The following is a 45144-nucleotide window of genomic DNA, read 5'->3' on the forward strand; positions in this document are numbered from 1 at the left end:
AGGTCGGCCGCGCGGACTTCCGCTTCGACGGCGGCGACACCCGGATCGACAAGGTCGTCACGCTGCGGACGACGTCCGCGGGTACGACGGCCGAGCTGCTCGGCTGTCACAGCGACTGAGGCCGCTGCCGGGGGTCATTTGCAGGGGCGTCGTCGAGGGTCACCCTCATCACATAGCCACTGACCTGCGCTGACCTATTTCTGATGGCTTATGTCCTCCCCCTTCTGCCGCCGAATTGTTAGGCTCGTGGTTTCGCCCATCCGTGGAGGAACATTCTTCTTGGTAGGGCGATGCTTTGTATCCCAGTACCTACGAGGAGCACCTGTGACCCAGACCAGCGAGAACGTCACCTGGCTGACCCAGGAGGCGTACAACAAGCTCAAGGGCGAGCTTGAGCACCTTACTGGTCCTGCGCGCACGGAGATCTCCGCCAAGATCGCCGCTGCACGCGAGGAAGGCGACCTGCGCGAGAACGGCGGGTACCACGCGGCCAAGGAGGAGCAGGGCAAGCAGGAGCTCCGTGTGCGCCAGCTGACCCAGCTCCTGGAGAACGCCAAGGTCGGCGAGGCTCCGGCGGCGAACGGCGCGGTCGCGCCCGGCATGGTCGTGACCATCGCTTTCGACGGCGACGAGGACGACACGCTGACCTTCCTGCTCGCCTCCCGCGAGTACGCCAGCTCCGACATCGAGACCTACTCGCCGCAGTCCCCGCTGGGCAGCGGAGTGAGCGGCAAGAAGGTCGGCGCGGACGCCCAGTACGAGCTCCCCAACGGCAAGCTCGCCTCCGTGAAGATCCTGAAGGCCGTGCCCTACCAGAGCTGAGCCCTGCCGGGGCCGAGCCCTCGGAATCCCTTGCGCACGCCCTTGCGAGCCCCCGGCGTCCCTGGCTTCTCGCCTTGTGACGCCGGGGGTTTCGTCATGCCCAGTTCCTGGAGCCGCTCGCCGATGCTGGCGCTCAATATGCGAGGGTACGGCGTACGGGAGTTGAGCGTCAGCGCACAACAAAGAAGCCCCCACCCCCGCGGGGATGGGGGCCTGCTCCCTGAGGCAGAGCCATCAACTGTCCGCCCGGCGGTACTTGCGGACCGAGAGAGTGCGGAAGACCGCGATGATCAAGATGGAGTAGATCAGCGAGGCCCAGACCGGGTGCTGCATGGGCCATGCGTCGGACTGGGACAGGCCCGGGTCTCCGAAGAGTTGACGGCACGCCTGAACAGTGGCGCTGAACGGGTTCCATTCGGCGATGTGGCGCAGCCACGGCGTCATCTGGCTGGAGTCTACGAAGGCGTTCGAGATGAACGTCACCGGGAACAGCCAGATGAGACCTCCCGAAGTCGCCGCCTCCGGCGTGCGCACGGACAGGCCGATCAGGGCGCCGATCCAGGTGAACGCGTAGCCGAGGAGGAGCAGCAGGCCGAAGCCGCCCAGGATTTTCCCAAAGTTGGTCGGCTCCACGGAGCCGGGGCGCCAGCCCACGAGCAGCGCGACGATCGCAAGGACGAGCAGCGTCAGGGCTGTCTGTACGAGATCCGCGACAGTACGGCCGGTCAGCACCGCACCACGCGCCATCGGGAGCGAGCGGAACCGATCGATGAGCCCCTTGTGCATGTCGTCCGCGATGCCCGCGCCGGCACCCGCAGTGGCGAAGGTGACGGTCTGCGCGAAGATGCCGGCCATCAGGAAGTTCTTGTAGACCTCCGGGCTGGTGCTGTCGCCGATCTTCATCGAGCCGCCGAAGACGTAGGTGAACAGCACCACGAACATCACCGGCTGAATCAGACCGAACAGAACCATCTCGGGAATCCTGCTCATCCGAATCAAGTTCCTGCGGGCCATGACCAGGGAGTCGGCCATCATGCTCATGCGACCTGCCCCTTCCCGGCACTCACGCGCTGACCTTGACTGCGCGGCGAGTTGAATTGAATCGAAGCTCCGCGAACAGGATTCGGGATTCGGGACATACGCGGCAGGTTCCGCTTGGCGACGACCAGTGAGTCGCGGACCAACTGACTGAGGGGGTTCGTGGGCGCCGCAACGGGCACCGCGTCGGTGACGGCACTCACTTGACGGTCTCCTCTTTGTTTTTCTTCTCGCTCTGCTTCCCGTCCTGCTTCCCGTTCTCCTCGTCCCTCACCTCGGCCACATGGCCCGTCAGGGAGAGGAAGACGTCGTCGAGGGTCGGGCGGCGCAGGCCGATGTCGTCGATCTCGATGCCGCGGGTGTCGAGCTCGCGGATGACCTCGGCGAGGAGCTTCGCGCCGCCGGTGACGGGCACGGTGAGCTTGCGCATGTGTTCCTGGACGGTGACCTCGCCCTGACCCTTGCCGAAGCCGTTCAGCACCTCGGAGGCGGTCGAGATGTGCTCGCGCTCGTGCACGACGACCTCGACGCGCTCGCCGCCGGTGCGGGCCTTGAGCTGGTCGGAGGTGCCGCGGGCGATGACGCGGCCGTGGTCGACCACCGCGATGTCGTGCGCGAGATGGTCGGCCTCCTCCAGATACTGGGTGGTCAGCAGCAGCGTCGTCCCCGCGGAGACCAACTGCTTGATGACCTCCCACAGTTGCTGACGGTTGCGCGGGTCGAGGCCGGTCGTCGGCTCGTCCATGAACATCACGGGGGGTGAGACGACCAGGGCCGCCGCGAGGTCGAGGCGGCGGCGCATGCCTCCGGAGTACGTCTTCGCGGGGCGGTCGGCGGCGTCCGCGAGGTGGAACTGCTCCAGCAGTTCGGCCGCGCGGGCCTTCGCGGCCTTCGCCTTCATCTGGTACAGCTGGCCGACCATCTGGAGGTTCTCACGGCCGGTCAGATACTCGTCGACCGCCGCGAACTGGCCGGAGAGGCCTATGGAGCGGCGGACGGCGTCGGGGTGCTTCAGGACGTCGATGCCCGCGACGATCGCCGAGCCGCGGTCGGGTCGCAGCAGGGTCGTCAGACAGCGGACCGTGGTGGTCTTGCCCGCTCCGTTGGGCCCGAGCAGGCCGAGGACCGTGCCCTCCGGGACGTCCAGATCGACGCCGTCCAGAGCCCTTACGTCACCGAAGGTCTTCACCAGGCCTTCGGCATAGATGGCGCCTGGCATATCAGTTCTCCACGTCGTTGGGGATTACCGCGAAAAGCCTAAATTTTTCTCGGTTGCCCCGCCCGGCGAGCACGAGGAGCATGGGTGGGCGGAGCGTTCGCGTGACACACACCGTAACGCGATGTATCGCGTCTCTCAATGCGTTTTTCCCGGAGCCACCCGTCCGAGTGAGACCGGGCCGAGAACGCCGTCCCCGACCTCAGTCGATGACGGTGTAACCGGCCTCGCGCAGTGCCAGGCCGACCTCGGCGCAGTGCTCCGGACCCTTCGTCTCCAGGTGCAGCTCGACCTCCGCCTCCGTGAGCCCGAGCCGCGGATCGGTCCGGACATGGCTCACGTCGAGGACATTAGCGTCGACCACTGACAACACCCCGAGAAGCGTCGCGAGGGCGCCCGGCCGGTCCGTCAGCCGCAGCCGAACCGCCAGGTAGCGGCCCTGTGCGGCCATGCCGTGCCGCAGGATGCGCTCCAGCAGCACCGGATCCACGTTGCCGCCGGACAGCACCGCGACGACCGGCCCCTCGAAGGCCCCGGGCTCGCTCAGCAGCGCCGCGACCGGGCTCGCGCCGGCCGGTTCCACGACGAGCTTGGCGCGCTCCAGGCAGAGCAGCAGCGCGGCCGACAGCTCGTCCTCGCTGACCGTGCGGACCTCGTCCACCAGCTCGCCGACGATCCCGAACGGCACGTCGCCGGGCCGTCCGACCTTGATCCCGTCGGCCATCGTCGCCGGGTTCCTGATCGACACCGGCCGCCCGGCCGCCAGCGAGGGCGGGTACGCGGCCGCGCCCGCCGCCTGGACGCCCACGATCCGTACGTCGGGCCGCACCGACTTCACGGCGACCGCGATCCCCGCCGCCAGACCGCCCCCGCCGATCCCGACGACGATCGTGCGCACCTCCGGGCACTGTTCCAGGATCTCCAGGCCCACCGTGCCCTGCCCCGCGATGATGTCGGCGTGGTCGAAGGGGTGGATGAGCACCGCGCCCGTGCGGTCCGCGTACTCCTGGGCTGCCATCAGCGTCTCGTCGACGACCTGACCGTGCAGCCTCACCTCGGCGCCGTACTCACGGGTGGCGCTGATCTTCGGCAGCGGGGCACCCTGCGGCATGAACACCGTGGCGCGCACCCCGAGCAGCGCCGAGGCCAGCGCGACCCCCTGCGCGTGGTTGCCGGCGCTGGCCGCGACGACACCGGCGGCCCGCTCCTCGGGCAGCAGCCCGGCGATACGGACGTACGCGCCCCGCAGCTTGAAGGACCCGGTCCGCTGGAGGTTCTCGCACTTGAGGTGCACCGGCGCGCCGACCAGCTGGGTCAGATGCCTGCTGCCCTCCATGGCCGTCACCCGCGCCACCCCCATGAGCATCTTCTGGGCGCCTCGCACATCGTCGAGGGTGACGGGCCGCAGGGAGTGCAAGGAGTCAGCCGTGCTGTAGCTCATGACTCAAGTCTCGCAGTTCACAGGCGTCGACTCGCGGTGTGACCAAGCTCCGAGACTGGTTTGCGCAGCGTCGGTACGGCCCGCCTTCCGGCCGCGTACCCTGTCCCCCAACCCAGCACCCCTTTCATGAAGTGAGCCCCCGGCCATGCCCACAACACCTGAAATGTCGATGGACATGACGACCGTCGGTGACACCGGTCTCCTCGACACACTGCAGCACGAGGTCGCGGTGTTCGCGCGCCGTGCCGAACAGACCCGGCTCGGGGGAGTCGGGCAGGTGCGCAACTCCATGGACCGCGCCGCGTATCTGCTGCTCAACCGCCTCGACAAGGAAGGCCCGATGGGCGTCAAGGCGCTCGCCGCGAGCATGGGCATCGACTCGTCGACGGTCACCCGGCAGGTGGCTCCGCTCGTCGACACGGGCCTCGTCAAGCGCACCTCGCATCCCGAGGACGGGCGGGCGGTCGTCCTCCAGTTGTCCCCGCGCGGGCTGTCGCGACTGGAGGAAGTACGGTCGTCGAGGCGTCAGTTGATGTCCGAGCTGACACACGACTGGGCGCCGGAGGAGCGCGAGGCGTTCTGCACGCTCCTCACGCGCTTCAACAGCGCGCTCTCCGCCCGGCAGGCAGCCCAGGGCATCCCGGTGGGGGAACCGCAGTCGGCTTCCTGACGTGACCCTTGACCGATGGGCGGCACCTGGCCTCAGATGAGATCCGGTCCTTGTCGTACACGGCGGGAGGAACGGTGCGAGAACGGCGGGTGTCTCAGGGCGCCGGCCGGGCCCGGGACTTCGAGGCGTTCGTCGCGGGCGCGGCGGGCCGGCTGCTGCACACGGCCACGCTGCTCACGGCGGAGGCGCCGGGCGACAACCCGCGCGCGCGGCGCCTGCTGACCCACGCCTTCGCGCACACGTACGCGTGCTGGGACCGGATGCGCGGCGAGGATCCGTACGACCTGGCCCGCCGGTACCTCGCCGTGCGCTTCGCGCACGGGGCCTGGCACCAGCACGGCGCTCTCGGCCGGGCCCGCCCGCACCCCGGCAGCGCCCTGGCCCTGCTCACCCCTCAGGAGCGGCTGATCCTGGTGCTGCGGCTGTACGAGGGGGTCGGCGAGCAGCAGACAGCGGCGCTGCTCGGCCTGCCCACGGAACGGGTGCACGCGATCTGCGACCGCGCGACGGCGACCCTCCTGCACCCTCCGCGGGGTCCGGCGCCGGCCGTGACCGGGGCGAAGGTGGTGCCGTCGTGAGCCGGCGGGACCGGGAGGCCGCCGCGCGGCGGATCATGGAGGGCACGCCGCCGGCGGTGCCGCCCGACCTGTGCGCGGACGCCGTACGGCGTGGCAGCCGCATGCTGCGGCGCAGACGCGCGGCACGGCGTCTGATGTGGCTGCTGCTGTTCACCGCGGTGGTCGTCTTCACGATCTGGGCGACGACGGCCCGCCCCTGGGTGGAGCCGCCGTCGGACACGACTCCACCCCTGACGGGCTGGTCAAGCTGGTAGGGCTGTCGGGCGGCTATCCGAGGGCCTGCTGGAGGTCCTCCAGGAGGTCCTCGACGTTCTCGATGCCCACGGAGAGGCGTACGAGGTCGCCCGGGACCTCCAGGGCGGAGCCGACGACGGACGCGTGCGTCATGCGCCCGGGGTGCTCGATCAGGGACTCGACGCCGCCGAGGGACTCGCCCAGCGTGAACACCTTGGCGCGGTTGCAGACCTCGACGGCCGCCTCCTCGCCGCCCTGGACCTGGAACGAGATCATGCCGCCGAACGCCCGCATCTGCTTGGCGGCGACCTCGTGACCGGGGTGCTCGGGGAGCCCCGGGTAGAGAACGCGGGTCACGCGCGCGTGCCGGGTGAGCATGTCGGCGACCTTGGTGGCGTTCTCACTGTGCCGGTCCATCCGGACGGAGAGCGTCTTCGCGCCGCGCAGCACCAGCCAGGAGTCGAAGGGCCCGGCGACCGCGCCCATCGCGTTCTGGTGGTACGCCAGTTCCTCGCCGAGTTCGGCGTCGGCGGTGACCAGCGCGCCGCCGACGACGTCGGAGTGGCCGCCCATGTACTTGGTCAGCGAGTGCACGACGACGTCCGCGCCGAGCGCGAGCGGCTGCTGGAGGTAGGGCGTCGCGAAGGTGTTGTCGACGACGAGCCGGGCGCCGGCCTCGCGGGCGATCTGGGCCACGGCGGCGATGTCGGTGATGCCGAGGAGCGGATTGGAGGGGGTCTCCACCCACACGGCCTTGGTCTTCGGGGTGAGGGCGGCCCGGACGGAGGCGGGGTCGCTGGTGTCGGCGACCGACCACTCCACGCCCCAGCGGGCGACGACCTTCGCGAAGAGGCGGAACGTGCCGCCGTAGGCGTCGTTCGGGATGACCACGTGGTCGCCGGGGCTGAGCAGCGTACGCAACAGGCAGTCCTCGGCCGCCAGTCCGGACGCGAACGCGAGACCGCGGCGACCGCCCTCCAGGGCCGCGAGGTTCTCTTCGAGGGCGGTACGGGTCGGATTGGCGCTGCGGCTGTACTCGTAGCCGCCGCGCAGCCCGCCGACGCCGTCCTGCTTGTAGGTCGAGACCTGGTAGATCGGCGGGACGACCGCGCCGGTGAGGGGATCCGCGGTGTTGCCCGCGTGGATCGCCAGGGTCTCGAAATGCTGACTGATGTGCCTGTCGCTCATGAGGACCGAGCGTAGTGCGCTCGCGGGATTCGTGACGGCCACCGCCCGCCGGGCCCGGTACGGAGGGGTTTCGGGGGCGCTGCGAAGGCCTTCGGGACAGCTTTCGGAGGGACCGGTTGGCCAATTGTCAGACCCGTCTGGTTCGCTTGAGGCATGGAGATTCTCTGGGTGCTGATCGCGCTGGCCATGCTGGGCTTCGTGGTGGTGCCGTTCGTGCGGCGCGGGCGCACCGGTATTCAGCAGGTCGCCCCCGGTGACCCGGACGCGGCGGACCCCGCGAACTACGGGTTCGTCCGGCAGGAGGCGCTGGACATCCGCATGCCCGGCCCCGACCAGGATCTGCTGGACGTCCTGGACGTCGTGCAGCGCACGCAGGACTACAGAGCGGCGGCGCAACTCCTCTCGGGCACCGAGAAGGAGGGCGAGCGGCGCTGGCAGCGGGTGCAGGCCTTCGCGGGTGCGGCGTCGCTGGAGCTGCAGCAGCGGCCCGGCGGGGCGGGCGAGTCGCCGGGCGGGCAGTGGCTGCGGGTGTGGCGGACGGAGGCGCCCAAGGACGCGGGCGGCGCGGCCGTGCACGCGGAGTTCCTGGTGCAGCAGGCGTGGCGGACGTCGACGCCGGGGACGGACGAGTTCCGGATCATCATGGAGGAGGCGAGGTCGGCGTGCGGCGACGCGGCGTTCCTCTCCCCCGGTGACCCGATCCCGTACATCGTCGAACTGTCGGTGGCCCGCGGACTGGCCTACTCCCGGCCGGAGTTCGAGCAGCTCTGGCTGAAGATCCTGGACCGCGCGCCGGAGCACATGGGGGCACATCTCGCGGCCCTGCACTACTGGTGCGAGAAGTGGCACGGCTCGCGCGAGCTGGCGATGTCCTTCGCGGAGGCGGCGGCGGCCCGAGCTCCGCAGGGCTCCCTGCTGGCCGCGATGCCGCTGTTCGCGGTGTTCGAGCACCTCCCCGAGGTGGTCATGGTCAGCAGCTTCTACCAGAGCGAGGTCGTGACGAAGGCGGTCCACGGCGGGCTGTACTCGGTCCACGCGGCCCGCCCGGACGACCCGATGCTGGCCCACGTGCGCCACCTGCTGATCTACTTCCTGGTGCGTTCCGAGCGCTGGGCGGAGGCCATGAACCAGCTGGTGCACGTCGACGGCCATGTGGGCGCCCTCCCGTGGACCCTCACCGCCGACCCGGCGGCGGAGTTCGCGATCTACCGGGCGCTGGCGGTGGCGGGGTACGAGGCGAACGGCGGAAGCCCGGCGACTCTGCTGCGGTGAGGCAGCCGCGGCTGCGGTGAGACAGGGCGGGCGAGCCAGGGCGCCGGGAAGGGGACGGCGGGGGCCGTCCGCGCGAACCCTCGCAGCCCGGCCGGATGTACATGAGCGCCGGGTGGCATGGTCATGTCTTGCCTGGCCATGTCCCCGTAGGCGATACTCCGCTTCCCCCACCCGCCGGTCATGACCCCACCGCTCGGCCGCGCGCCCTTCCTACCGTCCCCGTTCTCCGTGGAGGGATCCCGGCCCGATGGGCTCGACCCTGCGCGCGCTGCGCGCTCTCGTACTGCTCGCCGGCTTCTATCTGCTCGGCGTGCTCCTGCTGGCGGTACTCGCCGGCACCGACTACCTGTTCTTCGCCCACGCCCCGGCCGCCGTCGCGACCAAGCTGGCCGTGGTCTCCGTACTGCTGGCGATCCCGCTGGTCCGCGGTCTGCTCATGCTGCGTACGTCGAAGGGCGAGGTACCCTCGGGGCTGCCCGTGACCGAGGCGGACGAGCCGGAACTGTGGCGCACCGTGCGGGAGTTGGCCGACCAGGTCGGCACCCGCGCCCCGTCCCGCATCGTCCTCATGGGCGACGCCAACGCCGCCGTCAGCGAGGACGCCCGGCTGCTCGGCCTCCTCCCCGGCCCGCGCCGGCTCTATCTCGGCGTACCGCTCATGCAGGGCCTGACCGAGGCCCAGTTGCGCGCGGTCCTCGCCCACGAACTCGGCCACTACGCCGGCTCCGACACCCGCCTGGCCGCCCTCACCCTGCGCGGACGCGTCCAACTCCTGCGCACCATAAGGAACTTCGAGGAGAAGGCGGGGAACACGGCGGCGCGCGAGCAGGCCCGGCAGGAGCGGAAGAACGCCAGGGCCGCGGCCAAGGGCAAGGGCACAGAGGGCCAGAAGACCGACACGGGCCGCGCGGGCATCACGTACCGCACGCTGGCCCGGATCTACACCGCCTACGCCAAGGTGTACCTCCGTGCGACGCTCGCCGACTCCCGCCGCCAGGAGTACGCCGCCGACGCCTCGGCCGCCCGTATCGCCGGCCGCGACGCCACCGCGTCCGCGCTGCGCGAGATCCCGGTGCTGGACGGCGCGTTCGGGTTCTACGTGCGCTCCTACGCCACCCTGGGCGCCGACGCCGGACTACTGCCGCCGCACGGCGAGGTGTTCGGCGGCTTCGGCCGGATACTGAGCGCCCGCCAGCTCGAACTGGCGGGCCTGCGCAGCGAGTTGCCCACGGAGCCGACCTCGCCGTACGACTCCCACCCGCCGGTCGCCGACCGCGTCCGCCGCATCGAGCTGCTCCCCGCCGACGGCCGCGCGGACGAGGCCCACGGCGCGGCCATCGCGCTCCTGGCCGACGAGCGGCGCACGTTCGCCGCCCTGGAGGACGCCGTCCTGACGGAGGAGGTACGGCAGTTCCGCCGCACCGCCGACTGGCAGGAACTCCTCGACGGCGCGATGGCGGCCAACCTCTCCTCCCTCAACACCGCGCTGCACCGGGCCCTGGTCCTGTACACGAAGGGCCGCCCCACCCTGCCGGCCCTCCTCACCCTCATCGACGACGGCCAACTGTGGCAGCTGGCACGCCGGTTGCCGCTGTCGGACGAGGCGGTCGCGGCGAAGGGACGCGCATTCCGTGAGTTCGTACGCCCGACGCTGCACCACTCGCTGCACAGCATGGTGATGCAGGAGTTCAGCGCCCGCTCCCAGGTGCGCTGGGAGTTCTCCTGGGAGCAGTCGGCGAAGGCCCGCCTGCTCCCGGCGCCGGGCAGCAGCCCAGGCGACGGCACCTCCGAGCTCGACGCCGCGATCGGCGCCGCCGTGGACACCGCACTCGCCGACCAGCCGGACACCGCCCCGCTGCGCGCCCTTCTTCCCCCCGCTCCCCGCGACCCCGCCTCCCAAGAAACGGACGCTCCCCGATGACCGTACTGCTGTGGATCCTGGGCATCCTGGCCGTGCCCACGTTGGTCGCCGTGCTGTGGCTGGGCGGGGTGTTCGTGAAGGAGTTCCGCGCCCAGACGTCCGGGGCCGGCGGCGCGGACGATGCCGGCGGCGCCGAGGCCGCCGAGCAGCTCGGGCTGCTGCCCGCCGAGCGGCAGAGCACGAAGTCCGCCGGGCCGTTGCCGGCCGGGTGGGAGGCGGCGCTCGATGCCGTGCGGAACGGCGACTGGAAGGCCGGCGCCGGGCTGCTGGAGGGCATCGGGCGGGACTGGGACCGCCGGTCGATGGCCGTGAGCATGCTGGCCTCGCTCGCGTCGGAGGAGGACGAGTGGCTGATCGCCTGGGAGACCGGCCGTCCCGATGACCCGGACGCTGCCGTGGTCCGAGCATGCAGCACCGTCGGGCTCGCCGGACGGCTCAGAGGGGCCCAGTGGGCCAAGCACACCACGCGGGAGCAGTTCGACGGCTTCCACCGCATGCTGCGGCGCTCCCGTGAGGAGATAGCCCGGGCGGCGGCGCTGAACCCCGACGACCCCACTCCGTACATCAGCGAGATCTCGGTGGCGACCGGACTCGGCTACCCGCACTCCGAGATGGACAAGCTGTGGGCGGAGATCACCGCCCGCGCCCCGCACCACTACGAAGCGCACTGGCACGCACTTCAGTACTGGTGCAAGAAGTGGTGCGGCTCGGAGCAGCTGGCCACCGAGTTCGCGGCACGCGCGGCGGCGTCCGCCCCGCCGGGCAGCCTGCTCACCGTCTTCCCCCTGGTCTCCCACTTCGAGCACGACGACTCGGACGACAACGACGCCGACCGCACCCCCGAGATGATCGCCCGCGTGAACGCCGGCCTGGCCGACGCCGCCGCGGCCGACCCGACCCACCCGCGCCTGCCGGAACTGCGCCACCTCCTGGCGTACTACCTCTCCCTCCAGGACCGCGACGAGGCCGCGATCGAGCAGTTCAAGCTGGTCGACGGGTACGTGAACGCCCTCCCGTGGCGCTACCACGGCGACGGAATGACGGCCCGCTACCTCCGTATCCGGAACCTGTCGGCGCAGGCGGTGGCGGCGGAGGCCGCGGCGAACTGACCCCGGTGGGCCGGGCGGTACCCGCGGCGTTGGCCACCGGTTACCGCCCGCACACGGTGAGGAGCCGCATCGCGGTCGACCTCAGCCCTCAGCCCTCCGCGCGGGCGGGCAGCCGCCATCCCGGGCGCGGGAAGTGGCAGGTATAGCCGTTCGGGTAACGCAGCAAGTAGTCCTGGTGCTCGGGCTCGGCCTCCCAGAAGGGGCCGACCGGCTCCACCTCGGTGACGACCTTGCCCGGCCACAGCCGGGAGGCGTCCACATCCGCGATCGTGTCCTCGGCGATCCGCTTCTGCTCGTCATCCACGTAGTAGATGGCCGAGCGGTAGCTGAGGCCGATGTCGTTGCCCTGACGGTTCTTGGTGCTCGGGTCGTGGATCTGGAAGAAGAACTCCAGGATCGCGCGAAAATCGGTCTCCGCGGGGTCGAAAAGGATCTCAATGGCCTCCGCGTGCGTGCCATGGTTCCGGTACGTCGCGTTCGGCACGTCCCCGCCGGTGTATCCGACCCGGGTCGCCGTCACGCCCGGCTGCCGGCGGATCAGGTCCTCCATCCCCCAGAAGCATCCACCCGCCAGCACTGCCCTCTGCGTCTGCGCAGCCATCGAGGCCCCTCCAATTCCTGTCAGCTCGGTCACTCGGGCTACTCGGCTCACACACCACCGGCATCCCACGCCCACTCCCCTCAACGCGCGAGAGGTCCTGACGATTCCGCGACCACGGCATCGCCGGGGCCCCGCTCACCGGCCGAAATCCACTAGCCACCCGACCGGTCCGCCCCCACGCTGTACGTCATGGAAGAACCCCGACACGGGATCCGCGCGGCCTACACCGAGTCCACGATCACCGTCTACCAGGCCTACTCGCCGGAGATCGGCCTGGCCGCTGCCCACGAGGGCCGTTTTCCCGGTGGGTGGAAGCGGGACAGGATGACGTGGATCAAGCCCTCGTTCCTGTGGATGATGTACCGCTGCGGCTGGGGCGCGAAGGAGGGGCAGGAGACCGTCCTCGCTGTCGAGATCGACCGGGCCGGCTTCGAGTGGGCGCTGCGCCACGCGTGTCTGTCGAGCTACGTCCGCGGGGTTCACCCCGACCGAGCCACCTGGCAGCGTCAGTTGAAGCGTGCGCCCGCTCGCGTGCAGTGGGACCCCGAGCGGGACCTGCGTCTGCGGCCCCTGCCGTACCGGTCCCTGCAACTGGGGCTCTCCGGTGAGGCCGTACGACGCTACGCGGATGAGTGGACGGTCTCCATCCGCGACGTGACTCCGCTCGCCCACGAGATCCACGCGCTCGTCAGTGGCGGCGACCTGGGCTCCGCCACCCGTCTGCTGCCCCGGGAACGCCCCTATCCCACGGGAGACGAACCTCTGGCCCACCTCCTGGGGTGAGGGTGACCGCACGGGCTCGCCGGGACAGGGCCCCTCGGAATCGACTCGTCCAGAGGGGCCTCTGCCGTTACTCCTTTACTCCGTCGCTCCTTACCGCATCCCTCGCCGCATGCGCTACGGCATCACTTGGCGGGCTTGAAGAACGTGTACGTGGCGGAATACGGAACGCTCGTCTGGTCGGTGCCCGTGCAGGCCGTGGCAGGCGCGACGCCGCCCTTGGTGTCGAGGCGCTGGATGTAGGAGACGTCCGCGAAGGCGCCGGGGCCGCGGGTGGTCGTGGACTTCAGGAGCAGTTCCGGGATGGTGCCGGACTTGGGGGAGTTGGCGACGGCGGCGGCGTTGACGGCGCTGCCGTCCACCGTGGACACCCAGACGGGGCCGCGGGAGTGGAGGGCGACGGGGCGGTGGGCGCGGTCGTTCTTGGCCCAGAGGGTGGCGGCGGGTTCGAGCAGCTTCCAGGCGCCGTCGGTGCAGGTGTAGGTCTGGACGCCCGCGGCGGAGAAGACGCCGGTCAGTCTGTTGCCGTCGGGAACCTTCAGGGCTGCGGGAACGTCGACGCCGGTGCGGGCGGGCTGCGTGGCGGCGGCCTGGCCGACCGTCGCGCTCAGGAGCGTGCCGGTGGCCACGGCGGCGAGAGCTGTGGTCGTGAGGACGAGACGCTTGGGGAGTTTCATGGGGTGGGTCTCCAGAACGTTTTCTGTACGAGTTCGCTGGTGTGGCACGGATGTCACGCATGCCTCCGTGCCGGGACCGCGCGGTGTCACCGGGCCGTTCGGCACGGTGGTTGTCCTTGATCCATCGACCTAGCACTGTGCCAACGGGAATCAACAACGAGAAGAACAAGTCGTGTAGATCCAGGCTGAGTTGACCGTGATGACGGTGGGGGCCCGCAGCGGCCAGGCCCCCGACGTGGATCGTCACGTCTCACGCGTAGGGAGTATCGCCGTACGAATTTCAGCTCGACGAGGGACTCCAGGGCACGCCGCCGGGCACGCCACCGCGCACTCGGGGCGGGCGACGTACCGTCAGGGCAGCCGGGCGTGGGGGGCTGTGGCACCGCCCTGAGAGCTGGATCGGCCGCCGGAGAGGGAATCTTCCGTCCGCGGGAGAAGTTCACGGGGCATGGCTGTCATCCACAGAACGACCCTGACCCCCGGCAAGCTGGAGCTGCTCGCCCCCTGGCTTCCGACCCGGCCTTGGTATGTCGGCACGGGGCGTGAGCCGGAGTTGACCAAGGCCGGTGGTTTTCGGCTCGACGATCCGGAGGGGGAGGTGGGCATCGAGTTCATGGTGGTCACGGATACTTCCGGCGAGACGCCGCTCTCCTACCACGTGCCCCTCACCTATCGCGGCGCACCGCTCGACGGAGCCGAGCAGGGGCTCGTCGGGACGTTGGAGCACGGGGTTCTGGGCACGCGCTGGGTGTACGACGGGACCCATGACCCGGTCCTCGTCGCCCAGTTGCTCTCATTCCTCCAGGGCCGTGCCGAAGCGCAGGCCCAGAGCGTGTCCGACACCCCCGACCCCTCTGTCGCCCGTCACTTCACGGGGGACGGCCTCTCCGCCGAGGTCGCGTCGCTCACCGTCGACGACGACGGCGACGACGACGGGCAGCGCGGCACCACTGTCGTCGTGGGAACCGTCGCGGGTTCCCTGACCCTTCAGGTGACGCGCGTCCTCTCGCCGGAGCCGGAGCCGGAGCAGCGGACCCCGGGCACCGGCACGACCGAGGCCCTGGGCCATGTCACCGCCGGCTGGCGCCTGCCGGACGGCAGCGAGGGGCGCGCTCCGTTCGTTCTCCTCAGCGACACCGTGCGCTGACGAGACCTGGGGGACGAGCCGATTGCCGTACGCGTATCACTGCTCACCGCCCCTGGCTGTAGTACGACGCCACAGCCGGCTGCCCGGTGTAGTTGGGGCCCGCCTCGGGGTCGGCCCCCAGGTAGGTGAACGCAAGCGCGACGGACCGCCCGCCCCGCAGACCGAGCCGATGGTGCCGGGCCGAGTAGTCGAAGCCGGCGGCGCGCAGTGCCGCGAGGACCGGGCGGGAGGCGTCGGTGCCGTCGGGGCGCCGTAGCGTCGCGGGGTCCAGGTGGGCGACCAGCAGGCCGGTGTCGGTGAGCCAGGAGGCCGCCCGTTCCAGGAGGGCGAGGCGGTCGCCGATGTAGTGCAGCCCGTGGACGCAGGTGATGAGGTCGTATCGGCGGGCCGGGGACCATGCGCCGAGGTCGGCGGCGATGAGTTCGAGGCCGTCGGGCAGGTCTGCCGGCCGCAGTGGGCCCACCAGGTCCACGCCGGTGATCGCGGCCTGCGGGATCCGCTGGGCCGCCGCACGAAGGGCCAGCCCCTCTCCGCTGCACAGGTCGAGCCAGGAGGGCGCGGAACCGCACCCGCCGAGGAACTCGACCGGATCGAAGCCGAGTTCGCGCGCGTAGCTGTTGACGCCGCTCAGGACCCGTTCGCGATTCATGGTGCTGTTGGCCACCACGGAGTGCCCGGTCAGCTCATCGTCATCGATCAGCTGAGGCGGCGGTTGGGCGGCCGTGGTCGGCGAAGTACCGTCATTCACCGACCAATTGTGCGTCACCGGAGCCATCGAAGACGTACGGACACAGATGTCCCGAAATCCGACAGCGGACGCCGATCCTCCGTCCTACGATCGCTCGCATGCTGCTTCGAGGAACGTTACAGATGATCATGGTCATCGCTGTGACCCTCGCAGCGGCGGTCCAGGGGGTCCAGAGGGTCCAGGGAGGCGTCGCGAGTGCGGCGCAGTCTCAGGGGGGCCAACCGCCCTCGCCCGAACGGCAGTTGCTGTACTACAACCACGTCTACGGCGTGCTCGACCGGGAGACCGCCGACGCCATCGAGCGCTCCGCCTACCTGCGGGAGTTCGCCAACTTCGAGGTCCGCACCACGACCGGTGCCGGCGGACAGGCCTGGACCGGGCGCTATCTGCTGGGCCGCGAGACCTACTTCGAGCTGTTCGGAGTAGGTGACCTGCCCGGACCGGACGGCGTTCTCGGCGCCGGCGGGATGGGTGTCTCGGTCGAGCGTTCCGGTGACCTGGCCACGGTGATCCAGCGACTGCGGGACCAGGGGATCGCCGACCCGGTCGAATTCAGCCAGACGCGGGACTTCGGTGACGGCGTCCCGGTGCCGTGGTTCGAGGCCGTCTTCACCACCGACCGGTACGACGCCTTCGGCGCCTGGGGGATGGAGTACCGGCCGGAGTACTTCGCCGACCCGCGCAGCGACACCGAGCCGGCCGACCACCCCGGTGACGTCGGCCGGGAGCGCTACCTGTCGGACCTCTACCGCGACCACCTGATGCGAGACGTGACCTCCGTCCGCCTCGCGCTCACCGCCCGCGACCTCGCCAACACCGTGCCACTGCTGCGGGCGGGCGGGTTCGCCGTCCGGTCGGTGGCGGACGGTGGCATCGTCGCGCACGGTGGCGGCACCACGATCCGGTTCGACGCCGTCGCGCGCGAACACGCGGGGCTGCGGCAGATCGAGATGTCCCTCAACCGGCCCGTGCCCCACCGGCACGAGGAGCGGATCGGGCACTCGACCCTCACCGTCGGCCCGGGCGCCCGCGCCGCGTGGACGTTCCCCGACGAACCGGCGGACGACTGAGCCGCCCTCAGGCCCCGCCGCCCCCGTCCCCACTCCCACCCCCGTCCCCACTCCCGTACGGCCGCGTGAGGATCTCCAGGACGTGGCCGTTCGGGTCGTCGAAGTACGTGCCCCGGCCGCCGTCCCTCGTGTTGATCTCGTGGGGGCGGTGATGGCCGGGGTCCGCCCAGTAGGTGAGGCCGGTCTCCCGGATGCGGGCGAAGATCGTGTCGAACTCGGTCTCCGACACCAGGAACGCGTAGTGCTGCGGGGTGATCGCGCCCTCCGTGTCCATGTAGTCCAGGGTCACGCTGTTGGGTATCGCGACCGGGATGAACGGCCCGTACTGCGGGTTCACGTCCAGCCCGAGGATGTCGGCGAGGAACTGTGCCGAGGTCTTCTTGTCGTGCGCGGCGACGATGGTGTGGTTCAGCTGCACGGTCATCTGTGGGCCCCCTTCACCTTCACCTTCCTCTCCCACGCTACGACCCCGGGTCCGCCCTGCCCAGCAGCCGAAGTTAAAGTAAGGCTTGCCTTACTAAATGACCGGTAACTGTGGTAGCGGAGTGACACGTGCGTACGTTGAAGTGGCAGGCCGTCGTGGCCGCGACCCTCGCCGGAGGGCTCCTGGCAGGCTGCTCGTCGGCCTCCTCCGACAACGATGCCGCGGCGGCCGGCGCGAAAACCCGCAACCCCGTCATGGGGGCCTCCGAGGGCTCGTCCGAAGGACCCTCCGCCGCCCCCTCCGCCCTGGCCGCGGGCATGGGCGCCGACGTCGACACGGACGGCACCTTCCCCCGTACCGTCACGCACTTCAAGGGCGCCACCGCCGTCGAGAGCGTCCCCACCAGGATCGCCGTCCTCAGCACCGGGCAGCTCGACGACCTTCTCTCCCTCGGGCTCGTCCCCGCCGCCACGACGCGCGCCGACAACGCCGGGCTCGTGCCGGAGTACCTCGCCGACGCCTTCCCCCAGGACAAGGCGAAGCTCGCCGCCATGACCGATGCGGGGACCCGCCAGGCGCCGAACCTCGAAACGCTCGCCGCCGCCAAGCCCGATCTGATCCTCGCCAACGACTCCCTCGGCGACCTCTACCCCAAGCTCTCCAAGATCGCGCCGACCGTCGTCACCGCCGGCAACGGCATCAACTGGAAGCGCGATCTGCTGCTCGTCGGGGACGCCGTCGGCAAGGGGGAGGAAGCCCAGAAGCTCGTCGACGGCATCGCCGCCGACGCGGGCCGGCAGGGTGAGGCACTCGGCTCCCCCACGGTCTCCATGATCCGCTTCACGCCCGACCGGACCCGCATGTTCGGCGTCTCCTCCTTCACCGGGTCCATCGCCGTGGACATGGGGCTCGGACGGCCCAAGTCCCAGCAGTTCAGGGCCATTTCGGAGGACATCGGCGCCGAGAGCATCGATGCCGCCGACGCCGACTGGATCTTCTACTCCGTACAGGGCGACGCCGGTGAGACGGATGCGGCGAGCGTCGTCGCCGGGCCGCTGTGGAAGTCGATGAAGGCCGTCACCGCCGGGCACGCCGTCAAGGTCGACGACGATCCGTGGTACCTCAACGCCGGGCCGACCGCCGCCCGTCTCGTCGTCCGGCAGCTCGCCGAGCACATCGGCAAGTGAGCGCACGTACGGCCGTCACCGGCGTCGTCGCCCTCGTCACCGTCATCCTCGTTGCCCTCCTCAGTCTCGCCGTCGGTACCCGGCCCGTCCCGCCGGCCGCCGTGCTCGACGCGCTGCTGCACGGCGGGAGCACGCCGGACGCGCTGGTCGTCCGTTCGCTGCGGGTGCCCCGGACCGAGATCGGGCTCACCGCCGGGGCCGCCCTCGGGCTCGCCGGGGCCGCGCTCCAGGCCGTCACCCGCAATCCGCTCGCCGATCCGGGCATCCTCGGGCTCAGTCAGGGCGCGGCGGCCGGAGTCGTGTTCGCCATCGCGTTCGGGCTGGCGAACGGCTTCGGCGGGTACGTCTGGTACGCCTTCGCCGGTGCCGTCGCCGCCGCCTGTCTCGTGTACGCCATCGCCGCGCGCGGCCGTGGCGGCGCCTCGCCCGTGAAGCTCGCGCTGGCGGGCACCGCGCTGTCCGCGATGATCGCCGGGGCGACCACGGTCGTCCTCACCTCCAGTTCCGCCACCCTCGACCAGTTCCGCTTCTGGCAGGTGGGCGCGCTCAGCGGGCGGGACGCCGACACCGTGGGGCGGATGCTGCCGTTCCTCCTCGCCGGGGCGCTGCTCGTACTGGTCTGCGCCCGTGGCCTCGACGCCCTCGCCCTCGGCGACGACACAGCCCGGGCGCTCGGGCACCGGGTGCATGTCGTACGGGGGTCGGCGGCGCTCGGCGCGACCCTGCTGACGGCCGCCGCGGTCGCCGCCGCCGGGCCGATCGCGTTCATCGGCCTCGCCGTGCCCCACCTGGCCCGCCGTCTCGTCCCCGGCGGCCATCGCCGCGTCCTCCCGCTGTCCGCCCTCCTCGGCGCGGCCTTGCTCCTGGCAGCAGATGTCGCCGGGCGGGTCGTACGGGCGCCCGCCGAAGTCCCCGCAGGGGTCATGACGGCGCTGGTGGGCGTGCCGGTGCTGGTGGTCCTCGTACGGCGGAAGGCGGGAAGCACATGACCGCCCTTCCCGTACGGGAGAAGGGGAGCGGGAGTTCCCTGCCTCCCGGGGTCACCGTGCTGCGCCCCCGGCCCCGTCTCTCTGTCCTCCTGCACCGGCGGTCCGCCGTGGTCGCCCTCGCGCTCGGTGTGGCCCTCGCTCTCGTGATGGGTGTCTCCGCCTGTGTCGGGCAGGTCTTCGTGCCGCCCGGGGAGGTGTGGGCGACCGTGCGCGGCGGGGGCGGGGCGTACGACCTCGTCGTCAATGAGCTGCGGGTGCCGCGTATCGCGGTCGGGGCGCTCGTCGGGGCGGCCCTCGGGCTCGCCGGGGCGCTCGTGCAGAGCGTGACGCGTAATCCGCTGGCCAGCCCTGATGTGATCGGCGTCGGGCACGGGGCCGCCGCCGCGACCGTGCTGGCGCTCGCCACCGGGACGGTCGCCTCCCCCGGTGCCCTGCCCGCCGTGTCCGTCGCGGGCGGGCTCGCGGCCGCCGCGCTCGTGTACGTGCTCGCCTGGCGGCGCGGGATGCAGGCGAGCCGGTTCGTGCTGACAGGGGTCGGAATCGGCGTCGCACTCTCGGCAGTCGTCCAGCTCTATCTCACCGACAGCGAGCTGGAGGCCGCCGAGCAGGTCAAGCTCTGGCTCACGGGGAGTCTCAACGGGCGCGGGTGGGAGCAGGCGGGGCCGCTGGGCGTCGTCCTGCTGCTGTGTCTGCCCGCGCTGGTGTGGGCGAGCCGGGCGCTGCGTCCACTCGGCCTCGACGCCGATACGGCTGCCGCGCTGGGCGTGCGGGTGCAGCGGACGCAGCTGGGGCTGACCGTCCTCGGGGTCGTCCTCGCCGCCACCGCGACCGGGGCCGCCGGGCCGATCGGGTTCGTCGCGCTCACTGCGCCACAGCTGGCGCGGCGGCTCACCCGTACGCCTCAACTGCCGTTGCTGGGCTCGGCGTTGACGGGGGCGGTGGTGCTGGTGGGGGCGGATCTGGTGGCCCGTACGCTGCTGCCCCCACTGGAGATCCCAGTGGGGGCACTCACGGCGCTGGTGGGCGGTCCGTACTTGCTGTGGCTCCTGGCCGCCGCTGAAGGACAGGGGCGCAGCCCCCGTCCTTCAGCGGCGCGGGGAACTGCGCGACCAGCCACGACGGACCCGCAGGCGAAGGCCCCTCGACGGAACTAGATCGTCGCCGCGTCGATCACGAACCGGTACCGGACGTCGCTCGCGAGAACCCGCTCGTACGCCTCGTTGATCTGGTCCGCGCTGATCAGCTCGATCTCCGAGCCCAGGCCGTGCTCGGCGCAGAAGTCCAGCATCTCCTGGGTCTCCTGGATGCCGCCGATGCCGGAGCCCGCGAGGGTCTTGCGGCCGGCGATCACCGAGAAGAGGTTCAGCGCGACGGGCTCCTCGGGGGCGCCGACGTTCACGAACGCGCCGTCCGTCTTGAGGAGGGACAGGTAGGCGTCCAGGTTCAGCGGTGCCGAGACCGTGGACAGGATGATGTCGAAGGTGCCGCGCAGCTCCTTGAAGGTCGCCTCGTCGCTGGTCGCGTAGTAGTGCGAGGCGCCCAGCTTCAGGCCGTCCTCCTGCTTGCGCAGGGACTGCGACAGGACGGTCACCTCGGCGCCGAGCGCGTGCGCGATCTTGACGCCCATGTGGCCGAGGCCGCCCATGCCGAGGATCGCGACCTTCTTGCCGGGGCCGGCGTTCCAGTGCTTCAGCGGGGAGTACGTGGTGATGCCGGCGCAGAGCAGCGGCGCGGCCACGTCGAGGGAGAGGCCGTCGGGGATGCGGACGGTGTAGTTCTCGTCCACGACGACCTTCTCGGAGTAGCCGCCGTAGGTCGGCTCACCGTTCTTGTCGAGGGCGTTGTACGTGCCGGTCATGCCGCCGGTGCAGTACTGCTCCAGGCCGGCCTTGCAGTTCTCGCACTCGCGGCACGAGTCGACCATGCAGCCGACGCCCACGTGGTCGCCGACCGCGAACTTGGTGACGCCGGAACCGACGGCCTCGACGACACCGGCGATCTCGTGGCCGGGGACCATCGGGAAGATGGCCTCGCCCCAGCCCTCGCGGGCCTGGTGGATGTCGGAGTGGCAGATACCGGCGAACTTGATGTCGATCAGGACGTCGAACTCACCGACCTCACGACGCTCGATGGTGGTCCGCTCCAGCGGAGCCTTGGCGGAGGGGGCGGCGTATGCAGCGACAGTGGTCATGCCGGGGGTTCTCCTAGGGGATTCCGTGCCCGGCCGCCTTCTGACCGGGCACGATGATCAGTCTGCCGAACGTTTCGATATTCACCCAGTCCACGCCTCTGCGTACGTCCGCCGGTCCTACCACTGGCGGGGTCAGGCTGGTGTACGTACGACCGGGAATACTTGAGACATGGACGAACAGCCCGAACCCGCGCAACCGGCAGAACTCCGCACCCGGAACACCACCGGGACCATCGGCGGGGCCCTCGACCGGCGTGCCGAGCTCAGCGAGTTCCTGCGCACCCGGCGGGCCCGGCTCAAGCCGGAGGACGTGGGGCTGCCGGACTACGGGCGGCACCGGCGGGTGCCCGGGCTGCGCCGCGAGGAGCTGGCCCAGCTGGCCGGGGTGTCCGTCGCCTACTACACGCGGCTCGAACAGGGCAACGGGCGGAACGTCTCCGCGGAGGTCCTCGACGCCATCGCCCGCGCCCTGCGGCTGACGGACGCCGAGCACGCCCACCTCACCCACCTCGCCAAGCCGAAGCAGCACAAGAAGAAGCCGTCGGCGCGGGTCCAGGTCGTCCGCGCGAGCCTGCGGCAGCTGCTCGACACCATGGACGGCGTACCGGCGTACATCGCCGGGCGGCGTACGGACATCCTGGCCTGGAACGGGATGGCCGCGTCGCTCTTCGGGGACTGGGCCGAGCTGCCGCCGCAGGACCGGAACTGGGCGCGGCTGGTGTTCCTGCGGCCGGAGTACCACGACCTGTTCCTGGACTGGGAGCAGAAGGCGATCGACATCGTCTGCCATCTGCGCATGGACGCCGGCTGCTATCCGGAGGACCCGCGGCTGTCCGCGCTGGTCGGCGAGCTGTCGGTGAAGAGCGAGGAGTTCCGGCGGCTGTGGGCGACCCACGACGTCAAGGAGAAGAGCCACGGGGTGAAGCGGATGCGGCATCCGCTGGTGGGTGAACTGACCCTGAACTACGAGTCGATGAGGCTCCCGGACGACAGCGACCAGACCCTGATCTTCCACCACGCGGAACCCGGTTCCCCCTCGGCAGAGGGCCTGCGCCTGCTGGCCAGCTGGGGCCGAGACGCAACGAAGGCGGGAACGGAGAGCAGCGCCGGTTCCTGACCGGGGGCTGCGCCCCCAGACCCCCCTACGGCCCTGAACGGGCCTTGTCCTCAAACGCCGGACGGGCTGAAGATGCCAAATTCAGCCCCTTGGGGGTCCCCCCCTCTGGGGCAGTTTGAGGAGCGGGGGTTCGGGGGCGGAGCCCCCGAGGATGGGACGGGTAGGGGCGGCGGGGGCGAGAAACACGGACGGCCCGCCGGAGGAATCCCCCCGACGGACCGTCCGCTACCGCTAACGCAGCACTACCGACGACTTACTTGCCGTAGTACGCGTTGTAGATCGAGATCGTCGACTTGTTGCCCTTCTTGTCGGTGATCTTCGCGTGGTAGGAGATCGCCGCCCCCTTCTTCGGGTTCACGACGGTCACCTTCCCGTTCTTCACGGTCAGCTTCTTCCACGTCTTGCCGTAGTCGTACGACGCGTACACCGACAGCGACTTGAGGTTGCTGCCGCGCGCCGCGCCCTCGACGACGACCGGGAACGTGGCCCGCTGGCCCGCCGCGACCTTGTTGTCCAGGCCGACGGCCGCGTTGAAGCGGAGCGAGGAGGCCGGCAGCTGGACCATGTCCGCCGCCGACTTCTTGGACCGGAACGTCCAGCTCGCGTCGATCCGGGTGGACGCCTGGGCGACCTTGACGCTGCGCTTGACCGACGTCGTCAGCTGGTACGCGGCGTCGCCCGCCGGGACCGTGAACGCCTTGTCGCCGAACAGCGGGTCGTCGTTCGTGCCGACCTTCTTGCCGTTGCGGTAGAGCGTCGTGGCCACCGACGTGAAGTCGGACGAGCCGGGGTGGCCCGCGCCGTCGGAGAACAGCGGGATCAGACCGTAGACGAAGTTGCCCTCACGGAAGAGGCCGAACTCCGGGAGCAGCCGAGGACCGAAGACCCCGGCGTTGAAGGTGCGCGCGTAGTTGCCGCCCGGCTTCAGGGTCTGCAGGTTGCCCATCGTGTAGTAGGCCTCGGGGATCGGGAAGCCCTGTGCGTCCTTCCCCTTGAACTGGGTGAAGTCGAACAGCCACTCGGCCTTCTCGCCCGTGGACACGTACGTGGTGCGCGTGGCCGGCAGGGCCTGCTCGACGAGCCGGCCGAAGGCCGCGTCCTCGGGCAGGAAGGCGATCACGCCGAGTGCACCGGTCTTGCCGGGTGACCCGCCGCCCAGCCGGTTCGCCACCTTGGCGAACTCGCTCGCCTTGAAGTGACGGACCTTGTCGCCCTGGATCTTCTTGACCTTGGCGGTGGTGATCGCGTCGTACTCCACGCCCGAACCCTTGGCGAACTGGCCGAACCACGTCTGCGAGAGTCCGGGGACCTCCGCGCCGAGGTGGGCCATCCGCAGGTTCGCGAAGGAGTCGAGGCTCACGCCGATACCGATGCCCGGCGCGTCGAACATGTAGCTGGCCATCGCGCCCACCGGCTCGGCGCCGGCGTCCGGCACCGTGATGTCCGCCGCCTTGGTGGTGCGGGCGTCGATCGTCACCGCGGTGTTCTTGGTGAGCGTCAGCTTCGGCTGGACCACCCAGTCGAGGCCGCCGCCGCCCAGGTCGGGCTTGGTGAAGTCCTTCGCGATCCACGCGTCCAGGAGGTACGTGCCCTTGGGCAGACGCATGGTCGTGGTGCCGGTGGTCGCCGTCGGGACCTGGTAACCGCTGCCGGCGGCAAGACCGCTGTAGCCCTCGACGATCGTGTTGTACTCGCCCGTCGGCTGCCCGGCCTTGTCGATGTGCTTGACGACGAGGTCGTACGACTCGACCTCACGGTTGACCGCCGCGCCCGTACGGACGCTCTGGGCGCCGGCCGTCGCCGTCACGTACGAGGAGTACGCGCCGTCGAGGGTGCCGCCCAGCTTGGTGTTGACGGTGTAGCCGACGGAGGCGCTCTTGCCCGCCGGGACCTTCACCGTCGTCGCGGCCAGCTTGAAGAAGCCCGCCGGAGCGGCCTGGCCCTTCGGGTTGGTCGCGGTCGCCGCCAGCTTCAGCGTGACGTCGGTCGTGCCGAGGTTGCGGTACGTCAGCTGCTTGGTGACCGGGGTGTCGTCGGTGTGCGGCCACTGCTGCGTGCCGAAGCTCACCGACGCGGGGTCGGCGATCACGGTCTGCTTGATGGCCTTGTCGACCTGGATACGGCCCGAACCCTGCTGGAACGGCGTGTACTTGCCGCCCTTCGCGGACCCGGTGAGCGCGCCCTTGAGCTCGGCGTACGTCCAGTCCGGGTGCTCCTGCTTGAGGATCGCCGCCGCGCCCGCCACATGCGGCGTCGCCATCGACGTACCCGAGATGGACAGGTAGCCGGCCGGGTTCTCGCCGACCTCCTGCTCGATCATGCTGCCCTTGGCGGAGGCGGCCGTGGTGTCCACGCCGGGCGCGGTCACGTCCGGCTTGATCGCGCCGTCGCCGACGCGCGGGCCGGTGCTGGAGAAGTCGGCCAGCAGATCCTTGTCGTCGACCGCGCCGACGGTGAGCGCCTTGTCGGCGCTGCCCGGCGAACCGACCGACTCCGGACCGGAGTTGCCTGCCGCGATGGCGAAAAGGATGCCCTTCTCGTCGGACAGCTTGTTGACCATCGCCTCCAGCGGGTCCACCTCGGGGGTGTCCATGCCGCCGAGGCTGAGGTTGACGACCTGGGCGCCCTGCTCGGCCGCCCACTCCATGCCGGCGAGGATGCCCGAGTCGTCACCGAAGCCGGTGTCGTCCAGGACCTTGCCGCTGATGATCTTGGCGCCGGGCGCGACGCCCTTGTACTTGCCGCCGGACTTGGCGCCGGTGCCCGCCGCGATGGACGCGACGTGCGTGCCGTGGCCGACCTTGTCGGCGATGGTGGCGGCCAGGGTGAAGTTCTTGGCCGCGATCACCTGGCTCTTGAGGTCGGGGTGGCTCGCGTCGACGCCCGTGTCCAGGACGGCGATCTTGACGCCCTTGCCGGTGTAGCCGGCCGCCCACGCCTTCGGCGCGCCGATCTGCGGCACGGACTTGTCGAGGCTGGCCTTACGGGTGCCGTCGAGCCAGACGTGCGCGATCCCCGAGGCGGTCTTGTCGCCGTTGGTCACCGCGTCCCAGAGGTCGGGAGTGTCCTTCTGCGGTGTCTGCACGGCGTCCGCGTTCAGGGACTTCAGCGTCTGGCGGAGGGTGCCCGCGTCGCGGACATCGGCCTTGGTGGCCGTCGCGGCCCCCGTGTAGCCGACGATGACCTTCAGTCCCTTCTGCTGGGACTTCCGGGTCGCCTCCTTGCTCAACTCCGTGATGTCGAACAGCCGTTGGTCGAGCTTCCCGCCCGCGACCAGCCGCGCCGCGTCGGCCGGGATGACGAGCGTGTGCCCGTCGACCTTGCGGATCTGTACGGGTATCTTGTCGCGCCCAGCCGCCCGCTCCAGGCCGACGACGCGGCCCTTGGCGTCGACGGCGACCCGGTCGCCGGTGATCAGGGTGATGCGGTGCGTGGGCTTCAGCTTCTGAGCGGCGCCGGTCACGCGCTGCTGCTCCGCTTTCGCCTCGCCCTTCGCGGACGCCGGGCCGGTCATGCCCGCCGCGAGGGCAACTGCGGCCGCCGTGGCTACGGTTGCCGCGCATGCTCTTTTCACTTGTTTGCGCAAGTCTCCCCCTGGAGCCCTGAAACTGCGGTACCGGGCGAATTCCCCGTTCACCCGGCCGGGGGCATTCCGGCACGCCTGCGCGTACACCCCCCGGATTAGGCAGTATGCCGGGGGGTGATCAGCTGCTCAATAGCCCGGAGGCCGACGAGCCTGCCAGTTACAAGGCAGTTACGAAAGAGTTCGGAACACAAGGGACTTACGAGACCTACGAGTTGACACCCACGAGTCGGCGCTCAACCAACCGCCTACGAGTTGGCGTTCTCCTTGACGGTGATCTTCCCCTTACGGATGGTGGCCAGCCGCGGGGCTTTCTTCGCGATCGCCGAATCATGCGTGACCATGATGAAAGTGAGCCCGAGCTCCTTCCACATCGTTTCGAGTACGTCCATGATCTCGTCGCGCATCGACTCGTCGAGGTTCCCGGTGGGCTCGTCGCAGAGCAGCACCTTCGGTTCCTTGACCAGCGCGCGGGCGATCGCGACCCGCTGCTGCTGGCCGCCGGACATCTCCCCCGGCAGATGCCCGAGCCGCTCCCCGAGCCCGACCGACTTCAGCGCCTCGGCGGCCCGTTCGCGCCGCACCTTGGCCTTCACCCCGAGAGGTACGAGAGCGGTCTCGACGTTTTCCTGGGCCGACAGGGTCGGAATGAGATTGAAGCTCTGGAAGACGAAACCGATGTTCTCGCTGCGGACTTTGGTGAGGCGGCTCTCGGACAGTTTGGCGAGATCCGTACCGTCCAGATCGATACTGCCCTCGGTGGGCCGGTCGAGCCCGCCGAGCATTTGCAGGAGCGTGGACTTGCCGCCGCCGGTGGGGCCCTGGATGACCAGGCGGTCGCCGTCGGCGATGGTGAGGTCGATGCCGGCGAGGGCGTCCACGGTTTTCTTGCCTCGGGTGTAGCGCTTGGTTACGCCCTTGAGTTCGTACATGGTGGTGGCTCCTGGGTGGGTTCGGGGTGGTGCGAGTCGTTGTCAGCTGCGGCTGAGTGGGGGCTTGTCGCGCAGTTCCCCGCGCCCCTATAGGTGGGCCCAAGCCCCGTCAGTTGCAGCCGAACCCCGCGTTCTACTCGACTCGCCGCAGCGCGTCCGCCGGGCGCAGCCGTGACGCGCGCCAGCCGCCGAAGGCGCCGGCGATCAGCCCGCCGGTGACGGCGAGGCCGACCGCGAGGGCGATGGTGGAGAGCGCGACGGGCGCGGTGAGCGCGACCGTCAGGGCCTGGGACGCGGCCTGCCGGCCGGGACCGCCACCGCCGCCGGGGAAGCCCCCGCCACCGCCGGGACCGGCGTTGCCGCCCGAACTGCCCAGCTGTGCCTGGAGTTCCGGGCTGATCGCGGTGACGACATACGCACCGGCGAGCCCGAGCGCGATACCGAGGACGCCGCCCACCAGCCCGTTGACCATGGCCTCGCCGACGACCTGCCGGGTGACCCGGCCCGACTTCCAGCCGAGCGCCTTCAGCGTGCCGAACTCGCGCACGCGCCGGGAGACAGCCGAGGAGGTCAGCAGTCCCGCGACCAGGAAGGCGGCGACGAGCACCGCGATGGACAGCCACTTGCCGACGCTGGAGGCCAGGTCGGAGGCGGTGGAGAGGGACCCGGAGACGGTGTCGGCGAGGTCGGCGGAGGTCGTGACGGTCGTACCCGAGATGTTCTTCTGGATGGTCGACTTGACCGAGCCGATCTGCTGGGAGTCGGTCGCCTGGACGTAGATCGTGGTGACCTTGTCCTTGGAGTCGCTGAGCGTCTGGGCCTGCTTCAGCGGGATGTAGAGGTTGGCCGCCGCGTCGCCGCTCTCGGGGGTGGCGATGCCGATGACCTTGTACGTGACGCTCTTGACGGTGACCGTGCCGCCGACCTTGAGCGTCTTCTCCTTGGCGTAGGCGGCGTCGACGACCACGACCTTGGCGTCGGTCTCGGAGGTCGTGAAGGTACGGCCGCTGGTGATCTTCGAGGAGGTCAGCGGACCGAGGGCCGGCTTGGTGACGTCGGTGCCGTAGACGGAGTAGTTGTTGACGTCGAACTCGGCGCCACCGCCCTCAACACGCCCCTGCGGAGCGCCCGTTGCGCCACCACCGGGGACTCCGCCGCCCTGGTTGCCGCCGGTGCCCTGCTCGTCCTGCTGGAACTGGCCCTGCCTGAACTGGCCGTTGACGTTGATGACCCGGAGGCTCAGCCCGCCGACGGCGTCCGAAACGCCCTTCTGCGTACCGACCTTGGTGACCGTGGAGGCGGCCAGGGTCTCGAAGCCCTGGACCACCACCCGGTCGCTGCTCTGCTCCGCGCCCGAGTCATCTCCGTCGGCCCGCGCGTCGAACTGGAAGCGCGGGCGCTGGGCGTCGCCGGTGCCGGTCTGGGCCGCGGCGGCCTTGGTGACGGTCATGTCCGTGCCGAGTCCGTACAGCGACTCGAGGACCTTGTCCTGCGCCTTCGACATGCCCGAGGACACGGAGGTGACCACGATGACCAGGGCGATGCCCAGTGCGAGGCCGGAGGCGACGACGAGTGCCGCTTTTCTGCGGCGGCGCAGTTCGCGCCTCAGGTAGGTGAAGAACATGGCCGCAAGCTAGGTACACCGCGTGATGACGGGATAAGCCCCGCATAAGAGATGCATGAGAAGGCTGTGGCGGGCCCTGGAAACACCGATGCCGCCCCTGGGGGCGGCATCGGAAAGCTGTGCGGTGGGTGTGCGTCAGACGGGCCTCAAGGGCCGTCAGACCGCCGAACCCGCCTTCCAGTCGGCCCAGTTCATGTTCCAGCCGTTGAGGCCGTTGGACGGGTCGACCGTCTTGTCGCCGGTGTTCCGCACGTCGACGACGTCACCGATGATCGAGTTGGTGTAGAACCAGTAGCCCTCGGAGCCCTTGTCGTTGGCGCCCTTGGTGTCGTTCAGGCCGACACAGCCGTGGCTGACGTTGGCGCTGCCGAAGGTCCCGTCGGAGCTCCAGTAGTTGCCGTGCACGAAGGTGCCGGAGGTGGTCAGCCGGATGGCGTGCGGCACGTCCTTGATGTCGTACTCGCCCTTGCCGTCGTCATCGGTGAAGCCCACGGTCGCGCCGTTCATGCGCGTCTCCTTGAACATCTCCGACATCACCATCTTGCCCTCGTACGTCTTGTTCTCGGGCGAACCGGAGGAGATCGGGATGGTCTTGACGACCTTGCCGTCCTGGGTGACCTTCATCGTCTTCGTCTTGGCGTCGACGATGGACACCTGGTTGCGGCCGATCTTGAAGGTGACCGTCTTCTGCTGCACACCGAAGACACCGCTCGCGCCCTCCACGCCGTCGAGCGCCAGCTTCAGCGTGACGGTGGAGTCCTCCTGCCAGTAGTCGTCGGGCCGGCAGTCCATGCGGGTGTCGTTGAACCAGTGGCAGACGACCTCCTGCCCGCTGGTCGAGGAGACCGTGACGGCCTTCTGCACAGCCGCCTTCTCGGTGATCGCCTTGTCGAAGTTGATCGACACGGGCATGCCCACACCGACGGTCGAGCCGTCCTCGGGCGTGAAGTAGCCGACGAAGCTGTTGGCGGCCGCGACCGTGGTGAACGAGGCGTTCTCGTGGGCGGCGCGGCCGTTCGCGTCCGCCGCCGTCGCCGTCACCTTGTAGGTGGTGGCGCGCTCCAGCTGGGCGCTCGGCTTCCAGCTGGTCTTGTCGGCCGATATCTCACCGGCGACGGCGGTACCGTCCGCCGTCGTCATCTCCACGGAGCTGAGGGTGCCCTTGGTCACCACCACCTGGGCGGCGTTGTTGATGGAGGCGTTGCTGGAACCGTCGCCCGGCGTGATCTTGATCTGGGCCTCGGAGGTCTTCTCGGCCGCCGCCTCGTCGGCCTTGGCCTGCGAGGTGTCGGTGCCGCTGTCGCCCTTGGAGGCGCTGTCGTCGCCCCCGCTGCACGCAGAGAGCACCAGCAAGCCACCGAGCAGAGCGGACGCGGCCTTCAGACCCTTGCGCCGCCTACTGTCCGTCATCACACGCTTCTCCATCGTTGCCGAATCCCCAAACCGTCGGGGCCTACGAGTCCCCATAACAAGCTTCAACGCTACGACCGGTTCATCCCGTTCCACATTCGTTCGATGTGTGGGGCACACCACGTCCACCGGGACACCTGGGCCGGACCGACCGCCTCTGTCGTCCACCGGGTCGCGTGGTGCCGCTGCCGGTCGCTGCTTCCCCTGAGACGACGAAACCCCGGACGGCGGTTGCCTCCCGGGGTCACGATTTCCCCAAGCCGCGTCAGCCGTGGCCCCGCTCCCCGACTTCCTCGTCGCCGTCCGACTCATCATCCTCGTCGAGATCCCAATCCGGCGAATCGGGGTCGTACTCGATCTCCTCGCTGCTCCAGGAGGCCTGGGCCAGCTCGATCCCCGGCACCTCCCCGACCAGGTCGAACGGATCCACGAGGTACGCGAGCGCCTCCGCGGTGTCTTCCGTCACAGCGTCCTCGGCGTGCACGCGCTCCTCGGCCGGCATCTCGGTGTCGCCGGCGATCCGTGCCAACGCGGCCTTCGTCAGGGTGTCCGCGTCGTCGACCTCGACGACCAATTCGACCCGAAGCCGCACAAAACGTGATGTCTCTGAAGTACTCATGGTCGGAGAGCGTACGGCTCACAGCTCCCGCAACTTTCCCACGACCCGCGCCTTTCATTAGCATCGGGGCCACGGCCAATTCGCCAGCGCCACAAGGGGATCGATATTCCGTGTCATCCGCACGTCGATCGTTGCTGACCGCCACCGCAGCGGGCACCCTCCTGGGTGCCCTGTGGTTCGTCCCGTCCGCCAATGCGACGGCCGACAAGACGGTGGAGCAGCAGCACAGAGCGGATACGTCGGCCGCTTCCTCCCTGTCCACGATGTCGGACTTCACCCAGCCGATCTCCGTGACAACCAGCACAAAGAACGCGACCACGACGACCACCTCGGAGTCGGCACCGGACTCGGGCTCGGACTCGACGGACGGCACCCGCCTCGCCGACACCGGCAGCTTCGACACCACTCCGTACGTCGTCGGCGGCACGCTCTGCCTCGGTCTGGGCGCCGGGTTCGTGGTGTATTCGCTGCGGCGGGAGCGCCTGGGGTTCTGAGACCCGGGACGACGCGGGACGGGGCCGGCCGACCTCCCTGGACAGATTTTTAAGGAACTTGACGTTTATTTGACAGTCGGTTCATAGTCCGCCCATGAAGAGATCATCGAGGGTGCGCCTGTGCGCCACGGCGACCGTGAGTGTGCTGTCGCTCGCCCTCATCACGGGGTGCAGCGGTGGGGACTCGGCGGATTCCGCCGAGTCGAAGGATTCGGGGGCGGCTGCGACGGCGCAGACCGCGAAGGCGGCCACCAAGGCCGAACTGGACAAGCTGATCGTCGCCACCGGCGACGTGCCCGGCTACACGGTCAAGGCGGCGGACGAGGCCGCCGACATTCCCGCGGACGGCCTCAAGCTGTCCGACGAGAAGTGCAGGCCCCTGGCCGACGTCCTGTCGGGGCAGGCCCCGGGCGACGCGGCGGCCATGACGAACCGCTCGGCCACCGGCGCGAAGCCCGCGGCCAGCGCTCCCGCGGGCCTGGACGACCTGTCCGAGGAGGAGATCGAGGGCTCGCTCGCCCTCTCGATGGACGTCGACGTCACCGTCGTATCGCTGTCCTCGTACGAGGGCGACGCGGCCGAGCAGACATTGAAGTCCGTCTCGGACGCGATCAGTGCCTGCGCCGCCGGTTTCACGATGACCGCGGACGGCACGTCGCAGAAGGTCACGAAGGTCGCCGCCGAGAAGGCGTCCGGCGCGGGTGACGAAGCGGTCGCCTTCTCCGTGACCGCCCCGATGGGCGAGGCGGACGGCGAGACGTCCACGCTGCACGGCGAGGTCGTACGGAACGGCAACGTCCTCTCGGGCTACTACACGGTCAACCTCGGCGCGATGATGACCGGCAAGGCGTACGACGTCCCGGACGCCCTCGTCACCGCCCAGTCAGCCAAGCTGAAGTAACCGAAGAAACGATTCGGGGCCCTGCCCGGCGCAAGCGCGATCCGGCAGGGCCCCAACTCACCGACAACCACTGTTACTCGTACTCGTACTCCTACTGCCTACTGCAACGGCCCGGTCACCGGCTCCACCGCGGCGACCAGGTACCCGCCCCGCACGAACGCGTCCGCCGCGGCGAGGTCGGGCGAGAGGAACCGGTCGGGCCCCGGACCCTCGACCCCCGCCGCCCGTACGGCGTCGATGACGGCCCGGGACGCGGGCGCGGGCGTCAGCCCCTCCCTCAGCTCGATGGCCCGCGTGGCCGCGTACAGCTCGACGGCGATGATCCGGGCGAGGTTGTCGACGGCCGTACGCAGCTTGCGCGCCGCCGACCAGCCCATCGAGACGTGGTCCTCCTGCATCGCGGAGGAGGGGATCGAGTCCGCCGAGGCAGGCACGGCGAGCCGCTTCAACTCGCTGACCAGGGCGGCCTGCGTGTACTGGGCGATCATCAGCCCGCTGTCCACACCGGGGTCGTCGGCGAGGAACGGCGGCAGCCCGTGCGAGCGGTTCTTGTCGAGGAGCCGGTCGGTGCGCCGCTCGGCGATGGACCCGAGATCGGCGACGGCGATGGCGAGGAAGTCGAGGACGTACGCCACCGGAGCACCGTGGAAGTTCCCGTTGGACTCGACCCGCCCGTCGGGCAGGACCACGGGATTGTCGACGGACGAGGCCAGTTCCCGCTCGGCGACGAGACGGGCGTGGGCCATGGTGTCCCGCCCGGCACCGGCGACCTGGGGAGCGCAGCGCACGGAGTAGGCGTCCTGGACGCGCGGCGCGCCGTCCTGGTGATGCCCGGTGAGCTCCGAACCCTTGAGCACGGCGAGCATGTTGGCCGCACTGGCCCCCTGCCCCGGATGCGGCCGGATGGCGTGCAGCTCGGGCGCGAGCACCTTGTCGGTCCCGAGCAGCGCCTCCAACGACAGGGCGGCGGTGACGTCGGCGGACTTGTAGAGGGTGTCGAGGTCGGCGAGGGCCATGATCAGCATGCCGAGCATGCCGTCGGTGCCGTTGAGCAGGGCGAGGCCCTCCTTCTCGCGCAGCTCGACGGGCGCGATGCCGTGCGCGGCGAGGAGTTCACCGGCCGGCCGTACGACTCCGTCCGGGCCCTCCGCGTCCCCCTCGCCCATGAGCGTGAGGGCGCAGTGGGAGAGCGGCGCGAGGTCACCGGAGCAGCCGAGGGACCCGTACTCGTGCACGACCGGGGTGATCCCGGCGTTGAGCACATCGGCCATGGTCTGCGCGACCTCGGGCCGCACGCCGGTGTGCCCCGAGCAGACGGTCTTGAGCCGCAGGAACACCAGCGCCCGTACGACCTCCCGCTCGACCCGCGGTCCCATGCCGGCGGCGTGCGAGCGGACGATGTTGCGCTGGAGCTGGGCCCGCAGTTCGGGGCTGATGTGCCGGGTCGCCAGGGCACCGAACCCGGTGCTCACGCCGTACACGGGCTCGGGCTTGGCAGCCAGCGACTCGATGATCCCGCGAGCCTTCGCGAGAGCGGCGACAGCCTCACCGGCCAATTCGACCCGGGCCCCGCCACGCGCAACGGCAAGCACCTCGGCCGCGGTCACCCCGGACGTCCCCACCACCACAGTGTGCATATTCATATTCAGGAGCGTACGCAGTGAATTCGAGGATGTCACTACCGGGCGCCCTGTTCACCCCTTACCCATCCAGCCCGTCCGGCGTTTGAGGACAAAAGGCCCGTTCAGGGCCGGAGCGGGGGTCTGGGGGCGGCAGCCCCCAGCGAGGCCCGCGCCAACACCCCACATCTCACAGCCGACGCCCCCTGAACCGGCGCCGCTCAACCGCCGCCCCCTCCCCGGAGGGCTCCTCGGCGAGCCGGACCACCGGATCGTCGACCCCCTCGCGCCCCGCGACGACCGGCAGGTCCGCGTGCACCGCCTTCGCCCGGTACTGCGCCGCATCGGCGAGCCGGAACAACCGGCGAGCCGTCCGCACCGGCCCGATCGGGTCCTCGGTCGAGGCGACCCCGCAGGCGACCCCGTCCCCCAGCTCCAACTCGGCGGCGCGACGGCACAGTTCACCCGCCGCCCGGACCACCTCGTCGGCGGGCGGACCCACCACGAGCAGGCAGAACTCGTCACCGCCGAGACGGGCGGCGAGGGCGCCGGGCAGCATGGCCCCGCACAGCGACAGCACGGATCCGAACCGTTCGAGGAGCCGGTCGCCGACGGCGTGCCCCAGGGTGTCGTTGACGCGCTTGAGCCCGTTCAGATCGCAGACGACCAGGCTGACCACGGCGCCGTCCCGCCGGTGCCGCTCGATCGCCTCGTCGAGATGCGCGTCCACCGCGCGACGGTTGGCGAGCCCGGTGAGCGCGTCGGTGAAGGCGAGCCGCCGGGCCTCCTCCAGCCGCTCGGTCTGGGCGAGCCCGGCGGCGACGACGGAGGCCAGGACGGTGGCGAAGTCGGCGTCGGCACGGTCGAAGACGGGGGCACCGGCGGGCCGGGCGACGTACAGCTCACCCCAGGCCCGGCCGTGCAGCACGACGGGGGCGACGACACAGCAGCCGCGCCCCCGGCGCCGAAGAGCGGCGACGCGCTGATGGCAGTACCCGGCGCGCCCCGCGTAGGCCCCGTCGGCGGGTCCCTCGGCGGTCTCGACCCAGGCGTTGGGCTCACCGCCGCCCGCCCACCGTTCGTGCAGGAACTCGGTGATCTCCGGGAACTGGTGCACGGGGTACGCCTCCCCCTCCGGGAACTCCTCCTCGCCCGCGGCCCGCTCGCCCACGTTGACGAGAACCCGCAGCCGGCCCAGCTCGCGCTCCCAGACCGACAGTGCGGCGAAGTTCCCGGCCAGGGCGTGGCAGGCACCGGACGCGGCGGCGCGCCAGGACTCGCGGGGGCTGTGCGCGGCTGCCATGCCCTGCGCGAGCGTCACGACCGCCTGGAGCCGGCTTTCCTCACCCATTGATCCAGGTTAGGAAGGTTTGGGAGGATTTGAGACATCGGGAGGGCGAACAGGGTGCGGGAAGCTTCCGCCGCGCACGCGGAAGCTACTCCCCCGGCCAGGAAGGCGCCCGCTTCTCGTTGAACGCGGCGACCCCCTCCGCCCTGTCCCCCGAGAAGGCGACGGAACGCCACGCGGCATCCTCGACCTCGAGCCCGGCCCGCAGATCCAACCCGAACCCCACCCGCAACGCCCGCTTGGCCGCCCGTACCCCCACAGGGGAGTTCGCCGCGATCCGGGACGCCAGCGCCAGCGCCTCCTCCCGGTCCCGCCCGTCCTCCACCAGCACATCCACGAGCCCCAGCTCCCGCGCCTCGCCCGCCTCCACCCGCCGCGCCGTGAAGATCAGCTCGGCCGCCCGAGCCGCCCCCACCCGCCGGGGCAGCAGCTGCGTACCGCCGCCCCCCGGAATCACCCCCACGGACACCTCCGGCAGCCCCACCACCGCCGTACGGTCCGCCACGATCAGATCGCAGGACAGCGCCAGCTCGAACCCGCCCCCCAGCGCGAACCCGTGCACAGCGGCGATCGTCGGCATCGGCAGCTCCAGCACACCGGTGTAGGCACCCCGCGCCACCGGCCGCTGCCGGACCAGTTCGGCGTCGGACATCGAGTTCCGCTCCTTGAGGTCGGCCCCGACGCAGAACGCCCGCTCATGGGTGGAGGTCAGCACCACCGCCCGTACGTCCCGGTCGGCGGCCAGCGCGGCACAGGCACCGGCGACGGACCCCGCCATGGAGGAGGAGACCGCGTTCATGGCCTTCGGCCGATCGAGGACGAGCTCCGCGACGTACGCATGCCGCCGCACCACGACGAACTCCCCGAACCGCTCCTCTGACCGCTCCTCGCCCATGACACCCTCCTGGTTAACGCAGGTTAACTACGGCCGCCCCGATCATCGCAGTCCGGCCCCACCCGAGGGAAGAACCGGCAGAGAAGGGGCGGGGAAGGGACCGGGAAGGGGCAGAGAACTGACCGCTCTCCCCGTTCGGGTGACATCGCACCGATCTTCCGAAATCTCCCTCCCGGAGCGCATAACGTGCGCTCCGCCACGGCGCACCCGGGGCGCGAGCGCAACGGGGAGGGATCGCGATGACGGACACAGCGACAAGGCCGGTCGAGACAGGCACACCGAGGCATGCCCAGGCCCAGGCGCCGTTCCGGACCCCCGCCCCGGCGTGGACGCCACCCCCGCCTGCAGCGCCCCCTTCCGAGCCCCTCGTCCCCCGCCCCCGGGGCCGGCACCGCAAGCCCCGCCCCCGCAAAGTGCTGCTCGCGGCGGGCGGCTTCGCGCTGGCCGCCGGGGTCCTGAGCCTCGTACGGATGACGCCCGACGGCGGAGTCGGCGGCATCGGCAACGCGCAGGCCCAGTCGGACCTGGACACGGACAGGGACACGAACGCAAACACCTCGGCCGACCGCTCCCGCAACACGGGGGCCACGGTCGGCGCCGCCCCCACGCCGAGCCCGTCGGCGACCGCCCCCATGGGCGACGCGACCCCCGTCCCGACAGCGCTGCCGACCGCTCTCCCGAGCGCGACCGGGCCCCTGCGGCCCCTGCCCGTCGGACTGTTCCCGACGTCGCCCGCCCCCGCGCCCGACGCCACCACGATCCCGCAGCGGCCCAGCACACCGGCGCCCGTCACCACCCCGGGCCCGCAGCCCACGACGGCACCGACACCGCCCCCGGTGGCCTCCCAGCCCCAGCCACAGCCCCCGCAGCAGGCAGCCCCGGCGCCCGCACCGACTCCGGCGGCCCCGCAGCCCACGACGCCGAGCGGAGTGTGCGTACCGCTCATCGGCCTGTGCGTGGACGCACTGAACCACCGCCACTGAGCCGGGCCCAGCGGGAGGAACGGGCGGCCGGTCCTACGTGGGGCCGGCCCGCCGGGTCAGCAGCCAGGGCTCGACCACGCCGAGCCCGCGCACCGGCCGCTGCCACATCGGCTGCAACGCGAAGCGGTACACCGGCGGCTCCTCGCCCTCCTTCTCGGCGGCGGCAGCGGCCTCGGCCGCGTCCGCCTCGGAGGCGGGCGCGTCCCCGGTACGGATCAGCTCCTCCGCGAACGCCGCGTCGCAGAGCACGGCGTCCCGTGGCGCTATCGACGTCAACCGCGAGGCCAGGTTCACCGTCGACCCGAACACATCACCCATACGGGTGGTCACCGTGCCGAAGGCCATCCCGACCCGCAGCTCGGGCATCGTCTCGTCGTTCGCCATCGTCTCGATCAGCCGCAGCGCGATCTCGGCGGCCACACCCGCGTCGTCCGCCGCGTACAGCACCTCGTCGCCGAGCGTCTTGACGAGCCGCCCGCCGTTCGCCGCCACCAGGTCGGCGGCCGTGGTCTCGAAGGCCTCGACGAGTTCGCCGAGCTCCTCCTCCTCCATACGACGGGTCAGCCGCGTGAACCCGACGAGGTCGGCGAAGCAGACGGCGAGCCGCCGGTCGACCATCTCCTCGTCGTCGGCCGCCTGGACGACCCGCCCGGTCGCGGCGGCGAGCTGGCGCCGCCAGACGTACACGATGAACTCCTCCAGCTCGGGCAGGAGCAGTTCGATCAGCGGGTACGTGACTTCAGTGCGCGTCATTCCCGGCTCGGGCGGCTCGGTCAGCCCCTCCAGGAAGGAGTCGATCTGCCATTCCGCCAACCGGGCAGTGGTCTGGCCGGTGGAACGCGCCACCTGGACGGCCATCGCCTCGCTCAGCAGCCCGGCCTCGACGAGACCGGCGAGCCGGCGCAGCGCGAGGACGTCCGCCTCCGTCAGCGCCTTGGCCTGCCCGATGTCGGCGAAGCCCATAGCCCGCCAGAAACGGGATGCCAGCTCCATGGAGACGCCGGCGCTGCGGGCGGCCTGAAAAGGGGTGTAGCGCCGCTCGGCCCCGAGGATGAGCTGTTCGAGGCGCAGGGCGAGCGGGTTGTCAGCGGGATCGACGTCCTGCTCGTCCACCCGGCTGCCCGCCGCGTCGGAGCCCATGTCGTCGACGGTCACGCCTGCTGCCCTTCCGATCTGTCACGGTCAGATATCGACCGCCCTCAACGATACGGCCTCGCTCCGCCAGGTCCAGCAGGGACGACGCACCCGGTGTCGGTGTGAACCCACTGGGGGCTGCGCCCCCAGCACCCCCCTTTCGCGCTGAACGCGCTCGTCCTCAAACGCCGGACGGGCTAAAAGATCAAGCACCGGCCGGCATTCCAGCCCGTCCGGCGTTTGAGGACAAGGCCCGTTCAGGGCCGGAGCGGGGGTTCGGGGGCGGCAGCCCCCGAGGATGGGAACGGGTAAGGGCGGCGGGGGCGAGAACCCTCACGCTGGCCGCAGGTGAACGACATCCCCCGCCCCCACCGGCTCCTGCACACCCTCCCCCGTGGCCAGCACCAACCGCCCGTCCCCGTCCACAGCAACCGCCTCCCCCACCACACTCCGATCCCCCGGCAACTCCGCCCGCACCGTCCGCCCCAACGTCGCACACCCCGCCGCATACGTCTCCTGGAGCCCCGAGGCCACGGGATCCCCTCCCGCCGCCCGCCACCGCCCGTACCACTGCTCCAGCGCCCGCAGCACCGCCCGCAGCAGCGGATCCCGGTCCGTGCCCACCGCCCCGGCCAGCGCCAGCGACCCCGCCGTCGGCACCGGCAGCTCGTCCTCGCGCAGGGTGACGTTGATGCCGATGCCGATCACCACCGCGTCCGCACCGGCCCGCTCCGCGAGGATCCCGCCCGCCTTGCGCTCCGCGCCCCCCACGCTCACCAGCAGGTCGTTGGGCCACTTGAGGGACGTATCGACGCCCGCGGCCCGGGACAGCCCCGTCGCCACCGCGACCCCGGTGAGCAGCGGCAGCCAGCCCCAGCGTGCCACCGGCACGTCCGTCGGCTTCAGCAGCACGGAGAAGAACAGCCCGGAGCGGGCGGGAGCCGTCCACTGCCGGTCCAGCCGCCCACGCCCGGCGGTCTGTTCCTCGGCGATCAGCACAGCCCCTTCGTCCACGCCACCCTCCTTGCCCGCGAGGGCGACGAGGTCGGCGTTCGTGGACCCCGTACTGCGGACCACCTCCACCCCCGACCAGAGCCCGCCGTCCCGGACCAGCGCCCGGCGCAGCGCACCGGCGTTGAGGGGCGGCCGGTCGAGGTCGGACCACCGGCCGTCGTTGTCTGCTGAGTCATCTCGCGGCGTCATGCAAGCCACCCTAGGTGTGGTAAACGCCGCACTGCCGATGGGTAGGCACGCCACTACGCTACGGATGAGTAGCCCATCCCCCTTCTGAGCACGTCACTCTTTGCAGGGAGCCGCATCCCGATGGCCGAGCCGGTACAGCCGCAGCAGATCGACATCCACACCACCGCGGGAAAGCTCGCGGACCTGCAGCGCCGCGTCGAAGCGGCGACGCACGCCGGATCGGAACGGGCTGTCGAGAAGCAGCACGCCAAGGGCAAGCTGACGGCCCGTGAGCGCATCGAACTCCTCCTGGACGACGACTCGTTCGTCGAGTTGGACGAGTTCGCCACCCACCGTTCGACGAACTTCGGCCTGGAGAACAACCGCCCCTACGGCGACGGCGTCGTCACCGGTTACGGCACCGTCGACGGCCGTCCGATCGCCGTGTTCTCCCAGGACTTCACCGTGTTCGGCGGCGCGCTGGGCGAGGTGTACGGGCAGAAGATCGTCAAGGTCATGGACTTCGCGCTGAAGACCGGCTGCCCGGTCATCGGCATCAACGACTCGGGCGGCGCCCGTATCCAGGAGGGAGTTGCCTCCCTGGGTGCGTACGGCGAGATCTTCCGCCGCAACACCCACGCGTCCGGGGTCATCCCGCAGATCAGTCTGGTCGTCGGCCCCTGTGCGGGCGGAGCGGTCTACTCCCCGGCCATCACCGACTTCACGGTCATGGTCGACCAGACCTCGCACATGTTCATCACCGGCCCGGACGTCATCAAGACGGTCACCGGTGAGGACGTCGGCATGGAGGAGCTGGGCGGCGCCCGCACTCACAACTCCGCGTCGGGCGTGGCCCATCACATGGCCGGCGACGAGAAGGACGCCATCGAGTACGTCAAGCAGTTGCTGTCGTACCTGCCGTCCAACAACCTCTCCGAACCCCCGCTGTTCCCCGAGGAGGCGGACCTCGCCGTCACGGACGAGGACCGCGAGCTGGACGTCCTGATCCCGGACAGCGCGAACCAGCCGTACGACATGCACACGGTGATCGAACACGTCCTGGACGACGCCGAGTTCTTCGAGACGCAGTCCCTGTTCGCGCCCAACATCCTCACCGGTTTCGGCCGGGTGGAGGGCCGTCCGGTCGGTGTCGTCGCCAACCAGCCGATGCAGTTCGCTGGTTGCCTCGACATCGCGGCGAGCGAGAAGGCCGCCCGCTTCGTGCGCACCTGCGACGCCTTCAACGTCCCGGTCCTCACCTTCGTGGACGTCCCCGGCTTCCTCCCGGGCGTCGACCAGGAGCACGACGGCATCATCCGGCGCGGCGCCAAGCTGATCTACGCCTACGCGGAGGCGACGGTCCCCCTGATCACGGTCATCACCCGCAAGGCCTTCGGCGGCGCCTACGACGTCATGGGCTCCAAGCACCTGGGGGCCGACCTCAACCTGGCCTGGCCGACCGCCCAGATCGCCGTGATGGGCGCCCAGGGCGCGGTCAACATCCTGCACCGCCGCACGATCGCCGAGGCGGAGGCCAACGGGGAGGACCTCGACGTGGTCCGCGCCCGCCTCATCCAGGAGTACGAGGACCACCTCCTCAACCCCTACATCGCGGCCGAACGCGGTTACGTCGACGCGGTGATCCTGCCGTCCGACACCCGCCGCCATGTCGTACGCGGGCTGCGCCAGCTCCGTACGAAGCGCGAGTCCCTGCCCCCGAAGAAGCACGGCAACATCCCGCTGTAAGGAGCCGTCGTCATGACGATAAAGGTCGTACGGGGCAACCCGACCCCCGAGGAGCTCGCCGCCGCCCTGGCAGTGGTCCGAGCCCGCGCCGTGGCGGCGTCCTCGACCCCGCCCGGCGCTCCCGGCACCCAGGACGCGTGGGCGGACCCGTCCCGCATCGCCACCCAGCACCTGCCCCACCCGGGCCCGGCGTCCTGGACCCGGACCTACTGGCCGGCCTAGAGAACCCTCAGTACGGCTTCGGCCATCACTGCGTACCCCGCGTCATGGGGGTGCAGGTGGTCGCCGAAGTCGTACGCCGGGTGCAGCCGGTCCGGGTCGGACGGATCTGCGAGTGTCCGTCGCAGGTCGACGACCGCGTCGTACTCCCCCGCGCACCGGATCCATTCGTCGACCTCATGGCTCACCTTGGCCGCGTGCTCACCCCAGTGGTCCGAGCCTCCGAAGGGGAGCAGGGTCGCGCCGATCGCGCGTAGGCCCCGCCGATGTGCCTGGCGTATCAACTCCCGGTGCCCGGCGATCAGTTCGGCCGCCTCCAGCACCGGCGCCGGTTTGTAGGTGGGTTGTTCGTCCGTCTCGCTGAACCCGATGTCGTTGAGCCCGAGCAGCACGACCAGCGTGTCGACGCCCGCGTGGGCGAGCGCGTCGCGGCGGAGCCGGTGGACGCCTTTCTCGCCGTACCAGGCCGAGTCGTTGAGCAGCAGGTTGCCGCCGATACCCGCGTTCAGGACGGGCCGTCCGGTGCGTTCGGCGAGGGCGTCGGACCAGCGGCGGTTCGCACCCGGGGTGGAGCCGAAGCCGTCCGTGACGGAGTCGCCGAACAGGACGATCCCGTCCGTGCGGCCGGCGTCGACCTCGACGGCCGCCAGGAAGTACCAGGACTGGGACGACTCACCGAAGCCCGTACCGCCCGCCTCCTCCGCCAACAGGTCCCCCTGCCCCCGGTAGCTGGTCGCGAAGGCCTGCGCATGGAAGGTCGCCGGGCCGGTGACGGCCTCGAAGTACAGCGTGACAGCCATCGACTCCCCTGCCACCAGGGCTAGTTCGACCGCGTCACTGACCACCTGCCCACGCGCCGGAACCTTCACCGCGCACCCGCCCCCGAAGGTGAGCCGCCGCACCGAGCCCGGCTCGACGGCGGCTCCGGAAGCCGTCCGCGCGACCGTGGCGCCCGCCACCCGCAGCGGCGAGGTCCCGTACGCGTGGGACAGCCGGACCCGGACCCGCCCGCCACCGGCGCCGAGCCGGACGGCCTGCCGCAGCGACTGCCGCCAGAAGCCCTCCCGTGACCAGTTGGGAGTGAATCCCTCACTGGGGAACTGGGGCGCTGCCGTCCAAGCGGTGGTGAACACGGAACTCTCCCTCTCCTGGACCATGAAGAACCACTAACAGAACCACAGTACTGATAACTAACGGGATCGTGGGCCCATTTGAGGAAGTTGAGTACGCGTACTCAGGCGCCGGCGCGCCCTCCGTCGCACGATCGAAGACATGCTGTGGTCCGACCCCGAGAACGAGCCGCCGAAGGAACTGCGCGACGCGCAGGAGATGCTTCGGCGGCTCGGCTGGCTCCTGGCGCTGGCCATGCTGCTCGCGATGATCGTGCTCGGCGTGTTGTAGGCGCCCCGGACCCCGCCGATACCCTGGCCGCATGACCACCGATCAGCCGCGCCGCCGTCTCGTGCTCGCCTCCAAGTCCCCCGCCCGGCTCAATCTGCTCAGGCAGGCCGGACTCGACCCCGAGGTGATCGTCAGCGGGTTCGACGAGGACGCCGTGACCGCGCCGACCCCGGCCGAACTGGCCCTCGCCCTCGCCGAGGCCAAGGCGTCAGTGGTGTCCGCGAAGCCCGAGGTGCGGGGCGCGCTGGTGATCGGCTGCGACTCCGTCCTCGATCTGGACGGGGAGGCGTACGGCAAGCCCGCCGACGCCGAGGAGGCCACCGCCCGCTGGAAGTCGATGCGCGGCCGGGCAGGGACCCTCCAGACCGGGCATTGCATCTACGACACGGCGACGGGACGCCACGTCTCCACCGTCGCGTCCACCGTGGTCCACTTCGGCGAGCCGACGGACGAGGAGATCGCCGCGTACGTCGCCTCGGGCGAACCCCTCCACGTCGCCGGGGCGTTCACGCTCGACGGCCGCTCGGCACCCTTCATCGAGGGCATCGACGGCGGCCACGGCAACGTCATCGGCATCAGCCTGCCGCTGGTACGCAGGCTGCTCGCCGAACTGGGCGTCGGTATCACCGAGTTGTGGACGCCCAGGGAGAAGTGATCAGGAGGTGCTGGGGGTCGGCGGGGGCGTGAACGGGGACCCGCCGTTGTCCGCGACCGGAGAGCCGTCACCCTTGCCGTCCTCGGGGCCCTGGGCCGGCGCGGTGCCGTTCTGACGGTCGTACGTCATCAGCAGGAGCACCACCAGCGTCAGCACCACGACCATGGTCAGGAACGCCGGCACGCCCGCCAGTCCCCAGGCGAACGCTCCCAGGAGCCCGTGCACGACGGCCGCGCTGATCAACAGGATGCGGCCGAGGCCGGCCGGGGAGCGGTCGCGCAGGGCGACGAGCAGGGCCACCACGCCGCACAGCGCGAAGTAGGCGCCGAAGACCAGGCCGCCGATCTTCGAGGACACGGACATCACGTCCGGGTCGAGGCCGGCGAGGGACATCTGCTGGTTGTCGACGACGGTCCCCAGGAACCAGTTCAGGGCGGCGACGCCGAACGCCTCCACGAAGAGGACGATCGCGACGATCCATGCCACCGGTCTGCGGACCACCGGCCCCCACCCACTTTCGACTGCCGCACGGGCGCCGCCCGAGCAAGGCTGCTGTTACCACTAGTACGTTCGTACATCGTGAACGCTACTCACGGGTAAACCCACGTACAAGGGTTCGGCGAACGTTTCCCGGCGGGCAAAGAATCATTGGGCCGTTCGTAGGGACTCCACAAAGAATCCGAGTGGGCCGCAGCACGCTCTCACAGAGACCTTGACCACATCAGGAGGCTAGGGTTTCCGGAAGGAGTCCTGCGTACCTAGGTGCGACAAGGGATTTCATGGGTCGGGCAAGCCTCGCATCACGCTCCGTGTGGGCAAGCTCACCAGTGGGGACGGGTCGATGCGCCGTGTCGGCAGTCCCTAAACTCGGCTTGTTTCAAGGAGGGAGCCTCAATCGTGCAGAAGGTGCTCATCGCCAACCGTGGCGAAATCGCTGTCCGCGTTGCCCGGGCCTGCCGGGATGCCGGGATCGCGAGCGTGGCCGTGTACGCCGAGCCGGACCGGGACGCTCTGCATGTCCGCGCCGCGGATGAGGCGTTCGCCCTGGGCGGTGACACCCCGGCGACCAGCTATCTCGACATCGCCAAGGTGCTGCAAGCCGCCAAGGACTCCGGAGCGGATGCGATCCACCCCGGATACGGCTTCCTCTCGGAGAACGCCGACTTCGCCCAGGCCGTCATCGACGCCCGACTCACCTGGATCGGCCCGCCCCCGCAGGCCATCCGCGACCTCGGCGACAAAGTCGCCGCCCGCCACATCGCCCAGCGCGCCGGCGCGCCGCTGGTCGCCGGCACGCCCGACCCGGTCTCCGGCGCCGACGAAGTCGTCGCCTTCGCCCGCGAGCACGGCCTGCCCATCGCGATCAAGGCCGCCTTCGGCGGCGGCGGCCGCGGTCTGAAGGTCGCCCGCACCCTCGAAGAAGTCCCCGAGCTCTACGACTCCGCCGTCCGCGAAGCCGTCGCAGCCTTCGGACGCGGCGAATGCTTCGTCGAGCGCTACCTCGACAAACCCCGCCACGTGGAGACCCAGTGCCTGGCCGACTCCCACGGCAACGTGGTCGTCGTCTCCACCCGAGACTGCTCCCTCCAGCGCCGCCACCAGAAACTCGTCGAGGAAGCCCCCGCACCGTTCCTCTCCGACACGCAGGTCGAGGAGCTGTACGCGTCCTCCAAGGCGATCCTGAAGGAGGCCGGCTACGTCGGCGCCGGGACCGTCGAGTTCCTCGTCGGCCAGGACGGCACGATCTCCTTCCTCGAGGTCAACACCCGCCTCCAGGTCGAACACCCCGTCACCGAAGAAGTCGCCGGCATCGACCTCGTACGCGAGATGTTCCGCATCGCCGACGGCGAGCACCTCGGCTACGACGACCCGCAACTGCGCGGTCACTCCATCGAGTTCCGCATCAACGGCGAGGACCCGGGCCGCGGCTTCCTGCCCGCCCCCGGCACGGTCACCACCTTCGCCCCGCCGTCGGGTCC

Annotated in this window: 44 protein-coding genes (1 of these 44 cut by a window edge); 23 read left to right on the top strand and 21 right to left on the bottom strand. The window is 70.4% G+C overall.

Annotated elements, in window-relative coordinates; genetic code table 11:
- A protein-coding gene (locus ACH4TV_RS10885) for a DUF4307 domain-containing protein (protein WP_398396445.1) crosses the window boundary here: on the top strand, nt 1–119 show its 3' portion. Its footprint begins 280 nt before the window's first position; 119 of the gene's 399 nt are visible here — the last part of the coding sequence; its start codon lies off the left edge, out of view; its stop codon occupies nt 117–119.
- A 205-nt stretch (nt 120–324) separates the two neighbouring features.
- A complete protein-coding gene (gene greA / locus ACH4TV_RS10890; RefSeq protein ID WP_398396447.1) occupies nt 325–822 on the top strand; it encodes a transcription elongation factor GreA in 498 nt (165 codons plus the stop codon).
- Between the two features lie 234 nt (nt 823–1056).
- Here the strand turns inward: greA and ACH4TV_RS10895 are convergent, their stop codons facing one another.
- From ACH4TV_RS10895 to ilvA, 3 genes are all read right to left on the bottom strand, one after another.
- Nucleotides 1057–1863 carry an ABC transporter permease gene (locus tag ACH4TV_RS10895; protein WP_398396449.1) on the bottom strand — a complete coding sequence of 269 codons (807 nt, stop codon included), beginning with the start codon at nt 1861–1863 and terminating at the stop codon, nt 1057–1059.
- Nucleotides 1864–2059: 196 nt separating this feature from the next.
- Nucleotides 2060–3079, bottom strand: a complete 1020-nt coding sequence (locus ACH4TV_RS10900; protein WP_398396451.1) for an ATP-binding cassette domain-containing protein — start codon at nt 3077–3079, stop codon at nt 2060–2062.
- Between the two features lie 199 nt (nt 3080–3278).
- Nucleotides 3279–4517 (bottom strand): threonine ammonia-lyase, encoded by a 1239-nt coding sequence (ilvA, locus tag ACH4TV_RS10905; protein ID WP_398396453.1) that lies wholly within the window; start codon nt 4515–4517, stop codon nt 3279–3281.
- Between the two features lie 163 nt (nt 4518–4680).
- Here ilvA and ACH4TV_RS10910 point away from each other — a divergent pair, with 163 nt between their 5' ends.
- From ACH4TV_RS10910 to ACH4TV_RS10920, 3 genes are all read left to right on the top strand, one after another.
- Entirely contained in the window at nt 4681–5187 is a 507-nt protein-coding gene (locus tag ACH4TV_RS10910) for a MarR family winged helix-turn-helix transcriptional regulator (protein ID WP_398396606.1), read from the top strand.
- A 74-nt stretch (nt 5188–5261) separates the two neighbouring features.
- Nucleotides 5262–5765 carry a sigma factor-like helix-turn-helix DNA-binding protein gene (locus ACH4TV_RS10915; RefSeq protein ID WP_398396455.1) on the top strand — a complete coding sequence of 168 codons (504 nt, stop codon included), beginning with the start codon at nt 5262–5264 and terminating at the stop codon, nt 5763–5765.
- Complete coding sequence (locus ACH4TV_RS10920) at nt 5762–6019, top strand: hypothetical protein (protein ID WP_398396457.1); 258 nt, start codon at nt 5762–5764, stop codon at nt 6017–6019. The genes ACH4TV_RS10915 and ACH4TV_RS10920 overlap by 4 nt, the downstream gene beginning before the upstream one ends.
- Before the next feature lie 13 nt (nt 6020–6032).
- Here the strand turns inward: ACH4TV_RS10920 and ACH4TV_RS10925 are convergent, their stop codons facing one another.
- Nucleotides 6033–7187: a cystathionine gamma-synthase gene (locus ACH4TV_RS10925; RefSeq protein WP_398396459.1), complete on the bottom strand. Its 1155-nt coding sequence runs from the start codon at nt 7185–7187 to the stop codon at nt 6033–6035.
- 153 nt (nt 7188–7340) lie between these two features.
- Here ACH4TV_RS10925 and ACH4TV_RS10930 point away from each other — a divergent pair, with 153 nt between their 5' ends.
- From ACH4TV_RS10930 to ACH4TV_RS10940, 3 genes are all read left to right on the top strand, one after another.
- Nucleotides 7341–8459: a hypothetical protein gene (locus ACH4TV_RS10930; RefSeq protein ID WP_398396461.1), complete on the top strand. Its 1119-nt coding sequence runs from the start codon at nt 7341–7343 to the stop codon at nt 8457–8459.
- Nucleotides 8460–8706: 247 nt separating this feature from the next.
- Nucleotides 8707–10380, top strand: a complete 1674-nt coding sequence (locus tag ACH4TV_RS10935; protein ID WP_398396463.1) for a M48 family metallopeptidase — start codon at nt 8707–8709, stop codon at nt 10378–10380.
- Nucleotides 10377–11489, top strand: coding sequence for a hypothetical protein (locus tag ACH4TV_RS10940; RefSeq protein WP_398396465.1), 1113 nt, complete (start codon nt 10377–10379; stop codon nt 11487–11489). The genes ACH4TV_RS10935 and ACH4TV_RS10940 overlap by 4 nt, the downstream gene beginning before the upstream one ends.
- Nucleotides 11490–11577: 88 nt before the next feature.
- Here ACH4TV_RS10940 and msrA read toward each other — a convergent pair whose 3' ends face one another.
- Nucleotides 11578–12090, bottom strand: a complete 513-nt coding sequence (msrA, locus tag ACH4TV_RS10945; protein WP_398396467.1) for a peptide-methionine (S)-S-oxide reductase MsrA — start codon at nt 12088–12090, stop codon at nt 11578–11580.
- A gap of 189 nt (nt 12091–12279) precedes the next feature.
- On the opposite strand from msrA, the gene ACH4TV_RS10950 reads away from it, so the two are divergent.
- Nucleotides 12280–12873 (top strand): DUF4291 domain-containing protein, encoded by a 594-nt coding sequence (locus ACH4TV_RS10950; protein WP_398396469.1) that lies wholly within the window; start codon nt 12280–12282, stop codon nt 12871–12873.
- 122 nt (nt 12874–12995) lie between these two features.
- Here the strand turns inward: ACH4TV_RS10950 and ACH4TV_RS10955 are convergent, their stop codons facing one another.
- A complete protein-coding gene (locus tag ACH4TV_RS10955; protein WP_398396471.1) occupies nt 12996–13547 on the bottom strand; it encodes a DUF3455 domain-containing protein in 552 nt (183 codons plus the stop codon).
- 448 nt (nt 13548–13995) lie between these two features.
- On the opposite strand from ACH4TV_RS10955, the gene ACH4TV_RS10960 reads away from it, so the two are divergent.
- Nucleotides 13996–14694 carry a 1,4-alpha-glucan branching protein gene (locus ACH4TV_RS10960; RefSeq protein ID WP_398396473.1) on the top strand — a complete coding sequence of 233 codons (699 nt, stop codon included), beginning with the start codon at nt 13996–13998 and terminating at the stop codon, nt 14692–14694.
- 43 nt (nt 14695–14737) lie between these two features.
- Here the strand turns inward: ACH4TV_RS10960 and ACH4TV_RS10965 are convergent, their stop codons facing one another.
- Complete coding sequence (locus ACH4TV_RS10965) at nt 14738–15442, bottom strand: class I SAM-dependent methyltransferase (RefSeq protein WP_398396475.1); 705 nt, start codon at nt 15440–15442, stop codon at nt 14738–14740.
- A 122-nt stretch (nt 15443–15564) separates the two neighbouring features.
- On the opposite strand from ACH4TV_RS10965, the gene ACH4TV_RS10970 reads away from it, so the two are divergent.
- The gene (locus ACH4TV_RS10970; protein ID WP_398396608.1) at nt 15565–16512 is read left to right on the top strand and encodes a DUF5829 family protein; all 948 of its coding nucleotides are present in this window, start codon (nt 15565–15567) and stop codon (nt 16510–16512) included.
- A gap of 7 nt (nt 16513–16519) precedes the next feature.
- Here ACH4TV_RS10970 and ACH4TV_RS10975 read toward each other — a convergent pair whose 3' ends face one another.
- Nucleotides 16520–16936, bottom strand: coding sequence for a VOC family protein (locus tag ACH4TV_RS10975; protein ID WP_398396477.1), 417 nt, complete (start codon nt 16934–16936; stop codon nt 16520–16522).
- 128 nt (nt 16937–17064) lie between these two features.
- On the opposite strand from ACH4TV_RS10975, the gene ACH4TV_RS10980 reads away from it, so the two are divergent.
- From ACH4TV_RS10980 to ACH4TV_RS10990, 3 genes are read left to right on the top strand one after another with little or no spacing between them, the layout of a single operon-like run.
- Nucleotides 17065–18123 carry an iron-siderophore ABC transporter substrate-binding protein gene (locus ACH4TV_RS10980; protein ID WP_398396479.1) on the top strand — a complete coding sequence of 353 codons (1059 nt, stop codon included), beginning with the start codon at nt 17065–17067 and terminating at the stop codon, nt 18121–18123.
- On the top strand, nt 18120–19112 hold the full coding sequence (locus tag ACH4TV_RS10985; RefSeq protein WP_398396481.1) for a FecCD family ABC transporter permease: 993 nt from the start codon (nt 18120–18122) through the stop codon (nt 19110–19112). Before ACH4TV_RS10980 ends, ACH4TV_RS10985 begins: the two co-directional genes overlap by 4 nt.
- Nucleotides 19109–20266: a FecCD family ABC transporter permease gene (locus ACH4TV_RS10990; protein ID WP_398396483.1), complete on the top strand. Its 1158-nt coding sequence runs from the start codon at nt 19109–19111 to the stop codon at nt 20264–20266. Before ACH4TV_RS10985 ends, ACH4TV_RS10990 begins: the two co-directional genes overlap by 4 nt.
- On the opposite strand, the gene ACH4TV_RS10995 is transcribed toward ACH4TV_RS10990, so the two are convergent.
- Nucleotides 20263–21303 (bottom strand): NAD(P)-dependent alcohol dehydrogenase, encoded by a 1041-nt coding sequence (locus ACH4TV_RS10995; protein WP_398396485.1) that lies wholly within the window; start codon nt 21301–21303, stop codon nt 20263–20265. The genes ACH4TV_RS10990 and ACH4TV_RS10995 overlap by 4 nt on opposite strands.
- 169 nt (nt 21304–21472) lie before the next feature.
- Here ACH4TV_RS10995 and ACH4TV_RS11000 point away from each other — a divergent pair, with 169 nt between their 5' ends.
- Nucleotides 21473–22420, top strand: coding sequence for a helix-turn-helix domain-containing protein (locus tag ACH4TV_RS11000; protein ID WP_398396487.1), 948 nt, complete (start codon nt 21473–21475; stop codon nt 22418–22420).
- A gap of 253 nt (nt 22421–22673) precedes the next feature.
- Here the strand turns inward: ACH4TV_RS11000 and ACH4TV_RS11005 are convergent, their stop codons facing one another.
- The 5 genes from ACH4TV_RS11005 to ACH4TV_RS11025 all read right to left on the bottom strand — a co-directional run bounded on the left by ACH4TV_RS11005 (nt 22674) and on the right by ACH4TV_RS11025 (nt 30588).
- A complete protein-coding gene (locus ACH4TV_RS11005; RefSeq protein ID WP_398396489.1) occupies nt 22674–25934 on the bottom strand; it encodes a S8 family peptidase in 3261 nt (1086 codons plus the stop codon).
- A 317-nt stretch (nt 25935–26251) separates the two neighbouring features.
- Complete coding sequence (locus ACH4TV_RS11010; RefSeq protein ID WP_398396491.1) at nt 26252–26935, bottom strand: ABC transporter ATP-binding protein; 684 nt, start codon at nt 26933–26935, stop codon at nt 26252–26254.
- Nucleotides 26936–27068: 133 nt separating this feature from the next.
- Nucleotides 27069–28559 (bottom strand): ABC transporter permease, encoded by a 1491-nt coding sequence (locus ACH4TV_RS11015; RefSeq protein WP_398396493.1) that lies wholly within the window; start codon nt 28557–28559, stop codon nt 27069–27071.
- A gap of 156 nt (nt 28560–28715) precedes the next feature.
- Nucleotides 28716–29984, bottom strand: coding sequence for an Ig-like domain-containing protein (locus tag ACH4TV_RS11020; protein WP_398396495.1), 1269 nt, complete (start codon nt 29982–29984; stop codon nt 28716–28718).
- A 250-nt stretch (nt 29985–30234) separates the two neighbouring features.
- Complete coding sequence (locus ACH4TV_RS11025; RefSeq protein ID WP_398396496.1) at nt 30235–30588, bottom strand: hypothetical protein; 354 nt, start codon at nt 30586–30588, stop codon at nt 30235–30237.
- 110 nt (nt 30589–30698) lie between these two features.
- Between ACH4TV_RS11025 and ACH4TV_RS11030 the strand changes: the two genes are divergently transcribed.
- The gene (locus ACH4TV_RS11030; protein ID WP_398396498.1) at nt 30699–31082 is read left to right on the top strand and encodes a cell wall protein; all 384 of its coding nucleotides are present in this window, start codon (nt 30699–30701) and stop codon (nt 31080–31082) included.
- Between the two features lie 94 nt (nt 31083–31176).
- Entirely contained in the window at nt 31177–31983 is an 807-nt protein-coding gene (locus ACH4TV_RS11035; RefSeq protein WP_398396500.1) for a hypothetical protein, read from the top strand.
- A 98-nt stretch (nt 31984–32081) separates the two neighbouring features.
- Here ACH4TV_RS11035 and hutH read toward each other — a convergent pair whose 3' ends face one another.
- The 3 genes from hutH to ACH4TV_RS11050 all read right to left on the bottom strand — a co-directional run bounded on the left by hutH (nt 32082) and on the right by ACH4TV_RS11050 (nt 35845).
- Complete coding sequence (gene hutH, locus ACH4TV_RS11040) at nt 32082–33620, bottom strand: histidine ammonia-lyase (protein WP_398396610.1); 1539 nt, start codon at nt 33618–33620, stop codon at nt 32082–32084.
- A gap of 172 nt (nt 33621–33792) precedes the next feature.
- A complete protein-coding gene (locus ACH4TV_RS11045) occupies nt 33793–34953 on the bottom strand; it encodes a diguanylate cyclase domain-containing protein (protein WP_398396502.1) in 1161 nt (386 codons plus the stop codon).
- Between the two features lie 85 nt (nt 34954–35038).
- Complete coding sequence (locus ACH4TV_RS11050; RefSeq protein WP_398396504.1) at nt 35039–35845, bottom strand: enoyl-CoA hydratase/isomerase family protein; 807 nt, start codon at nt 35843–35845, stop codon at nt 35039–35041.
- Between the two features lie 239 nt (nt 35846–36084).
- Here ACH4TV_RS11050 and ACH4TV_RS11055 point away from each other — a divergent pair, with 239 nt between their 5' ends.
- Nucleotides 36085–36828, top strand: coding sequence for a hypothetical protein (locus tag ACH4TV_RS11055; protein ID WP_398396505.1), 744 nt, complete (start codon nt 36085–36087; stop codon nt 36826–36828).
- 33 nt (nt 36829–36861) lie between these two features.
- Here ACH4TV_RS11055 and ACH4TV_RS11060 read toward each other — a convergent pair whose 3' ends face one another.
- Both ACH4TV_RS11060 and ACH4TV_RS11065 read right to left on the bottom strand, forming a co-directional pair.
- Entirely contained in the window at nt 36862–37983 is a 1122-nt protein-coding gene (locus ACH4TV_RS11060; protein WP_398396507.1) for an adenylate/guanylate cyclase domain-containing protein, read from the bottom strand.
- Between the two features lie 312 nt (nt 37984–38295).
- Nucleotides 38296–39165: a biotin--[acetyl-CoA-carboxylase] ligase gene (locus ACH4TV_RS11065; protein ID WP_398396508.1), complete on the bottom strand. Its 870-nt coding sequence runs from the start codon at nt 39163–39165 to the stop codon at nt 38296–38298.
- A 120-nt stretch (nt 39166–39285) separates the two neighbouring features.
- Between ACH4TV_RS11065 and ACH4TV_RS11070 the strand changes: the two genes are divergently transcribed.
- Together ACH4TV_RS11070 and ACH4TV_RS11075 are read left to right on the top strand one after the other, a co-directional pair.
- Entirely contained in the window at nt 39286–40890 is a 1605-nt protein-coding gene (locus tag ACH4TV_RS11070; RefSeq protein WP_398396510.1) for an acyl-CoA carboxylase subunit beta, read from the top strand.
- Nucleotides 40891–40902: 12 nt separating this feature from the next.
- The gene (locus ACH4TV_RS11075; protein WP_398396512.1) at nt 40903–41112 is read left to right on the top strand and encodes an acyl-CoA carboxylase epsilon subunit; all 210 of its coding nucleotides are present in this window, start codon (nt 40903–40905) and stop codon (nt 41110–41112) included.
- Here ACH4TV_RS11075 and ACH4TV_RS11080 read toward each other — a convergent pair.
- Nucleotides 41109–42242, bottom strand: a complete 1134-nt coding sequence (locus ACH4TV_RS11080; RefSeq protein WP_398396514.1) for an SGNH/GDSL hydrolase family protein — start codon at nt 42240–42242, stop codon at nt 41109–41111. The genes ACH4TV_RS11075 and ACH4TV_RS11080 overlap by 4 nt on opposite strands.
- A gap of 139 nt (nt 42243–42381) precedes the next feature.
- Between ACH4TV_RS11080 and mmpB the strand changes: the two genes are divergently transcribed.
- Nucleotides 42382–42510, top strand: coding sequence for a morphogenic membrane protein MmpB (gene mmpB / locus ACH4TV_RS11085; RefSeq protein WP_398396515.1), 129 nt, complete (start codon nt 42382–42384; stop codon nt 42508–42510).
- Nucleotides 42511–42541: 31 nt separating this feature from the next.
- Nucleotides 42542–43165 (top strand): Maf family protein, encoded by a 624-nt coding sequence (locus ACH4TV_RS11090; protein ID WP_398396517.1) that lies wholly within the window; start codon nt 42542–42544, stop codon nt 43163–43165.
- Here the strand turns inward: ACH4TV_RS11090 and ACH4TV_RS11095 are convergent, their stop codons facing one another.
- Nucleotides 43166–43666 (bottom strand): hypothetical protein, encoded by a 501-nt coding sequence (locus ACH4TV_RS11095; RefSeq protein ID WP_398396519.1) that lies wholly within the window; start codon nt 43664–43666, stop codon nt 43166–43168.
- Between the two features lie 396 nt (nt 43667–44062).
- Between ACH4TV_RS11095 and ACH4TV_RS11100 the strand changes: the two genes are divergently transcribed.
- The coding region (locus tag ACH4TV_RS11100) for an acetyl/propionyl/methylcrotonyl-CoA carboxylase subunit alpha (RefSeq protein WP_398396521.1) at nt 44063–45144 on the top strand (1082 nt) is incomplete at its 3' end.

The sequence above is a fragment of the Streptomyces sp. NPDC020898 genome (assembly GCF_044333925.1).
In the GTDB taxonomy this organism is placed as follows: domain Bacteria; phylum Actinomycetota; class Actinomycetes; order Streptomycetales; family Streptomycetaceae; genus Streptomyces.

Coding starts and splice junctions, on each gene's coding strand:
- ACH4TV_RS10895 (WP_398396449.1), bottom strand. CDS start 1,863: ATGAGCATGATGGCCGACTCCCTGGTCATGGCCCGCAGGAACTTGATT.
- ACH4TV_RS10900 (WP_398396451.1), bottom strand. CDS start 3,079: ATGCCAGGCGCCATCTATGCCGAAGGCCTGGTGAAGACCTTCGGTGAC.
- ilvA (WP_398396453.1), bottom strand. CDS start 4,517: ATGAGCTACAGCACGGCTGACTCCTTGCACTCCCTGCGGCCCGTCACC.
- ACH4TV_RS10910 (WP_398396606.1), top strand. CDS start 4,681: ATGTCGATGGACATGACGACCGTCGGTGACACCGGTCTCCTCGACACA.
- ACH4TV_RS10925 (WP_398396459.1), bottom strand. CDS start 7,187: ATGAGCGACAGGCACATCAGTCAGCATTTCGAGACCCTGGCGATCCAC.
- ACH4TV_RS10930 (WP_398396461.1), top strand. CDS start 7,341: ATGGAGATTCTCTGGGTGCTGATCGCGCTGGCCATGCTGGGCTTCGTG.
- ACH4TV_RS10935 (WP_398396463.1), top strand. CDS start 8,707: ATGGGCTCGACCCTGCGCGCGCTGCGCGCTCTCGTACTGCTCGCCGGC.
- ACH4TV_RS10940 (WP_398396465.1), top strand. CDS start 10,377: ATGACCGTACTGCTGTGGATCCTGGGCATCCTGGCCGTGCCCACGTTG.
- msrA (WP_398396467.1), bottom strand. CDS start 12,090: ATGGCTGCGCAGACGCAGAGGGCAGTGCTGGCGGGTGGATGCTTCTGG.
- ACH4TV_RS10950 (WP_398396469.1), top strand. CDS start 12,280: ATGGAAGAACCCCGACACGGGATCCGCGCGGCCTACACCGAGTCCACG.
- ACH4TV_RS10955 (WP_398396471.1), bottom strand. CDS start 13,547: ATGAAACTCCCCAAGCGTCTCGTCCTCACGACCACAGCTCTCGCCGCC.
- ACH4TV_RS10960 (WP_398396473.1), top strand. CDS start 13,996: ATGGCTGTCATCCACAGAACGACCCTGACCCCCGGCAAGCTGGAGCTG.
- ACH4TV_RS10970 (WP_398396608.1), top strand. CDS start 15,565: ATGATCATGGTCATCGCTGTGACCCTCGCAGCGGCGGTCCAGGGGGTC.
- ACH4TV_RS10975 (WP_398396477.1), bottom strand. CDS start 16,936: ATGACCGTGCAGCTGAACCACACCATCGTCGCCGCGCACGACAAGAAG.
- ACH4TV_RS10990 (WP_398396483.1), top strand. CDS start 19,109: ATGACCGCCCTTCCCGTACGGGAGAAGGGGAGCGGGAGTTCCCTGCCT.
- ACH4TV_RS10995 (WP_398396485.1), bottom strand. CDS start 21,303: ATGACCACTGTCGCTGCATACGCCGCCCCCTCCGCCAAGGCTCCGCTG.
- ACH4TV_RS11000 (WP_398396487.1), top strand. CDS start 21,473: ATGGACGAACAGCCCGAACCCGCGCAACCGGCAGAACTCCGCACCCGG.
- ACH4TV_RS11005 (WP_398396489.1), bottom strand. CDS start 25,934: ATGACCGGCCCGGCGTCCGCGAAGGGCGAGGCGAAAGCGGAGCAGCAG.
- ACH4TV_RS11010 (WP_398396491.1), bottom strand. CDS start 26,935: ATGTACGAACTCAAGGGCGTAACCAAGCGCTACACCCGAGGCAAGAAA.
- ACH4TV_RS11015 (WP_398396493.1), bottom strand. CDS start 28,559: ATGTTCTTCACCTACCTGAGGCGCGAACTGCGCCGCCGCAGAAAAGCG.
- ACH4TV_RS11020 (WP_398396495.1), bottom strand. CDS start 29,984: ATGGAGAAGCGTGTGATGACGGACAGTAGGCGGCGCAAGGGTCTGAAG.
- ACH4TV_RS11025 (WP_398396496.1), bottom strand. CDS start 30,588: ATGAGTACTTCAGAGACATCACGTTTTGTGCGGCTTCGGGTCGAATTG.
- ACH4TV_RS11035 (WP_398396500.1), top strand. CDS start 31,177: ATGAAGAGATCATCGAGGGTGCGCCTGTGCGCCACGGCGACCGTGAGT.
- hutH (WP_398396610.1), bottom strand. CDS start 33,620: ATGCACACTGTGGTGGTGGGGACGTCCGGGGTGACCGCGGCCGAGGTG.
- ACH4TV_RS11045 (WP_398396502.1), bottom strand. CDS start 34,953: ATGGGTGAGGAAAGCCGGCTCCAGGCGGTCGTGACGCTCGCGCAGGGC.
- ACH4TV_RS11050 (WP_398396504.1), bottom strand. CDS start 35,845: ATGGGCGAGGAGCGGTCAGAGGAGCGGTTCGGGGAGTTCGTCGTGGTG.
- ACH4TV_RS11055 (WP_398396505.1), top strand. CDS start 36,085: ATGACGGACACAGCGACAAGGCCGGTCGAGACAGGCACACCGAGGCAT.
- ACH4TV_RS11065 (WP_398396508.1), bottom strand. CDS start 39,165: ATGACGCCGCGAGATGACTCAGCAGACAACGACGGCCGGTGGTCCGAC.
- ACH4TV_RS11070 (WP_398396510.1), top strand. CDS start 39,286: ATGGCCGAGCCGGTACAGCCGCAGCAGATCGACATCCACACCACCGCG.
- ACH4TV_RS11075 (WP_398396512.1), top strand. CDS start 40,903: ATGACGATAAAGGTCGTACGGGGCAACCCGACCCCCGAGGAGCTCGCC.
- mmpB (WP_398396515.1), top strand. CDS start 42,382: ATGCTGTGGTCCGACCCCGAGAACGAGCCGCCGAAGGAACTGCGCGAC.
- ACH4TV_RS11090 (WP_398396517.1), top strand. CDS start 42,542: ATGACCACCGATCAGCCGCGCCGCCGTCTCGTGCTCGCCTCCAAGTCC.